The sequence below is a fragment of the Methylorubrum sp. SL192 genome, from assembly GCF_026672325.1.
Lineage (GTDB): Bacteria > Pseudomonadota > Alphaproteobacteria > Rhizobiales > Beijerinckiaceae > Methylobacterium > Methylobacterium extorquens.
Genome location: NZ_JAPPQV010000003.1, coordinates 2,419,873 through 2,475,679, shown reverse-complemented (window position 1 = coordinate 2,475,679; position 55,807 = coordinate 2,419,873). Strand labels below are relative to the sequence as shown.

Annotated in this window: 52 protein-coding genes (2 of these 52 running past the window's edge); 22 read left to right on the top strand and 30 right to left on the bottom strand. The window is 69.6% G+C overall.

All coding sequences use genetic code 11. The annotated features are described in order from the left end of the window. Nucleotides 1–684, top strand: the 3' portion of a protein-coding gene (locus OVA30_RS12440) for an alginate O-acetyltransferase AlgX-related protein (RefSeq protein ID WP_253396992.1). It extends 261 nt beyond the left edge of the window; the window shows 684 of its 945 coding nt (coding positions 262–945); its start codon lies off the left edge, out of view; the stop codon is at nt 682–684. A gap of 57 nt (nt 685–741) precedes the next feature. On the opposite strand, the gene OVA30_RS12435 is transcribed toward OVA30_RS12440, so the two are convergent. Both OVA30_RS12435 and OVA30_RS12430 read right to left on the bottom strand, forming a co-directional pair. Beyond that, nucleotides 742–1,068: a hypothetical protein gene (locus OVA30_RS12435; protein WP_268175603.1), complete on the bottom strand. Its 327-nt coding sequence runs from the start codon at nt 1,066–1,068 to the stop codon at nt 742–744. Nucleotides 1,069–1,518: 450 nt separating this feature from the next. After that, nucleotides 1,519–4,854, bottom strand: a complete 3,336-nt coding sequence (locus OVA30_RS12430) for a tetratricopeptide repeat protein (protein ID WP_268175602.1) — start codon at nt 4,852–4,854, stop codon at nt 1,519–1,521. A gap of 310 nt (nt 4,855–5,164) precedes the next feature. Here OVA30_RS12430 and OVA30_RS12425 point away from each other — a divergent pair, with 310 nt between their 5' ends. The 3 genes from OVA30_RS12425 (at nt 5,165) to OVA30_RS12415 (ending at nt 8,974) form a co-directional block, all read left to right on the top strand. Beyond that, nucleotides 5,165–6,955, top strand: a complete 1,791-nt coding sequence (locus OVA30_RS12425) for an acyl-CoA dehydrogenase C-terminal domain-containing protein (RefSeq protein ID WP_268175601.1) — start codon at nt 5,165–5,167, stop codon at nt 6,953–6,955. Between the two features lie 185 nt (nt 6,956–7,140). Next, entirely contained in the window at nt 7,141–8,349 is a 1,209-nt protein-coding gene (locus OVA30_RS12420) for an acetyl-CoA C-acetyltransferase (RefSeq protein WP_003603146.1), read from the top strand. A 127-nt stretch (nt 8,350–8,476) separates the two neighbouring features. Further along, a complete protein-coding gene (locus tag OVA30_RS12415; RefSeq protein ID WP_003603148.1) occupies nt 8,477–8,974 on the top strand; it encodes a hypothetical protein in 498 nt (165 codons plus the stop codon). Between the two features lie 75 nt (nt 8,975–9,049). On the opposite strand, the gene OVA30_RS12410 is transcribed toward OVA30_RS12415, so the two are convergent. Continuing rightward, nucleotides 9,050–9,847, bottom strand: a complete 798-nt coding sequence (locus OVA30_RS12410) for an EAL domain-containing protein (RefSeq protein ID WP_015823440.1) — start codon at nt 9,845–9,847, stop codon at nt 9,050–9,052. Between the two features lie 121 nt (nt 9,848–9,968). Between OVA30_RS12410 and OVA30_RS12405 the strand changes: the two genes are divergently transcribed. From OVA30_RS12405 to OVA30_RS12395, 3 genes are all read left to right on the top strand, one after another. After that, nucleotides 9,969–12,170, top strand: a complete 2,202-nt coding sequence (locus OVA30_RS12405) for an FAD-dependent oxidoreductase (protein ID WP_268175599.1) — start codon at nt 9,969–9,971, stop codon at nt 12,168–12,170. A gap of 102 nt (nt 12,171–12,272) precedes the next feature. Continuing rightward, nucleotides 12,273–12,437 (top strand): YqaE/Pmp3 family membrane protein, encoded by a 165-nt coding sequence (locus OVA30_RS12400; RefSeq protein ID WP_003603154.1) that lies wholly within the window; start codon nt 12,273–12,275, stop codon nt 12,435–12,437. A gap of 122 nt (nt 12,438–12,559) precedes the next feature. Then, nucleotides 12,560–13,006 carry a DMT family transporter gene (locus tag OVA30_RS12395; protein ID WP_268175598.1) on the top strand — a complete coding sequence of 149 codons (447 nt, stop codon included), beginning with the start codon at nt 12,560–12,562 and terminating at the stop codon, nt 13,004–13,006. Nucleotides 13,007–13,014: 8 nt separating this feature from the next. Here OVA30_RS12395 and OVA30_RS12390 read toward each other — a convergent pair whose 3' ends face one another. From OVA30_RS12390 to OVA30_RS12380, 3 genes are read right to left on the bottom strand one after another with little or no spacing between them, the layout of a single operon-like run. Then, entirely contained in the window at nt 13,015–13,497 is a 483-nt protein-coding gene (locus OVA30_RS12390; RefSeq protein ID WP_268175597.1) for a secondary thiamine-phosphate synthase enzyme YjbQ, read from the bottom strand. Continuing rightward, nucleotides 13,494–15,338 carry a cisplatin damage response ATP-dependent DNA ligase gene (locus OVA30_RS12385; RefSeq protein ID WP_268175596.1) on the bottom strand — a complete coding sequence of 615 codons (1,845 nt, stop codon included), beginning with the start codon at nt 15,336–15,338 and terminating at the stop codon, nt 13,494–13,496. The genes OVA30_RS12390 and OVA30_RS12385 overlap by 4 nt, the downstream gene beginning before the upstream one ends. After that, nucleotides 15,335–16,393, bottom strand: coding sequence for a ligase-associated DNA damage response exonuclease (locus tag OVA30_RS12380; RefSeq protein ID WP_268175595.1), 1,059 nt, complete (start codon nt 16,391–16,393; stop codon nt 15,335–15,337). The genes OVA30_RS12385 and OVA30_RS12380 overlap by 4 nt, the downstream gene beginning before the upstream one ends. A gap of 45 nt (nt 16,394–16,438) precedes the next feature. On the opposite strand from OVA30_RS12380, the gene OVA30_RS12375 reads away from it, so the two are divergent. Beyond that, nucleotides 16,439–17,434: a methyltransferase domain-containing protein gene (locus tag OVA30_RS12375; RefSeq protein WP_268175594.1), complete on the top strand. Its 996-nt coding sequence runs from the start codon at nt 16,439–16,441 to the stop codon at nt 17,432–17,434. A gap of 35 nt (nt 17,435–17,469) precedes the next feature. Further along, on the top strand, nt 17,470–18,228 hold the full coding sequence (locus tag OVA30_RS12370) for a YoaK family protein (protein ID WP_003603164.1): 759 nt from the start codon (nt 17,470–17,472) through the stop codon (nt 18,226–18,228). 13 nt (nt 18,229–18,241) lie between these two features. Here the strand turns inward: OVA30_RS12370 and arfB are convergent, their stop codons facing one another. Further along, the gene (gene arfB / locus OVA30_RS12365) at nt 18,242–18,664 is read right to left on the bottom strand and encodes an alternative ribosome rescue aminoacyl-tRNA hydrolase ArfB (RefSeq protein ID WP_012254510.1); all 423 of its coding nucleotides are present in this window, start codon (nt 18,662–18,664) and stop codon (nt 18,242–18,244) included. 31 nt (nt 18,665–18,695) lie between these two features. Beyond that, complete coding sequence (locus OVA30_RS12360) at nt 18,696–18,974, bottom strand: BolA family protein (RefSeq protein WP_268175593.1); 279 nt, start codon at nt 18,972–18,974, stop codon at nt 18,696–18,698. Nucleotides 18,975–19,141: 167 nt separating this feature from the next. On the opposite strand from OVA30_RS12360, the gene OVA30_RS12355 reads away from it, so the two are divergent. From OVA30_RS12355 to OVA30_RS12340, 4 genes are all read left to right on the top strand, one after another. Then, on the top strand, nt 19,142–19,849 hold the full coding sequence (locus tag OVA30_RS12355) for a J domain-containing protein (RefSeq protein ID WP_182568135.1): 708 nt from the start codon (nt 19,142–19,144) through the stop codon (nt 19,847–19,849). 339 nt (nt 19,850–20,188) lie between these two features. Further along, nucleotides 20,189–21,172 (top strand): cobaltochelatase subunit CobS, encoded by a 984-nt coding sequence (gene cobS / locus OVA30_RS12350; protein ID WP_003600943.1) that lies wholly within the window; start codon nt 20,189–20,191, stop codon nt 21,170–21,172. A 120-nt stretch (nt 21,173–21,292) separates the two neighbouring features. Further along, a complete protein-coding gene (cobT, locus tag OVA30_RS12345; RefSeq protein WP_268175592.1) occupies nt 21,293–23,200 on the top strand; it encodes a cobaltochelatase subunit CobT in 1,908 nt (635 codons plus the stop codon). A gap of 93 nt (nt 23,201–23,293) precedes the next feature. Continuing rightward, nucleotides 23,294–23,704, top strand: coding sequence for a DUF4260 domain-containing protein (locus tag OVA30_RS12340; protein WP_268175591.1), 411 nt, complete (start codon nt 23,294–23,296; stop codon nt 23,702–23,704). Between the two features lie 23 nt (nt 23,705–23,727). Here the strand turns inward: OVA30_RS12340 and OVA30_RS12335 are convergent, their stop codons facing one another. Beyond that, nucleotides 23,728–23,934: a hypothetical protein gene (locus OVA30_RS12335; RefSeq protein WP_015823427.1), complete on the bottom strand. Its 207-nt coding sequence runs from the start codon at nt 23,932–23,934 to the stop codon at nt 23,728–23,730. Nucleotides 23,935–24,035: 101 nt separating this feature from the next. Continuing rightward, nucleotides 24,036–24,959, bottom strand: a complete 924-nt coding sequence (locus OVA30_RS12330) for a transporter substrate-binding domain-containing protein (protein ID WP_268175590.1) — start codon at nt 24,957–24,959, stop codon at nt 24,036–24,038. Nucleotides 24,960–25,079: 120 nt separating this feature from the next. On the opposite strand from OVA30_RS12330, the gene OVA30_RS12325 reads away from it, so the two are divergent. Next, on the top strand, nt 25,080–26,924 hold the full coding sequence (locus OVA30_RS12325) for a glycosyltransferase family 2 protein (RefSeq protein ID WP_268175589.1): 1,845 nt from the start codon (nt 25,080–25,082) through the stop codon (nt 26,922–26,924). Here OVA30_RS12325 and OVA30_RS12320 read toward each other — a convergent pair. From OVA30_RS12320 to OVA30_RS12310, 3 genes are all read right to left on the bottom strand, one after another. Next, on the bottom strand, nt 26,875–27,477 hold the full coding sequence (locus OVA30_RS12320; RefSeq protein WP_268175588.1) for an SCO family protein: 603 nt from the start codon (nt 27,475–27,477) through the stop codon (nt 26,875–26,877). The two genes, OVA30_RS12325 and OVA30_RS12320, sit on opposite strands and share 50 nt — an antisense overlap. A 285-nt stretch (nt 27,478–27,762) precedes the next feature. Beyond that, nucleotides 27,763–29,220, bottom strand: coding sequence for a siroheme synthase CysG (gene cysG, locus OVA30_RS12315; RefSeq protein WP_268175587.1), 1,458 nt, complete (start codon nt 29,218–29,220; stop codon nt 27,763–27,765). A gap of 187 nt (nt 29,221–29,407) precedes the next feature. Further along, nucleotides 29,408–32,095, bottom strand: a complete 2,688-nt coding sequence (locus tag OVA30_RS12310; protein ID WP_268175586.1) for a nitrate reductase — start codon at nt 32,093–32,095, stop codon at nt 29,408–29,410. A 221-nt stretch (nt 32,096–32,316) separates the two neighbouring features. Between OVA30_RS12310 and OVA30_RS12305 the strand changes: the two genes are divergently transcribed. Further along, on the top strand, nt 32,317–32,757 hold the full coding sequence (locus tag OVA30_RS12305; protein ID WP_268175585.1) for a DUF779 domain-containing protein: 441 nt from the start codon (nt 32,317–32,319) through the stop codon (nt 32,755–32,757). Nucleotides 32,758–32,806: 49 nt separating this feature from the next. On the opposite strand, the gene OVA30_RS12300 is transcribed toward OVA30_RS12305, so the two are convergent. The 3 genes from OVA30_RS12300 to egtB form a co-directional block, all read right to left on the bottom strand. After that, nucleotides 32,807–34,948, bottom strand: coding sequence for a M10 family metallopeptidase C-terminal domain-containing protein (locus tag OVA30_RS12300; protein ID WP_268175584.1), 2,142 nt, complete (start codon nt 34,946–34,948; stop codon nt 32,807–32,809). Nucleotides 34,949–35,224: 276 nt separating this feature from the next. Further along, nucleotides 35,225–36,202: an L-histidine N(alpha)-methyltransferase gene (egtD, locus tag OVA30_RS12295; RefSeq protein ID WP_268175583.1), complete on the bottom strand. Its 978-nt coding sequence runs from the start codon at nt 36,200–36,202 to the stop codon at nt 35,225–35,227. A 57-nt stretch (nt 36,203–36,259) separates the two neighbouring features. Further along, nucleotides 36,260–37,522, bottom strand: coding sequence for an ergothioneine biosynthesis protein EgtB (gene egtB, locus OVA30_RS12290; RefSeq protein ID WP_268175582.1), 1,263 nt, complete (start codon nt 37,520–37,522; stop codon nt 36,260–36,262). Nucleotides 37,523–37,732: 210 nt separating this feature from the next. Here egtB and murI point away from each other — a divergent pair, with 210 nt between their 5' ends. Then, on the top strand, nt 37,733–38,608 hold the full coding sequence (gene murI, locus OVA30_RS12285) for a glutamate racemase (protein ID WP_268175581.1): 876 nt from the start codon (nt 37,733–37,735) through the stop codon (nt 38,606–38,608). A gap of 9 nt (nt 38,609–38,617) precedes the next feature. On the opposite strand, the gene OVA30_RS12280 is transcribed toward murI, so the two are convergent. Continuing rightward, complete coding sequence (locus OVA30_RS12280; protein WP_268175580.1) at nt 38,618–39,175, bottom strand: metallophosphoesterase family protein; 558 nt, start codon at nt 39,173–39,175, stop codon at nt 38,618–38,620. Nucleotides 39,176–39,524: 349 nt separating this feature from the next. Between OVA30_RS12280 and OVA30_RS12275 the strand changes: the two genes are divergently transcribed. Beyond that, nucleotides 39,525–39,650, top strand: a complete 126-nt coding sequence (locus tag OVA30_RS12275; RefSeq protein ID WP_256371244.1) for a hypothetical protein — start codon at nt 39,525–39,527, stop codon at nt 39,648–39,650. Further along, entirely contained in the window at nt 39,647–39,844 is a 198-nt protein-coding gene (locus tag OVA30_RS12270; RefSeq protein ID WP_003600971.1) for a hypothetical protein, read from the top strand. Before OVA30_RS12275 ends, OVA30_RS12270 begins: the two co-directional genes overlap by 4 nt. Before the next feature lie 22 nt (nt 39,845–39,866). Here OVA30_RS12270 and OVA30_RS12265 read toward each other — a convergent pair whose 3' ends face one another. From OVA30_RS12265 to OVA30_RS12255, 3 genes are all read right to left on the bottom strand, one after another. Next, nucleotides 39,867–40,211, bottom strand: a complete 345-nt coding sequence (locus tag OVA30_RS12265; RefSeq protein ID WP_056499294.1) for a diacylglycerol kinase — start codon at nt 40,209–40,211, stop codon at nt 39,867–39,869. Next, complete coding sequence (locus OVA30_RS12260) at nt 40,208–41,263, bottom strand: AbrB family transcriptional regulator (protein WP_012254492.1); 1,056 nt, start codon at nt 41,261–41,263, stop codon at nt 40,208–40,210. The genes OVA30_RS12265 and OVA30_RS12260 overlap by 4 nt, the downstream gene beginning before the upstream one ends. A gap of 153 nt (nt 41,264–41,416) precedes the next feature. After that, nucleotides 41,417–42,388 carry a LysR substrate-binding domain-containing protein gene (locus OVA30_RS12255; RefSeq protein WP_012254491.1) on the bottom strand — a complete coding sequence of 324 codons (972 nt, stop codon included), beginning with the start codon at nt 42,386–42,388 and terminating at the stop codon, nt 41,417–41,419. A gap of 147 nt (nt 42,389–42,535) precedes the next feature. Here OVA30_RS12255 and OVA30_RS12250 point away from each other — a divergent pair, with 147 nt between their 5' ends. After that, nucleotides 42,536–44,128: a catalase gene (locus tag OVA30_RS12250; RefSeq protein ID WP_003606859.1), complete on the top strand. Its 1,593-nt coding sequence runs from the start codon at nt 42,536–42,538 to the stop codon at nt 44,126–44,128. A 108-nt stretch (nt 44,129–44,236) separates the two neighbouring features. On the opposite strand, the gene OVA30_RS12245 is transcribed toward OVA30_RS12250, so the two are convergent. The 6 genes from OVA30_RS12245 to miaB all read right to left on the bottom strand — a co-directional run bounded on the left by OVA30_RS12245 (nt 44,237) and on the right by miaB (nt 51,149). Next, the gene (locus OVA30_RS12245) at nt 44,237–45,010 is read right to left on the bottom strand and encodes a BA14K family protein (protein ID WP_015823414.1); all 774 of its coding nucleotides are present in this window, start codon (nt 45,008–45,010) and stop codon (nt 44,237–44,239) included. A 182-nt stretch (nt 45,011–45,192) separates the two neighbouring features. Beyond that, nucleotides 45,193–46,896, bottom strand: a complete 1,704-nt coding sequence (gene lnt / locus OVA30_RS12240) for an apolipoprotein N-acyltransferase (protein ID WP_268175579.1) — start codon at nt 46,894–46,896, stop codon at nt 45,193–45,195. A gap of 28 nt (nt 46,897–46,924) precedes the next feature. Further along, the gene (locus tag OVA30_RS12235) at nt 46,925–48,073 is read right to left on the bottom strand and encodes a hemolysin family protein (RefSeq protein WP_268175578.1); all 1,149 of its coding nucleotides are present in this window, start codon (nt 48,071–48,073) and stop codon (nt 46,925–46,927) included. 36 nt (nt 48,074–48,109) lie between these two features. Continuing rightward, complete coding sequence (ybeY, locus tag OVA30_RS12230) at nt 48,110–48,595, bottom strand: rRNA maturation RNase YbeY (protein WP_015951621.1); 486 nt, start codon at nt 48,593–48,595, stop codon at nt 48,110–48,112. Between the two features lie 70 nt (nt 48,596–48,665). Next, nucleotides 48,666–49,772: a PhoH family protein gene (locus OVA30_RS12225; protein ID WP_056118063.1), complete on the bottom strand. Its 1,107-nt coding sequence runs from the start codon at nt 49,770–49,772 to the stop codon at nt 48,666–48,668. 36 nt (nt 49,773–49,808) lie between these two features. Further along, entirely contained in the window at nt 49,809–51,149 is a 1,341-nt protein-coding gene (gene miaB, locus OVA30_RS12220; RefSeq protein WP_268175577.1) for a tRNA (N6-isopentenyl adenosine(37)-C2)-methylthiotransferase MiaB, read from the bottom strand. 131 nt (nt 51,150–51,280) lie between these two features. Here miaB and OVA30_RS12215 point away from each other — a divergent pair, with 131 nt between their 5' ends. Further along, complete coding sequence (locus OVA30_RS12215) at nt 51,281–51,721, top strand: MEKHLA domain-containing protein (protein WP_268175576.1); 441 nt, start codon at nt 51,281–51,283, stop codon at nt 51,719–51,721. 4 nt (nt 51,722–51,725) lie between these two features. Here OVA30_RS12215 and OVA30_RS12210 read toward each other — a convergent pair whose 3' ends face one another. The 4 genes from OVA30_RS12210 to OVA30_RS12195 form a co-directional block, all read right to left on the bottom strand. Beyond that, the gene (locus OVA30_RS12210) at nt 51,726–52,604 is read right to left on the bottom strand and encodes a lysophospholipid acyltransferase family protein (protein WP_268175575.1); all 879 of its coding nucleotides are present in this window, start codon (nt 52,602–52,604) and stop codon (nt 51,726–51,728) included. A gap of 25 nt (nt 52,605–52,629) precedes the next feature. Then, complete coding sequence (locus OVA30_RS12205) at nt 52,630–53,151, bottom strand: GNAT family N-acetyltransferase (protein ID WP_182568114.1); 522 nt, start codon at nt 53,149–53,151, stop codon at nt 52,630–52,632. Continuing rightward, nucleotides 53,148–53,828 (bottom strand): tRNA (adenosine(37)-N6)-threonylcarbamoyltransferase complex dimerization subunit type 1 TsaB, encoded by a 681-nt coding sequence (tsaB, locus tag OVA30_RS12200; protein ID WP_268175574.1) that lies wholly within the window; start codon nt 53,826–53,828, stop codon nt 53,148–53,150. Before tsaB ends, OVA30_RS12205 begins: the two co-directional genes overlap by 4 nt. A 157-nt stretch (nt 53,829–53,985) precedes the next feature. Next, on the bottom strand, nt 53,986–54,552 hold the full coding sequence (locus tag OVA30_RS12195) for a NifU family protein (protein WP_003602880.1): 567 nt from the start codon (nt 54,550–54,552) through the stop codon (nt 53,986–53,988). Between the two features lie 203 nt (nt 54,553–54,755). Here OVA30_RS12195 and rpoZ point away from each other — a divergent pair, with 203 nt between their 5' ends. Both rpoZ and OVA30_RS12185 read left to right on the top strand, forming a co-directional pair. Then, the gene (rpoZ, locus tag OVA30_RS12190) at nt 54,756–55,166 is read left to right on the top strand and encodes a DNA-directed RNA polymerase subunit omega (protein WP_003602879.1); all 411 of its coding nucleotides are present in this window, start codon (nt 54,756–54,758) and stop codon (nt 55,164–55,166) included. A 371-nt stretch (nt 55,167–55,537) separates the two neighbouring features. Further along, on the top strand, nt 55,538–55,807 hold the start of the coding sequence (locus OVA30_RS12185) for a RelA/SpoT family protein (protein ID WP_003602878.1). Its footprint extends 1,962 nt past the window's final position; 270 of the gene's 2,232 nt are visible here — the first part of the coding sequence; its start codon is at nt 55,538–55,540; its stop codon lies off the right edge, out of view.

The window sequence follows — 55,807 nt, the reverse complement described above, 5'->3', positions numbered from 1 at the left end:
CCGGCCCGGCGGCTGGCCCGGCGTCTCGACCGGATGAGCGGTTTCGTCGATCTCGTCGCGCCCCTGCGCGCCGCCCGCGACGGGGCGGAGCCGCTCTACCGCCGCACCGATTCGCACTGGACCTATGAGGGATGCCTGGTCGCGTGCCGGGCGCTGCTGCGGGCCTGCGGCGCCGTGGCGCCGCCCGACATCGCCGACCGGCCGCGCTTTCCCCATGACGGGTTGTGGGATCTCGGCGACAAGCTGCCCGACCGGCCGCGGGAGACGGTGGTGAACTGGGCGGTGCATCGCGATGCGTCGCGCGCCTATGCGAGCCCGCTCGTCGAGTCCTACGAGGCGGAGGGCCGGGCGGGCGACCTCCATGTCGGCGCCCATGTCATCTACCGGAACCCCTCCCCCCAGGCCGACCCGCGCACCCTGGTGCTGTTCGGGGATTCCTACGCGCATTTCGCGCCGATCATGCTGACCAGCTTCCTCGCCGAGACGTTCCGCGAGATGCACTTCGTCTGGTCGTCCAGCATCGACTGGGGTTACGTCGAGCGCGTGCGCCCCGACATCCTGATGTTCGAGATGGCCGAGCGTTTCCTCGTCCGCATCCCGAGCGACGATTTCGACGTCGCGGCCTACGAGAAGCCGGGAATGCAGAAGCCGGCGCGTCAGGCGGAGATGGAACCGCTGGTCTGACGCGAACGGCGCCCCTCGAACCGAGGAGCGCCGCCCATTGCTCAACCATTGAAGCGCTTACCGCGAGCAGACCCGCTGGCGGGCCGGGCCGCCGCCGCCGGCCTGGTAGCTCTTCGCGTGGCCGATCGAGCCGGTCATGTCCTGGGTCGGATTACCGCCGCCCCGCTTCACCACGATGTCGCAATAGCCCGACCGGCTGCCCGCCGCGAGCGGGAGCGCGCCGAAGCCGCCATGGGCGATGGCGGAGGGAGCCGGCGGTACGACCTGCGACGGCAGCGCGGTCCAAGTTCCCTTCTTCGGCCGGGCCGACTGCGCCGCGACCGGCGTCACCGAGGTCGCGAACGTAAGCAGGAGGACGGATGCGTATGATGCAAAGCGCAGCATTGTGTGCTCCTCTCGTGTTCAATTGCCGCTTAATTTCCAAGCAAGAGCACACGTAACATGCAAATCCGGCAATCAAAGTGTGTAAAAGCACAATAATGCGATAAATTTTAATCCGTAGAAATATATTTTAATCTTCCAGGATTAAAACCATTACTCGCCCGTACTATACAGGTGTCAGCGAGTGTCGCGGGCCTTACGCGCTCGCGCCCGATGGCGCGATGGCTGCTGGCGCCTCATCGGCGGAGGCGCGCGAAATCGGGCCGCATTCGTTGAGCCGGATATGCAGCCCGTGCGTGTGAAATGGTGTGCCGCTCCGCCGTCCCGTCTCAACGGCGGCGGTTGCCGGGGATCACCGGAAGACGAAGACGAGAAAAGCCGCGTTCCCGTCGGGAACGCGGCCTGTTTTCAAAGCCGAAATGCCATGCCGGCCGTCGTCGGCTTGGGTGCCTCTCAGACCCCGAAGCGCTTCTGCGCCGATGGGGAGGCGGCGATCGGCATGCCCGGCGACGGCGCGCCCATCAGGGACATTCCCGCTGCGGCGGTGGCCTTCTGGGACGGGGCCTCGTTCGCGGCCGGATCGACGGCCTTCGCCTTGAAGCTCCCAGCGAGGTTCCTGGCTTCGGTGAGATCCTTCGGCGAGAGCTTGGCGGCGACCTCGTCCCGCTTGCGGCCCGCTTCCTGGTCCCCCTGCGTGGCAGCGGCCGAGAACCAGAGATAGGACTGGACGAGATCCTGCCCGACGCCGAGGCCGCGGGCGTAGAGCACGGCCAGGTTGTACTGGCTGTCGCGCACGCCGTGTTCCGCCGCCCGGCGGAAGGCGTTCGCGGCGGTCACGAAATCCGCCTTGCCGTTGGCCGCCGGGTTCTCGGCATGCAGCACGGCGAGGTTGTGCATCGCACGGATATTGCCCTGATCCGCCGCGCGGCCGTACCAGGCCTTCGCCTTCTCGATGTCCCGGACCACGCCCGAGCCCTTCTCGTAGGCGTTGCCGACCTTGAACTGAGCCGGCGCGTAGCCGGCATTCGCGAGCCGCTCGTAGAGCTTGGCGGCGACCGCGAGGTCGCGCGTCACGCCCCGGCCCTCGGCCTCGCGTGAGGCGATCTCCCAGACCGCGGCGCCGTCACCGTCGAGCGCATCCTGCTTGAGCTTGGCCAGGGCCGGCGGCAGGCCGGCGAGGTCGGGACCGAGCGTGCTCATGCCCGCGACCTGGGGCAGCCCGCGCTTGGCCGGCGCGGATTTCGGCTCGGCGATGGATTGAGTCGTCGCCGGGTCGGGCGTCGTCTGGGCGGATGCCCCGGTCTGGGGGGACGTCTCGGACGGAGCCGGGGCCGATGAGGCCGCCGCCTGAGCGGGCTCGGCCGTGGTCTCGGTGCGGCTCGCGGCGGCGTCGGTGGAGGCCGCCGGGGCGGTGCTCGCCACCGGACGGGCCTCCGGCGCGGCCGGGTCGCCGGTCGGAGTTCCCGTTGGAGTTCCCTTGCCCGCGACGAAGGCTTGGTAGGCGCCGAGCGCCAGCACCACGGCCGCGAGGCCGAGCAGGAGCGTGCGGCGGCGGCTGTCGAGCGCACCGCGGATCCGCGAGAGGGGCGTCGTCTCCGCGCCCGGCATGCGGGCCGGAGCGACCTTGTCGCGCAGCCGCGCCGTCAGCGGCGCCTCGGTGGCCGATTCGGCCTGCGCGGCCTGCGCCGCGCGCCGCGCGGCGGCGATGAAGCTGGTCTTGATGTCGGCGCCGCCGGTCGCGGCGGGGCTCGCCTCCGGCGCGGCCGGGCGGCCGGATCCGGGCCGGCCGGCACCGGGCTCCAGCAACTCGTCGGACAGGCGGCTCGCCTCCGTCCCGCCGGCCTCGTCGGAGGTTGCGGTGCGGTTCGGGCGGGTAAGGTTCTGGGACGACGGCTCGGATGACGGCTTGGCAGCCGTCTTCGGGGCGGCGGGGCGCTCGTGCGAGACGCGCTCGGCCGAGGACAGCACGACGGGCGCGCGCTCCTGCGGAGCGGCGGCGGTGAGGGCCGCGGACGAGGTCATGGTGCGGTCGAGCTGCTCACTCAGCCGCATCAGCACCGACTGGACACCTTCCATCGTCGATTGGAGGCGCTGGTCCGCGCCCTTCTGGTTGGCCCGCATCTCGGCGAGATCGGCCCGCAGCAGCTCGAAACCGCCGCCGGCCGCGAGCGGGGCGGCCGAGCCCGCCACGGCCTCGCGGACCGCCTGCGCGACGGTGGCCTCGAGATCGGTTCCGTTGCGCAGGGCCGTGACCTGGGCGAGCAGGTCGCCCATGGAGCGCTCGAGGCGCGCCACGGCCGGATCGGTGTCGCGCGGCGCTTCGAGCCGGCTGGCCAGGGCGAGGACGTGGCGCTCCAGGGCATCGAGCCCGCTGCCGCCCGCGCTGACGCGGTCGACTTTTTCAGCCACGCCTTCGAGCCGCTCGATCAGCTCGCCGACCGAGCCGGACTCCGTGCCGTCGAGCCGCTGCGCGAGCGCCTCGAAACGTCCGAGAAGCGCGCCGGGAAGCTCGCGGGAGGAATCGGGCGCCTTCAGCTCGCCGCGGATCTCCTCCAGCAGCGGCTTGAGGGTGGCGATGCCCGCATCCTCGTCCCGCTGAAGCTGGGTGATCTGGGCGCTGATCGCCTGCACGCCCTGGGCGAGGCTCTGGATGCGCTCCGGCCCTGCCAGGGACGCCACGAGACGGCGGATCTCGTCGAGTTCGCGGAACACGCCGTCGAGGGCGCTCTGGTCGGCGGGGCCGGACAAGACGCCGGAGAGGACGGCATCGACCTTCCCGGCCAAGCGCTCGACCTCACCCGCGATGCGGGCATGGACGTTGTCCGCCACGTCTTCGGCGATCCGCTCCACTTGGAGGCGCATCAGCTCGACCGGTGCGGCGATGGCGGCGAGCTCCTGCGGGGCACGCGCCCGCTGAAGGTCGCTGGCGACGGCCTGCATGGTCCGCTCCAGCTCGCTGACGTCGCGGCCGGTGGCGAGGCTGCCGAGCGCGTCGCGCAGCCGGTTCGTCTCGCGTTGCAGTTCGGCGATGGCCGGGGACGGCTCCTGGCCGGAGCCTTCCTCGGCAGGCGTCACCGCAAGTGCGGCCGGGCCATCCTGCGGCCCGTCCTTCAATTCTCCCGCGCTGGCGGCGTTCCACTCGGCGATGCCCTCTTCCAGCTCGCGCTGGCGGCGGCGCACCTCGGCGACGGCATCGCGGACCTCGGTCGCGAGCGGGCGCCCGCGCCGACCCAGCGGGCGGGGCGTGTCGAGCTGGCCGGCGATCTCGCCCATCTTGCGTTCGATGTCGGCGATGCGTCCGGCGATCATTTCCGGTGCGACCGGCTGGCGGGCGGTGGTCAACCGCGCCTCGATCTCGTCGATCATCCGGGCGGCATCGGCCTTGGACGCCTCGCGCTCCTCGCTGATCGAGCGGTCGAGGGCGTCGAGCCGCCGCATCATCGCGCCGAGCGAGGCTTCCAGCGATGTCGTTTCGGAAGCCTCGGCGGCCGAAGCGCCCTGAGTGGCTTCCCGGCGCTTGTGCTGCGGCCCGTCCTTCCGTGAGGCGGGTGCGGGCGCCTTCTCCGGCGCCCGGCCTCCAACCTGCCGGGCCGGCTCCGCGCCGGCCTCCCTGGCTTGGGGCACGGCATCCGCGCGCCGCCGCCGCGGGCCCGGCTTCGACGGGTCGGGTGTCGCCACCGAGGCGATCCAGCTCTCCAGCGGCACCCCCGCTCGCCGGGCGACCTCGCGGGCAGCCGCGAGTACCTCCGGGTCGAAGCTGTCGAGGCTGATCGGGGCAGTCTGTTTCATCTCGCGGAGATCCGAAGTCGGCGGCTTCCGGTGCCCGGCGGACCATCGTTTCGCGCAAGGCGTGAAACGGCGGACTGCGGATCGGACTGAAACGACCTTTTCCATTCTTGGTAAATGCTTGGTTAAGCGCGTGACCGAAGGGCCGCGCTTTTCCGGGACGGGCCAGATTGGTGGCGCGCGGGCCGCGCTGGGGACCGACCCGGCCGGCTCTTGCGAAGCCGCCACGGGATAGTTTACATGTAAACTATCGAGGATCGGAGCCCGCCGAATCGGTGCGGACCACCTCAAAAAGATGCGGGAGGCTGACGCGATGCCGAGCTACCGGGCCCCGGTCGAGGACACCCTGTTCCTCCTCAACGACGTTCTCGCGATCCACCGCTACGACAATCTCCCCGGCTTCGCCGACGCCTCCTCCGATCTGGCCCAGGCGGTACTGAGCGAGGGCGGCAGGCTCGCGGGGGAAGTGTTCGCGCCGCTGAACCTGTCCGGCGACCGGGAGGGTTGCACCCGCCGGGAGGATGGCAGCGTCGTGACGCCGAAGGGCTTCAAGGCGGCCTACGACGCCTACGCCGCCGGCGGCTGGATGGGCCTGTCGATCCCCGAGGAATTCGGCGGCCAGGGCCTGCCGCACGTGCTCAACACGGCGATGCAGGAATTCGTCTCCGGCGCCAACCTTGCCCTCAGCATGTATCCCGGCCTGACGCAGGGGGCGATCGCCGCGTTGCTCGTCCACGGCTCGCCCGAGCAGAAGGCGACCTACCTGCCCAAGATGGTCGAGGGCGCCTGGACCGGCACCATGAACCTCACCGAGCCGCATTGCGGCACGGATCTGGGCCTGCTGAAGACCAAGGCGGTTCCCAACGGCGACGGCTCCTACAGCCTCACCGGCACCAAGATCTTCATCTCGGCGGGTGAGCACGACCTGTCGGAGAACATCGTCCACCTCGTCATCGCCCGCATCGAGGGCGCGCCGTCGGGCACCAAGGGCATCTCGCTGTTCGTGGTGCCGAAGTTCCTCGTGAACGCGGATGGCTCCGTGGGCGAGCGCAACGCGGTGTCCTGTGGCTCGATCGAGCACAAGATGGGCATTCACGCCAACTCCACCTGCGTGATGAACTACGACGGTGCGAAGGGTTGGCTCGTCGGCCAGGAGAACCGCGGTCTGGCCGCGATGTTCGTGATGATGAACGAGGCTCGCCTTGCCGTCGGCGTCCAGGGGCTCGGCCAGTCCGAGGCCGCCTACCAGAACGCGGTCGCCTACGCGCAGGAGCGTCTCCAGGGCCGCTCGCTCACCGGCGCGAAGGCGCCGGACAAGGTCGCCGACCCGATCATCGTCCACCCGGACGTGCGCCGCACGCTGATGCAGATCCGCGCCTTCAACGAGGCCGCGCGCGCGCTCATGCTCTGGACCGCCCTCAATTCCGACATCGCCCACCGCTCGCAGGATGCGGCCGAGCGGCAGGCGGCCGAGGACATGCTCGGCCTGATGACGCCGGTGGTGAAGGGCGTGCTGACCGACCGGGGCTTTGCCAACGCAGTCGAGGCGCAGCAGATGTTCGGCGGCCACGGCTATGTCGAGGAATGGGGCATGTCGCAGTTCGTGCGCGATGCCCGCATCGCCATGATCTACGAGGGCGCCAACGGCATCCAGGCGATGGATCTGATCGGCCGCAAGCTGCCCAAGGATGGCGGCCGGGCGATGATGGCCTTCCTCACCGAGGTGCAGACCTTCATCAAGGACCACGGCGAGGACGAGGGGATGAAGCCCTTCGTGGCGCCGCTCCAGCCGGCGCTGAACGATCTCCAGGCCGCGGTGATGTGGCTGATGCAGAACGCCTTCTCGAAGCCCGACAACGCGGGCGCCGCCGCCACCGACCTGATGCACCTGCTGGGGCAGGTCGTGCTGGGCTACATGTGGGCCAAGATCGCGGTGGCGGCGCTCGCGAAGAAAGCCGAGGGCGCCGACGTCGAGCGGATGGATGCCAAGCTCGTGCTCGGCCGTTTCTTCATGGAGCGGATGCTGCCGGAGACGAGCCTTCGCCTCGCCCGGATCAAGGCCGGCGCCGAGACGACCATGGCGCTGCCCGCCGAGGCGTTCTAAGCACGCGCGAGACCTGAGCCCTCCCCCGTCTCGGCGGCGGAGGGTGGGGCGAGGGGAAGCGCCGCATCCGGCAAGATCCAGGCAAGACCGGAAGCCGGCCCCTCACCCGCCCGCCCACGCGGGCACCCACTCCCGCCGAGGGAGAGGGGAGCCGCGGCAGCGATGAAGGACACGAGGAAGCGCATATGCCCGAGGCCTACATCTACGATCACGTCCGCACCCCCCGCGGCCGCGGCAAGCCGGACGGTTCGCTGCACGAGGTGACGGCGTTGCGCCTCGCCGAGACGGCGTTGCGCGCGCTCAAGGACCGCAACGGCCTCGACACCCGGCAGGTGGACGACGTGGTGCTCGGCTGCGTCGATCCGGTCGGCGAGGCCGGCGGCGACATCGCCCGCGCCGCCGCGCTCGTGGCCGATTACGGCACCCACGTGCCCGGCGTGCAGATCAACCGCTTCTGCGCCTCGGGCCTCGACGCCATCAACTTCGCCGCGGCGCAGGTCATGGCCGGCCAGCACGACCTCACCGTCGGCGGCGGCGTCGAATCGATGAGCCGCGTCGGCCTCGGCGCATCGGGCGGCGCCTGGCCGGTCGATCCGGCGATCGCGGTCAAATCCTACTTCATGCCGCAGGGCGTCTCGGCCGATCTTATCGCCACCAAGTACGGGTTCAGCCGCGACGATTGCGACGCCTACGCCGTCGAGTCGCAGAAGCGCTCGGCCCAATCCTGGGGCGAGGGACTGTTCAAGAACTCCGTCGTGCCGGTGCGGGACATCAACGGCATCACCCTGCTCGACCGCGACGAGCATATGCGGCCGACGACCGACATGCAGTCGCTGGCGAGCCTGAAACCGTCCTTCGTGCAGATGGGCCAGATGGGCGGCTTCGACGCCGTGGCCGTCGATGCCCACCCGGATGTCGAGGCGGTCCATCACGTCCACCATGCCGGCAACTCGTCGGGCATCGTGGATGGCGCGGCGGCGGTGCTGATCGGCTCGCGCGAGGCCGGTGACGCCGCGGGCCTGCGGCCCCGCGCCCGCATCCGGGCGTTCGCCAATATCGGCTCCGATCCGGCGCTGATGCTGACCGGCCCGGTCGACGTCACGAAGAAGGTGTTGGCGCGGGCCGGCATGAGCCTGTCCGACATCGACCTGTTCGAGATCAACGAGGCCTTCGCCTCGGTGGTCCTGCGCTTCCATCAGGCCTTCGACCTCGACCCGGCGAAGGTGAACGTCAACGGCGGCGCCATTGCTATGGGTCATCCGCTGGGTGCCACGGGCGCGATGATCCTCGGCACCGTGCTCGACGAGTTGGAGCGCACCGGTAAGGAGCGGGCGCTCGTCACCCTGTGCATCGGTGCCGGCATGGGCACCGCCACGATCATCGAGCGGGTGTGATCGGCAGGGCGGCGTCACGCCGCCGCCCTGCCCTGCCATCGCCGCGCAAACGCTGCTAAGGGCCTCCCACGCCGCGCCCTTTTTCGATCGGGTGCGGCCCCAGAACACCCATGGGAGAAACGCCACGATGAAGTCGACAAAAGCCGCCCTGTGCCTCGCCCTCGTGCTGGCCCTGCCGCTCGCCGCGCGGGCCGACGACAACGCGGACAAGCTCGCCGTCGCCACCAAGCTGACCGAGAAGACGGTTCTGAAGAACCTCGATACCGGCTTCGGCGGCGCGCTCGAGAAGACCGTCTCGACCATGCCCGAGGACAAGGCCGAGAAGGTGCGCAAAGAGGCCAAGGCCGAGTTCGACAAGCAGCGCAAGGAGCTGCTCGAAGGCCTGTCCAAGCAGTATGCCGACAAGTTCAGCCTCGACGAGCTGAACCAGCTCGACAAGATCTACGAGGACAAGACCTACCAGAAGTTCCAGGCCGTCAACGCCGACCCGAAGTCGGAGGTGAACCTGCTCTCGCAGGCGGTGGTGACCCGGCTGCTGAACATGCTGACGCTGGCGGCCGCCAGCGACCAGACCGGCGGCGCCCCGGGCGGCCTGCCCGGCGGCATGCCGACGCCCGCCAAGTAAGCGAGCAAGTAAACAGCTAAGTCAGCGGGCGAGGCAGGGATGAGCGGTGCGACGGGCAGCTTCGGGCGAAGGGCGTCAGGCGACGCGCTTCACCGGTGCGCCGTCGGCCGCGAAACCCGCCACCGGCGGCAAGGCTTCCAGCGCCGGACGGGCGAAGTGGTAGCCCTGCAGCAGGTCGATGCCGAGGCCGTGCAGCGCCTCGGCCTCGGCCGCGGTCTCGATGCCCTCGGCGATCACCGCGACGCCGAGCGCCCGCGCAATCTGGTTGATGCCGGCGACGATGGTGCGGCGCCCGGCATCCGCATCGATGCCGCGCACGAGATCCATGTCGATCTTGATCAGGTCCGGGCGGAAATTGGCCAGCAGGCCGAGACCCGCATAGCCCGCGCCGAAATCGTCGAGCGCCGTGAAGAAGCCCTGCCGCCGGTACTCCGTGACGATGCGCTGGACATGGGCGATGTCGTGGAAGCGCTCGTTCTCGGTAAATTCGAAGTTGAGACGCCCGTTGTCGAAGCCGACGCGGCGGGCGGCCTCCAGCGAGGCGCGAATGCAGGCCGCCGGCTCGTACACGGCGTTCGGCATGAAGTTGATCGACAGCTTGGTGTCGCCGCCGGGCGGGAACAGGCGGCCGGCCAGTTCGATCGCCTTGACCCGCGCCGCCTGATCGAAGCGGTAGAGCGTCTCGTCGGTGACCCGCGACAGGATCGAGCCGGCCGACTGGCCGTCCGGTCCGCGCACCAGCGCCTCGTAGCCCCAGACGCGCGCGTTGGCGACGTCGACGATGGGCTGGAAGGCCATGGTGAAGGAAAAGTCGAGATCCGCACCGTCGCGGCAGGCTCGGCAGGCGGTTCGCGGTGTGGCGTCCGTCTTCATGATCCGTCTGGGGGCTGGTGTGGAGAGCCGGGTCCAGTCGCGCACCCGTTGCATCCCCCATGACGGCCCCCTCCCCTTAAGAATCCGATACGGCCAGGCTCTTTTCCTTCGAGGCTCCGCGATGACCGCAACCGAGAATTTCCGCTTCGAGACCGATGCCGACGGCATCGCGCTCGCGACCTGGGACATGCCGGGCCGTTCGATGAACGTCATCACCATGGAGGTGATGGCGGAGCTGGAGCGGATCGTCGACGCGGTCGTCGCCGACGAGGCCATCAAGGGCTGCGTCATCGTCTCGGGGAAGAACAACTTCTCCGGCGGCGCCGACCTCACCATGCTTCAGGGCCTCGGGGTCGAGTACGAGCGGCTGAAGGCGAGTGAGGGCGAGGAGGTGGCCATGCGCCACTTCTTCGAGGAATCGCGGCGCCTCAGCCTCGTGTTCCGCAAGCTCGAAACCTGCGGCAAGCCGTTCGCGGCGGCGGTGCACGGCCTGTGCCTCGGCGGCGCCTTCGAGCTGGCGCTGGCCTGCCACCACCGGGTGCTCGCCGACGACGATAAGACCCGCGTCGGCCTGCCCGAGATCAAGGTCGGCCTGTTCCCCGGCGGCGGCGGCACGCAGCGCGTGTCCCGTTTGATGCAGACCGGCGACGCGCTGCAGATGCTGTTTAAGGGCGAGCAGATCCGCGCGCTCATGGCCAAGAACATGGGGCTGGCCCACGCCGTCGCCCCGGCCGCGGAGATCGTCGAGCGGGCCAAGGCCTGGATCCGCGAGGGCGGCTCGGCGGTGGCACCCTGGGACGTGCCGAAGTTCAAGGCGCCGTCCGGAAAGGTCTACTCGCCCGCCGGCATGATGATCTGGCCGCCGGCCAACGCGATCTACCGCCGCGAGACCCACGACAATTATCCCGCCGCCAAGGCGATCCTGGCCTCGGTCTACGAGGGCCTGCAGCTGCCGATGGATCTCGGCCTCCGGGTCGAGAGCCGCTACTTCGCCCATATCCTGCGCACCAAGGAAGCGCAGGCGATGATCCGCACCCTGTTCATCTCCATGGGGGAGATCAACAAGGGCGCCCGCCGCCCGAAGGACGTCGAGGCGATCAAGGTCGGCAAGGTCGGCGTCATCGGCGCCGGCTTCATGGGCGCGGGTATCGCCTACGTCACGGCGCAGGCCGGGATGCAGGTCGTGCTGATCGACCGCGATCAGGAGGCGGCCGAGGCCGGCAAGGCGCATTGCCACAAGCTCATCACCGGCCAGATCAACCGCGGCAAGGCCAAGACCGCCGACCGCGACGCCCTGCTCGCCCGCATCACCGCCACGCCCGATTACGGCGCCCTGTCCGATTGCGACCTCGTGATCGAGGCGGTGTTCGAGGACCCGAAGGTCAAGGCCGAGGTGATCGCCAAGGTCGAGGCGGCGCTGCCCGCGCACGCGATCTTCGCCTCCAACACCTCGACCCTGCCGATCTCCGGCCTCGCCCAGACCTCGAAGCGGCCCGAGCAGTTCGTCGGCATCCACTTCTTCTCGCCGGTGGAGAAGATGCTGCTCGTGGAGATCATCCGCGGCAACCAGACCGGCGACCGCGCGGTCGCCACCGCTCTCGACTACGTGCGCGCGATCAAGAAGACCGGCATCGTCGTCAACGATGCCCGCGGCTTCTTCGCCAACCGCTGCGTGCTCGCCTACATCCATGAGGGCCACAAGATGCTCACCGAGGGCGTGCCCCCGGCGATGATCGAGAACGTGGCGCGGATGGCCGGCATGCCGGTCGGCCCGCTCTCGCTCAACGACGAGGTGGCGCTTGATCTCGGCCTCAAGATCATGCGGGCGACCGAGGCGCAGCTCGGCGAGGGCGCCGTCGATCCGGACCAGAAGCGGCTCCTCGTCGCGATGGTCGAGACGCATGGCCGGCTCGGGCGCAAGAACAAGCGCGGCTTCTACGACTACCCCGAGGGCGGCCAGAAGACGCTCTGGCCGGGGCTCGCCGAGATCCAGCCGAACCGGCTCGACCCGGAAGGCATCGACATCGACGAGCTGAAGCACCGTTTCCTCGTGGTGCAGGCGCTGGAGGCCGCCCGCACGATGCAGGAGGGCGTGGTGACCGATCCGCGCGAGGCGGATGTCGGCTCGATCCTCGGCTTCGGCTTCGCCCCCTTCACCGGCGGCGCGCTCTCCTACATCGACTTCATGGGCGCGAAGGCCTTCGTAGCGCTGGCCCGGCAGCTGGAGGCCCGGCACGGCGCCCGCTTCACCCCGCCGGACAACCTCCTAGCGATGGCCGAGTCCGGGGCGCGCTTCTACGACGCGCTGAAGCAGGCGGCGTAACGATCGGCTGGCCCTCCCTGAGTGGGAGGGCCAGCCATGCGGAACCGAAAAGCTCCGCTTTCGTTCACCGCCCGACCGCACTGAGTGAACTGGAGTTTCCCGTTGTCGACCCTCATCAAGATCCTGATCGCGTTCTTCCTGCCGCCGATCTCGGTGCTGATGACGCATGGATTCGGGATTCAATTCCTCTTCAACATCCTGCTTTGCCTGCTGTTCTATCTACCGGGCTCGATCCACGCGCTCTACCTGCTGCTGAGCGACCGTTAATCCGCTGATCAAGCGGAGCTGAGCACTCTGCTCGGCTCCCGGACGATCCCATGAGCCGGGTCGCTTGAGCGACCCGGATATCCGAGCCGGTCGATCGAAGGATTGCCGGAGGCTGAGGGCCGATGCTTCGTCTCCTGCTCCCCTCCCTCTTCGCCATCGCAGCAGGCGTCAGCATCGTCGTCCAGCAGGTGCTGAATGCCCGCCTGCGCGCGGATCTCGGCTCCGCGGCCTGGGCCGGTTTTGCGAGCTACGCCGCCGGCCTCGCCTGCATGGCGCTGCTCGCCCTGGCTCTGCGCGATCCCCTGCCCGCAGCCGGCGTGGCGGCGCGGGTGCCGTGGTGGGCCTGGAGCGGCGGCCTGTTCGGCGCGCTCTTCATCGGGCTGGCCATCGTTCTCGTGCCGCAGCTTGGGGCCGCGGCCTTCATCGCGCTCCTCGTCGCCGGGCAGATGCTCGCCTCGGTCACGTTCGACCATTTCGGCTGGATGGGCCTCGCCCAGCGCCCCCTCGACGGTCCGCGCCTGATCGGCGTCGCCCTGCTCGTTGGCGGCGTGATTCTGATCCGGCGCTAAAAGCGGCTTCAGGCGCCAACGGCGTGCAGCGCGATCTCGCGCCGATGCGCCCGGTCGCGGTGCTCGATCAGGTAGATCCCCTGCCACGTGCCCAGCGCGAGGCGACCGTCGCGCACGGGGATGGTGAGACCCGAATCGGTGAGCATCGTGCGGATATGGGCGGGCATGTCGTCCGGCCCCTCCATGCCGTGGACGTACTGCCCGTGGCGCGGCGCGAAGCCGTCGAGTGCGGTCATCAGATCGACGCGCACATCCGGATCGGCGTTCTCCTGGATTGTCAGCGAGGCCGAGGTATGCCGGCAGAACACGCTGACGAAGCCGGAGCGGAGGCCGCTCTCCGCGACGAAATCCGCAACGGCCTCGGTGATGTCGGTAAAGCCTGGGCCGGGCGTCGCGACCGTCACCCGCGCACTCGCCTGCCGGGTGACGTCGGCCGTCGAAAACCCTTCGAGCGGCCCGATCTTTCCGGCACTTCTGCCCGCCTGCCTCATTCCGATGCCTCCATCGCCGCGCCCGGCGCGACCTCGCGCTCGCCGCGCGCCAGAATCCGTTCCAGCACATCGACCCGGTCGGCCTCCGCGGCCGGCTTGTCCCAGCGGATGCGGCTGACGCGGGGGAAGCGCATCGCCACGCCCGATTTATGCCGGGTCGAGCGCTGCACGCCCTCGAAGGCGATCTCCAGCACCAGCCCGGCCTCGCGGCCATAGGCGACCTCGCGCACCGGGCCGAAGCGCTTGGTGGTGTGGTTGCGGACGTAGCGGTCGAGCTTCTGCAACTCGGCATCGGTGAAGCCGTGATAGGCCTTGCCGACCGGCACCAGTTCCTCGCCTTCCGCGCCCTCGCGCCAGCAGCCGAAGGTGTAGTCCGAGTAGAAGGACGAGCGCTTCCCGTGGCCGCGCTGGGCGTACATCATCACCGCATCGACCACGTAGGGCTCGCGCTTCCACTTCCACCACGGACCCTTGGGGCGGCCCGGCAGGTAGGGGCTGTTGAGCCGCTTGAGCATTACGCCCTCGATGGCGTCGGCATCCGCGCCGGCCCCCGCCGAGGCCGGGTCGGCGCGGGCGGCGGCCACCTCGTCCCAGGTAGCGAAGGGGACGAGCGGCGAGAGGTCGATGCGGGCATGGTCGAGCCGCCGCACCAGGGCCTCCAACCGGGGACGGCGCTCGGCGAAAGGCAGCGGGCGTAGGTCCTCGCCCTCGGCCGCCAGCACGTCGTAGGCGCGGACATGGGCCGGGAACTCCTCCAGGAGCTTGCCCGTCACCGCCTTCCGGTTGAGCCGCTGCTGGAGCACGTTGAAGCTCTGGACCCGCCCCTCGCGCAGGATCAGCAATTCGCCGTCGATCGCGCCGTCGAAGGTAATCGCCTCGGCGAGGTCGGGGAACGCGTCGGAAATGTCCTCGCCGGTGCGCGAGTAGACCTTTTGGACCTGCCGGCCCTGGCCGTCGCGCCCGCCCGCGAGCTGGACGCGGATGCCGTCCCATTTCCACTCCGCCGAGAACGCCTCCGGTTCGAGCTTGTCGAGGTCTTCGAACTCTTCCACCGGGTGCGAGAGCATCGGCGGCCGGAACGGAGCCGGATTGCGGCTCTCCGGCCGCTCGCCCCGTCCCTCCACCCAGGCGAACAGCTCGGTATAGGGCGGTTTCAGCCCGTGCCAGACTTCCTCGACCGCATCCGCCTCGTGGCCGCCGAGCGCGCCGACCGCCGTCTTGGCCAGACGGGCCGAGACGCCGACGCGCAGGTTGCCGGTGACGAGCTTGAGGAGCGCCCAGCGCCCGGTCTCGTCGAGAGCGTCGAGCCAGTGGGCGAGATGCTGGGGCAGTTCGCGCTTCGGGGTGGTGGCGAGCGTTTCGACGACCTCGGCGAGGGTGGGGACGGAGGGCGGCGGGTTGTTGTGGCCCGGACCGGGGGGATCCCCTCTCCCCGCTTGCGGGGAGAGGGCTCTGCCGACCTCGTCGTCGGCAGAGCGAGCCGGCAGGCGACGGTGAGGGGGCGATTCCGAAAGAGCCTCATCCTTCAAGGCACCCTCTCCCCGCATGCGGGGAGAGGGGTTCTCCTCCGGCCCCGGCCAGATCAGCGCCGTCGTCTCGGCGAGATCGCCGACATAGTTGTGCGAGAGCGAAAACAGCACCGGATCGACCCGCTCTTCCACCAGCCCGCGGATCAGCGCCGGCTTGGCCTCGCGGAAGGTGAGGCCGCCGGTCATGGCGGCGAGTGCCCAGCCGCGCTCCGGGTCGGGGGTGCCGGCGAAGAAATCCTGGAGCAGGCGCAGCTTGGCGTTGCGGCGCGGCTCGTAGGCGAGGCGGTCGAGGAGGTGGGCGAAGTCGTTCACGCCGAGGCCTCCTCCATCCGCGGGTCGTGTCCCGGATCGGGCTCGGCCTCGCCGTCGTCGCCATACCCTAAGAGGTGCAGCGGCTTGGCGCGGATGCCGCGCGTGCCGCACCAATGCACCAGCGCGTCCTCCTGGCCATGCGTCACCCAGACCTCCTCGGCGCCCGTGTCGAGGATCGTCCGGCACAGGTCCGGCCAGTCGGAATGGTCGGAAATGACGAGCGGCAGCTCGACGCCCTTCTGCCGGGCGCGGGCGCGCACCCGCATCCAGCCCGAGGCGAAGGCGGTGACCGGATCGGGGAATTTTCGCGACCATACGTCCTGAATCGAGGAGGGCGGGCAGAGCACGATGGCGCCGTGCAGGGACTTCCGGTCGGCGGCCACCACCTTCGGCGTCTCGCCGAGCGGCACGCCTTCCCGCTTGTAGAGCTCGGTCAGCTTCTCCATCGCCCCGTGCAGATGGATCGGCCGGTCCCAGCCCTCCTCACGCAGCAGCGCCATCACCCGCTGCGCCTTGCCGAGCGCGTAGGCGCCGACGATGTGGGCGCGCTCGGGAAACAGCGTCACCGAGTCGATCAACTTGCGCACCTCGCCTCGCGTATCGGGATGGCGGAAGACCGGCAGGCCGAAGGTGGCCTCGGTGATGAACACGTCGCAGGGCACCACTTCGAACGGCAGGCAGGTCGGATCGGGCGCGCGCTTGTAGTCGCCGGAAACGACGATGCGTTTGCCGTCGCGCTCGATCGCGATCTGCGCCGATCCGAGCACGTGGCCGGCGGGGGCGAAGAACACAGTGACGTCGCCGATCCGCATTCGTTCAGCCAGCCGCGCCTCCTGGCGGGTCGTGCAGAAATCCTCGCCGTAGCGCACGGCCATGATCCGCAGGGTCTCGGGCGTGGCCAGCACCGTGCCGTGGCCGGCGCGGGCGTGGTCGGCATGGCCGTGGGTGATCAGCGCCCGCTCGACCGGCTGCGTCGGATCGACGTGGAAGCGCCCGAGCGGACAATAGAGGCCCTCGCGGGTCAGGGTGAGGAGATCGGAGGCGCGTTGCGACATCGGCCGGGATATAGGGCGGAGGTTTCCCAAGGCCGCAAACGCACGATGTCCCGACAGCGCTCCTCCGGCGATCTCCTCGCCGACCGCCGCTACGCCTATGCCGAGGCCTGCCTCAGTGAGGACGACCCCGCCGGGGCGGCGGAAATGGCGGAGCAGGCGCTGGAACGCGCGCCCGGCTACGCACCCGCTTGGTTTCTGCTCGGGCGCGCCCGCGAGACCGTGTTCGGGCACAGCCGCGACGCGGCCGACCGGCAAGCGGCGCTCGCGGCTTTCGGGCGGGCGCTCGATCTCGATCCGGAGGATGCGCTGGGCAGCCGCCTGCATCTCGCCGCGCTCGGCGGGGGCGATGCGCTCGCGGCGATCACGCCGGCCTATGTTCGCGCGCTGTTCGACGGCTACGCCCCGCGCTTCGAACGGCATCTCGTGGACGAACTCGGCTATTGCGGGCCGGCACTGATGGTCGCGGCCCTCGACGCGCTTCCGCGGCCGGACCCGTCTTGTGCGCCGCAACACTTCCCGAACGGGCTCGATCTCGGCTGCGGCACCGGCCTGATGGGACGGGCGCTCGCGGGCCGGGTCGGGCGTTTGGCCGGTTGCGACCTCTCCCCTGCCATGCTGGCGCTGGCCGGCCGCACCGGGCTCTACGAGCGCTTGGTCGAAGCCGACCTCGTCACGTTCCTCGCGGCCGAGCCGGCGGCCTCCGCCGACCTGATCGTGGCTGCCGACGTCTTCATCTATCTGGGGGATTTGACGTCGGCCCTCTCGGGAATAGCCCGCGTGCTGCGGCCCGGCGGGCTGGCCGCCTTCACCGTCCAATCGCCGCAACCGGAGGAATCAGGCGTCGTGCTCGGTGCCGACGGGCGCTACGCCCATGCCGACACCTACCTGCGAGAGGCGGCCGAGCAGGCTCGACTGGTCATCGCCGAGATGCGCCCGGCAGCCATTCGGCGCCAAAGGAAGTCTAACGTGCCCGGCCGGATCTTAATCCTACACAAACACTTGATCGGAGCCGGTGCAATGGACGCAACCGGACAGCCGTAATACCGTTGTGCTGCGGAGCAACATCAGAGGAACCGATGGCTGACGAGTCCAACAAGGCCTTTCCGGCAAGTCCAGTGACACGTGTACCAATCGCGCTGATGCTCGCGGGCACCGCAGGTGCCGCCGACTCGATCGGCTTCCTCGAATTCTCCCAGCTCTTCATGTCGTTCATGAGCGGCAACACCACGCGGTTCGGCGTGGCCGTCGCCGGCTTCGACTGGGACGGCGCCACCCGGTTCGCCAGCGTGATCGCGCTGTTCTGCTTCGGCGCCTGCATCGGCACGCTGATCGCGGCCTGGTCCGGCCGGTTCCGGCTCACGGTTCTGCTGATCATCCAGGCCGTGCTGTTCGCCATCGGCCTGTTCGTCCCGTTCGGCACCACGGCCTTCCCGCTCCACGCCTACCCGATCGTTCTGGCGCTCGGCATCCAGAACGCGACGCTTCAGGACGAGGCGGGCCGCAGCCTCGCCATCACCTACGTCACGGGAACGGTGGTGCGCTTCGGTGCGGGCATCGCCAACCTGATCCTGCACAAGCCGGCCCCGTCCTTCTGGCTGCAGGCGCCGCTCTGGGGCGCGCTCAGCACGGGCGCCGTGATCGGCGGCTTCCTGCATGGCTGGTACGGCGAGCGGGCCTTCCTGTTCCCGGCCGGACTCGCGGCGCTGCTGGCTGTGGTCTCGCTGGTGCTGACGGTCCTGCTCAAGGACACGCCCTACGTCTCCGGCCTCGCTGCCCCGCAGCCCGACGCGCATCCGGAAGCGAAGCCGACGGCGACCGTTCCCGCTGCGACCTGACGCTCGGCGACCGTCAATCGTCCCCAGGGCCGCCGCGCAGCCGTTTGACGCTGCTGCGGCGGCTCTTTTCGTCGAGGCGCCGCTTCTTCGAGGCTAATGTCGGCCGGGTGGCGCGGCGCGGCGTCGGCGGCACCGCCGCTTCCGCCACCAGCGCCGCGAGCCGTTCGCGGGCATCGGCCCGGTTGCGCTCCTGCGTGCGGAAGCGCTGGGCGTTGATGACGAGCACGCCCTCCCCCGTCAGCCGCCGGCCGGCGAGCCGCATCAGCCGCACCGCCACCGCATCGGGCAGGCTGCGGGAGCGGCGCACGTCGAAGCGGAGCTGCACCGCCGTGGACAGCTTGTTGACGTTCTGTCCGCCCGGGCCCGAGGCGCGCACGAAGGCCTCCTCGAGTTCGGCCTCGTCGATCTCGATCTGCGGCGTGCATTGGAGCGCCACGGCGGGTTCCCTTCCCTAAAAGCGTTCGGCCTCAGCCGGCCTCGCCCGGCGTTCGGGCACGTACCGCCAGGGCGTGCAGCCCGCGCTTGAAGGCCTCGTCGAGAAGCCCGTTGACGATCCGGTGGCGTTCGACCCGGCTCTTACCTTCGAAGGCCGCCGACACGACATCCAGTCGGAAATGGGTCTCGCCCTCCGGCCGGGCGCCGGAATGGCCGGCATGCAGGTGCGACTCGTCGGTCACAGCGAGCGCGATCGGTGCCAACTCGGCCTCCAGGCGCTCGGCGATCCAGTCCTTCAGGGTCCCGGTCATCATGTCCTCGCTGCGAACGGAAGCGCTACGGCCGTGCATCGGCCGTGTGTCGGAGGCGTTTGCCCGGCGCGGTCCCGGCACAAAAGCGTCAACCCCGGATCGATGCATGCGGCATCAGGCCCAACGGCCTTTTCGTCGGCGCGTCCGCCCCTCATAATCGGCCCGTCATGGATCTCAACTCGCCGCTGTTCGACCGCATCCGTATCAAGCCGACCTGTGACGATCCCAAGCCGGGAGCGAAGGCGGGGGCGAAGGCTGGCGCGCGCGCAAAGGCCGGTGCGGCCACGGCCGAGGCGTCCTGCGAGGCGGAAGGCTGCACCCATCCCGGCCTCTACCGCGCCCCCAAGGGCCGCAGGCAGGAGGGGCAGTACTGGCGCTTCTGCATCGACCACGTGCGCGCCTACAACGCCTCCTACAATTACTTCGACGGCATGAACGATGCCGCGGTCGAAGCCTATCAGAAGGATGCGATCATCGGTCATCGGCCGACATGGTCGATGGGCATGAACGCGGCGGCCGCCACGGCCGAGGGGAAGGCCAAGGGACCCAAGGGGACCCAGCCTGAGGCCGAGCGCGACTGGGCCTATGCCGACCCGCTGGGAATCCTGCGGGCGAACGGGGTCGGCGGCGGGCCGGCGGGCCGGCGTCAGGCCGAGCCGGAGCCGCAGCGTCCCCGCCACTCGGCGGCGGTGCGCAAGGCGCTCGACGTGATGGGGCTCGACGAGACGGCCGACACCGCGGCGATCAAGGCGCAGTACAAGACGCTGGTGAAGCGCTTCCACCCGGACGCCAATGGCGGCGACCGCTCCTTCGAGGAGCGCCTGCGCGACATCATCCGCGCCCACGACGTGCTGCGCGCCGCCGGGCTGTGCTGACCCGCGCCGCCCCGGCCGCCACTCAATCGGGTGCGAAGCCGGGGACGCGAACGGGCAATGCGTCGAATGCCGGTCCGCCCGGCGGCGGGTGGGGCAGCAAATGTCCGCGCGCGCCCTATATTTCTCGGATACCGCTTCTATGTGAAGCCGGCTTCCCCGGATGACTCCTCCGTTTCACCGAGCCCTCTTTCTGGCTGAGCCCCCTTGGCGATGCCGAGGGGCGGCGATTAAGGAAGACATCCGCCCGCTTCCCTGTGGGCCGCCCGGCAGGTGAGTGACGATTGAAAGCGCGGTCGCGCGGGTTCACGCCCGCTCCCGGCCGCCCCGATGAGGTTCCGTATGCTGTCTGACGAAACGCCCGCTTCCCTGCCCGACCGCCAGGTTTCCGTCCGCGAGGTGTTCGGCATCGACCTCGACCTGAAGGTGCCGGCCTATTCCGAACCCGAGGAGCACGTGCCGGATCTCGATCCGGACTACATCTTCGACCGGGAGACGACGCTGTCGATCCTGGCGGGTTTTGCGCGGAACCGCCGCGTGATGGTCACCGGCTATCACGGCACCGGCAAGTCGACGCATATCGAGCAGGTCGCGGCACGGCTGAACTGGCCCTGTATCCGGATCAACCTCGACAGCCACGTCTCGCGCATCGACCTCGTCGGCAAGGACGCCATCGTCCTGAAGGACGGCAAGCAGGTCACGGCCTTCCAGGACGGCATCCTGCCCTGGGCCCTGCAGAACAACGTCGCGCTCGTCTTCGACGAGTACGATGCCGGCCGCCCCGACGTGATGTTCGTGATCCAGCGCGTGCTGGAGCTCTCCGGCCGCCTGACGCTGCTCGACCAGAAGCGCGTCATCCGCCCGCATCCGGGCTTCCGCCTGTTCGCCACCGCCAACACGGTCGGCCTCGGCGACACGTCCGGCCTCTATCACGGCACCCAGCAGATCAACCAGGGCCAGATGGACCGCTGGTCGATCGTGACCACGCTGAACTACCTGCCGCACGACCGCGAGGTCGACATCGTGCTCTCGAAGTCGCCGCACTACCAGAGCGAGGGCGGACGCGACACCGTGAGCCGGATGGTGCGCGTGGCCGACCTGACCCGCAACGCGTTCATGAACGGCGACCTCTCGACCGTCATGAGCCCGCGCACGGTTATCACCTGGGCCGAGAACGCCGACATCTTCCGCGATATCGGCTTCGCCTTCCGGGTGACGTTCCTCAACAAGTGCGACGAGCTGGAACGGCCCCTGGTGGCCGAGTTCTACCAGCGTGCCTTCGGCAAGGAACTGCCCGAGAGCGCGCTCAACGTCGCCTTGAGCTGACCTGACGGTGGCGTCCCCGCCCGCGCCCGGCGTGCGGCGGGGACGGCGCCCCTCTCCCCGTGACCGGGGGCCATCCCCCGGCCGGGCCTCCGAACTCGATCCGGTGGCGTCCGCGAAGATATGGCCCTGACCAACCGCCCCAAGACCGGCGACCGCAAGGAGCCCGGCGCCGAGCCGCTGAAGCGCTCGGTGGCCGGCTGCCTGCGCGCCATCGCCAAGCGGCCCGACATCGAGGTCACCTATGCCAGCGATCGGCCGGCGCTGATCGGCGACAAGGCGCGCCTGCCGGAGCCGACCCGGCGGATCACCGCCGAGGACGCGGCGATCCTGCGCGGGCATTCCGATTCCATGGCCCTGCGCCTCGGCTGCCATGACACCAGCGTCCACCGCCGCCTCGCCCCCGACAACGCGGCTGCCCGCGCGGTCTACGATGCGGTCGAGCAGGCGCGCGTCGAGGCGATCGGCTCGCGCCGCCTGGAAGGCGTAGCCGCCAACATCACCGCGATGCTGGAGGACCGCTACCACCGCGGCGGCAAGTACGAGAACATCACCGACCGGGCCGACGCGCCGATGGAGGATGCGGTCGCGCTGATGGTGCGCGAGCGCCTCACCGGCCAGAAGCCGCCGCCCGCCGCCGCCCAGATCGTCGAGCTGTGGCGCGAGCATATCGAGGCGCGCGCCGGCAAGAACCTCGACGGATTGCTCGGCTCGCTCGAGAACCAGCGCCACTTCGCCCGCTCGGTGCGCGATCTCCTCTCGTCCCTCGACATGGCCGACGAGACGCCCCTCGATCAGGACGATGAGAGCGACGAGGACGAGAACCAGGCGCAGGACGACGAGCAGCAGCCGAGCGAGGGCGAGGCCGAGGAGCAGAGCCAGGGCGACCGCGCCGAGATCGAGGTGACCGATGAGGCCACTGACGAACTCGACGAGGGCGCCACCGAATCCGCCGACGCCCCCTCCGGCGAGCTGCCGGAGGAAGCTGAGGACGCCGAGTCGGAGGAGGCCTCCGAATCCTGGCGCCCGCCGAGCCAGCGCGGCAACGAGCGCACCGGCCCCGACTACAAGGTCTACAACCCGCGCTTCGACGAGACCGTCGAGGCCGAGGATCTGTGCGACGCCGAGGAACTCGCGCGCCTGCGCAGCTATCTCGACAAGCAGCTCGCCCACCTACAGGGCGTCGTCGGCCGCCTCGCCAACCGTCTCCAGCGCCGCCTGCTGGCGCAGCAGAGCCGCGCCTGGGATTTCGATCTCGAAGAGGGCCAGCTCGATCCGGCCCGCCTCGTTCGCGTCGTCACCGATCCGTTCCAGCCGCTCTCCTTCAAGCAGGAGAAGGATACCGACTTCCGCGACACGGTGGTCACGCTGCTGCTCGACAATTCCGGTTCGATGCGCGGGCGCCCGATCACCGTGGCCGCGACCTGCGCCGACATTCTCGCGCGCACGCTGGAACGCTGCGGCGTGAAGGTCGAGATTCTCGGTTTCACCACCCGCGCCTGGAAGGGCGGCCAGTCCCGCGAGGCGTGGCTCGCCGGCGGCAAGCCGCCCGCCCCCGGCCGCCTCAACGACCTTCGCCACATCATCTACAAGAGCGCCGACGCCCCCTGGCGCCGTGCGCGCAAGAACCTCGGGCTGATGATGCGCGAGGGGCTCCTGAAGGAGAACATCGACGGCGAGGCGCTGGATTGGGCCCACAAGCGCCTGCTGGCGCGGCCGGAGCAGCGCCGCATCCTGATGGTGATTTCCGACGGGGCGCCGGTCGACGACTCGACGCTCTCGGTCAATCCCGGCAACTACCTCGAGCGCCACCTGCGCTACATGATCGAGGAGATCGAGACTCGCTCACCGGTCGAACTTCTGGCCATCGGCATCGGCCACGACGTGACGCGCTACTACCGCCGTGCCGTGACGATCATCGACGCCGAGGAGCTCGGCGGCGCGATGACGGAAAAGCTCGCCGAACTGTTCGAGGAGAACACGGGCGCGTCGCGCGGCGGCGGGATGAAGCGGGTGGCCGGGCGGCGCTGAACCGGCGGTTGTGCGGAGCGGCAAAGCTCCGGTTGGCAAGCGGTCTTCGTCGTCCTACCGTGTGGAAGCGTTGCCTCCAGCGAGGATCTTCCGATGTCGGGTGATGTGCGTGGCGTGCCGCGCCTGCTCCTCAGGATCGAGGGAGCGGCGCTGCTCGTCTGTGCCCTCGCCGGGTATGCCTGGATGGGCCAATCCTGGTGGCTGTGGGCGGCCCTCATCCTTCTTCCCGACCTCAGCATGATCGGGTATCTGGCCGGTCCCCGAATCGGCGCGGCGAGCTACAACGCGGCTCACACGACCACGGTCCCGCTCCTGCTGCTGGCGGCCTCACTGGTCCTCGGAAGTCCGATGGGGGCCGGGCTGGCTCTCGTCTGGCTGGCGCATATCGGGCTCGACCGCGCCGTGGGGTACGGGCTGAAATACGTCGGCGGCTTCAAAGACACCCATCTCGGCTCGCTTGGACGAGCGGGAGAGAAGTCGAGCGTGAAACTCAGCCGCGTCTAACGCGAGCGCTGGCGCGCGGACGGTTATTTCTTGCGGTCCGAGCCGTCCGCTTCCATGCGGCTCAGGATCATCCGGCCTTCGAAGCCGTCGAAGCCGCCGCTATAGGTGAACCGGTTGAGCGCGAGCTGCTGTCGTCGCTCCGAAGTCAACTCGCTGCCCTGATAGAGACGGTGTGCGTTCCCGATATGCCGCCGCCCCTTCGCGGGTGGTGTGCTGTACGGCTTCGGCATTCACGCGCTCCCTTCGGTCCTGCGTTCGCGTTCGCGTTCGATTCGCATCTCAAACTAGAGAACGGCACCGCTTCGCGACAGGTGCCACGATCCGGATCGCATCAGAACGGGCTGATCGGAAAAAATCGCAGATACAGCTCGGCGTATTTTCCGTCGTCCCATACCCGCTGCAGCGCGTCGTCGAGGGCACGGGCCAAGGCCGCGTCCTCGGTGCGGGTGACGAAGCCGATGCCTTCACCGAAATAGCGATTCTCGAGATAATCGCCGCCGGAATAGGTGCAGCAACCCTCCGCCTCCTGGCCGTTCAGCCAGAGCGCGAGGCTCAAGCCGTCGGCGAACAGGTACTCGACCTCGCCGCGCTTGAGCGCGCTCTGGGCCGCCGAGAGGTCGGTGAAGGTCTTTCGCGTCGCGTTGGGGAAGAAGGCCTTCAGATAGGCCTCGTGGGCGCTGCCCTCGACGATCCCGACGTTCCGCCCGGCGAGTGCGGTCGCCGAGGGGGCGGGCAGGCTGCGGTCCTTGCGGGCGATGAAGCGGGCCGGCCAGCGGAAATAGGGCCGCGTTGCCAGGAACCGCGCGCGCAGGCCCGGCGTCAGGGGCACGGCGGCGGCCACCACGTCACCCTGCTTGTCGGCCAGCGCATCGAGCAACGTGTCGAAGCGGCGCGCCTGCACGGTGCACGTCACCGTCAGCCGCTCGCAGACCGCGCGGGCGAGTTCCACGGCAAAGCCGGTCGGCACACCGTCGGGGCCTGCGAAATGCAGCGGCGGAAACTCGTCGTCGGTCATGAACCGAACCGCACGCCCCGTCTGAGGCGCCTCGACCCGCTCGCCGCGAGCACGGGGATTCCAGAAGTTCGGAATGCTGACCGACGGGGCCGCCGGGTCGGACGGCTGTTGTGCCTGCGCAACATTGGTTAATAAAGTGATAAAGGTTGCCGCCAGTATCCGCCGCATCCTGTGGTAGCGGATTGACCCTTCGGTTGTCGGAGTGAAGCAATGCACGTCCATGGAGAGGTCCTGGCCCATGCCCCTCCCTAGCACGGCTCGGGCCCGCGGGAAGCCGTTGCCCTGTCCGACCTCGACCGCCGTCGGAGCAGCCGCGCCGCTCCGCTCCCGCCGGAAATCGGCTTCCTCGCCACCGAGGGCGTGTCCCTCGAGACGCTGAGCCGGGCCGCGATCATCGCCCGCCGCTGCGGCACCGATGCCGCCACGGCCCTCCTCAACGAGGGGCTTCTCTCCGAGGAGGCGTTCTACCGTGCGCTCGCCCGCCGGCTCGGAGCGCCATTTCTCGTCGGGCCTCTTGCGATCGGCGAAGGCGTTCCGTACGCGCGCTGTCTCATCTCCGGCGCCGCGCCGCTTGCGGGCTGCGAGGGGGGCGAAACCCTCGTCGCGGCACCGCGCGGAACCGCGGTGGCGCGACTGATCGCGGCGGCGGACCGGCTGGCGGAGCCTCCGGCCATCACGACTCCGACGGCCCTGAGGCAAGCCCTGTTCGCCCGGTACGGGGCCGCCATTGCCGAGGACGCGTCCGAGACCCTGGGGCGTCTTCGTCCCGAATGGTCCTGCCGGCCCGGTCCGCTGGCGGTCGACCTTGCCTTGGCCGGCGGTGTGCTCGCCCTCGTCGTCCTGCTCGCGCGCCTTCCGACGGCGGCGGGCTTCGTCCTGCTGCTGCTGGTGCAAGGTTTGATGCTGGCGCTGCTGACCTTCCGCCTCGCCGCGGCGGCGATCGGGGCGGCCGAGATCGTGCGCGCGGATGCATCCGAGCCGCGACCAGTCCTGCTGACGGACGACGCGCTCCCGACCTACACGGTTCTCGTCGCCCTCTACCGGGAGGCGCCGGTGGTGCCGCGACTTCTGGGAGCCTTGCGCCGGCTCGACTATCCGGCGGCCAAGCTCGACATCAAGTTCCTGCTCGAGGCCGACGACCGCGAGACCGCTGCGGCTTTCCGCGCGACACCGCTCCCGGCCCGCTTCGAGATCGTCACTGTGCCGGAGGGGATGCCGCGCACCAAGCCGCGGGCGCTGAACGTGGCTCTGCCGCTCGCCCGCGGCGAGCACCTCGTGGTCTACGACGCGGAGGATGTGATCTCGCCCGAACAGCTTCGCCTCGCCGCCACGCTGTTTGCCCGCGCACCCGACTCGACCGCCTGCCTCCAGGGTCGCCTCGTGATCGACAATCACGGCGATGGCTGGCTGCCGCGCCTGTTCGCCATCGAGTACGCGGCTCTGTTCGACGTGCTCGGCCCGGCCCTGGCCGCGTGGCGGATGCCGACGCCGCTCGGCGGCACCTCGACGCATTTCCGCACCCGCGTCCTGCGCAAGCTCCACGGATGGGATGCCTGGAACGTCACCGAGGATGCCGATCTCGGCCTGCGCATGGCGCTCGCGGGCTACCATGTCGGCGACCTGCCGAGCGCGACCTTCGAGGAGGCGCTCGCCCATCCGCGCAAGTGGCTGCGCCAGCGCACCCGCTGGATGAAGGGCTTTCTGCAGACGAGCTTCACCCACGGGCGGCGCCCGCTCGACCTCTATCGCCGCCTCGGCGCGGCGGAGAGCCTGTGCGTTCTGGCGCTTCTGCCCGGCACGGTGGTCTCGGCCCTGTTCTATCCCTTCATGCTGCTCGGCGGCCTCGCCGACCTGATCATCCCGGCCGAGGACGGCGATAGCCTCGCCATCGTCAAGCGGGCGGCCTCCACGACAGTGGTCCTCGGCGGGCTCGCGGCGATGTGGCTGCCCGGTCTCGTCGGCTGCCTCCGGCGCGGGTGGTTCGATCTCGTGCCGCTCGTGCTGCTGCTGCCGGTCTACTTCCTTCTCGGCAGTCTCGCGGCGTGGCTCGCCGTGTTCGAACTGGCGCGACACCCGCACCGCTGGAACAAGACCGAGCACGGGCTGGCTCGCACCTCCCGCACGGGAGCGCTCGCGCGGCGCCCCTCGGCGGCGATCAGATCCGCTTCGACAGCTCCGCTGCCGTCTCCGCTGCCGGCCGGTTGAGGTTGACCGCGCCGACGAAGCCGTTGCGGGCGTCCATCAGGTAGACGAGCGCGGTGTGCTCCATCGTGTAGTCGCCGCTCGAACCCGGCACCTTCTTGGCGTAGGCGCGGAAGGTCTTGACGGTCGCCGCCACCTGTTCCGGGCTGCCGGTGAGGCCGACGATGCGCGGGTCGAAGCTCGACAGGTAGGTCTTCAACGAAGCGGGCGTGTCGCGCTCAGGGTCGACGCTGACGAAGGCGACCTTCAGCCTATCCGCCTTGGGGCCGAGCGCCGCCAGCACGTCGCTGATCTGCTGGAGCGTGGTCGGGCAGACATCGGGGCAATGGGTGAAGCCGAAGAACATCAGGTAGGGCTTGCCGGCAAAATCGCGCTCGCTGACCGTCGCACCGTCCTGGTTCACCAGGGTGAAGGGACCGCCGATGCCGCTCGGGCCGCTCTGCGGATGCTGCGGCACCAGCGTCATCACCAGCGCGACGGAGATCACCACGAGGCCGGCCACGAAGGCGGCAAGCGGCAAGAGAACGCTGCGGGACGGACGCATGGGGGAACGCATGGGAGCCCTCGAAGGCGTGTCTGTGGCGGCGGCCCGACGGGCGCGGCGGCCGCATGGAAAGGGCCCGGCACAAGGCATCGCCGAAAGGGGAAGCGGCGGTCCGAGCGTGTCGGGTAATGCCCCTCACATCACAGAGCCGGGGCGTGCCGCAAGCCCGCGCGACGCCGCAAGGCTTAGAGCATCATCCCGAAAGGTGGTTGCCGGCTTTCGAAAAAGATGATGCAAAACAAGAGTCTAGAGCATCCAGCAGGATGCTCTAGCGTCGCACGAGCCTTCGCAGCAGGTTCAGGAGGCTTCCGCGCGGATCTCGACGTCCTGGTGCGCGCCGCGGGCGTTGTGCAGACGCAGGGCCTCGCCGACCATCAGCAACGCCGGGCCTTCGAGCCCCGAGGCCTCGACCCGCTCGGCGAGGTCGGCGGCGGTGCCGGCCACCGTCGCCTGCTTGGCTCGGGTCGCATTGAACACGACGAGGGCCGGCGTCTCGGGCGCCAGCCCCTCGGCGACCGCCCGCTCCAGCAGGACGCGCAGCGTGCGCTTGGGCATGTAGACCACGGTGGTGACGCTGCGGTCGGCGAGCGCGCTCCAGTTCAGATCCTCGGGCAGCGCGCCGCGGCGGTCGTGGCCGGTGACGAATTGCAGGCGCCGGGCCGCGTCGCGATGGGTCAGGGAGACGCCGAGCGCGGCCGCTGCGCCCTGCGCTGCGCTGACGCCGGGAACGATGGTGCAGGGAATGCCCGCGGCCTCGCACGCCTCGATCTCCTCGCCGGCCCGGCCGAAGACGAGCGGATCGCCGGATTTCAGCCGCACCACCTGCTTGCCGGACTTCGCCAGCGAGACCATCAGCGCGTTGATGTCGTCCTGGCGGCAGGATGGGCCGTGGCCGGTCTTGCCGACCAGCATGGTCCGGGCCTCGCGGCGGGCATAGTCGAGGATCTCGGGGGCGACGAGGTCGTCGTAGAGGATCACATCGGCGTTGCGCAGGGCCCGCAGCGCCTTGAGGGTGAGCAGTTCGGCATCGCCCGGCCCGGCCCCGACCAGGGTCACCGCGCCGCCGAGGGGCAGCGCCTCGGCCTGGCCCATCAGGTCGGCGAGGTCGGCTTCCGTCGGGGTGCGGTCCGGCTCGGCGAAGGCGCGGTCGGTGAAGCGCTCCCAGAAGCCGCGCCGCTCGGAGAAGCCGTGGAAGCGGGCCGAGACCGCCTCGCGCCAGTCGCGGGCGGCCGCGACCCAGTGCTTGAAGCCGCGCGGCAGCATCGCTTCGATGCGCGCCCGCACCGTCTGCCCGAAGACCGGGGCGGCGCCCTCGGTCGAGATGCCGACGACGAGCGGCGAGCGGTTGACGATGGCGCCGAACTTCACGTCGCACAGATGCGGCCGGTCGACCGCGTTGACGATGGCGCCGGCCGCGCGCGCCGCCGCGACGAAGGCGACGCAATCCTCCTCGTCCTCCATGGCACCGATGGCGAAGGCCGCGCCCTGCAGGTCTTCCGGGGTCCAGCGGCGCTCGTGCAGCGTCACCGAGCCGGCGGCGATCTCGCCCGGCACGCCGCGCAACTCCTCGCTCGGCTCCTCGGCATAGACATCGACCCGGGCGCCGGCGGCGGCGAGCAGCTTCACCTTCCAGGGGGCGCCGCCGTTGGAGCCGGCGAGCACCGCCCGCTTGTCCTGGAGCGGCACGAACACGGGCAGCACCGCCAGCGGCTCGAGGCCGGCGCGGGTTTCGCGGGGTTGGCGGGGCGTGCTCATGGTTTTTTCGTATGCGACTCGTCTCGTGACTCCACCCCGCCTCCCCTCATCCTGAGGTGCCGGAGCGTAGCGGAGGCCTCGAAGGAGGGCTCCAGATGCCGCTCCGCTCTCTGGAAACCTCCTTCGAGGCTGCTTCGCAGCACCTCAGGATGAGGGCGAGAGTGGGACGGAGAAAGGGAAGGTGCCCCTATGCGGCGCTGCGCGCAAGCGCCGGCGACAGCAGCTTGCGGATCTCGGGGATGCATGAGCCGCAATTCGTTCCCGCCTTGCAGGCCGCGCCCACTGCCTCGACCGAGCCGGCCCCGGCGGCAATGGTTGCGGTGATGACATCGAGACCGACGCCGTGGCAGGCGCAGACCACCGGCCCGGTCGAGGCCGTCGCCGCCCGGCCCGAGAGCAGGGTGCGCCGGTCGATCGCCTCGATGTCGGGGGCGGCAAACACCCCCTTGGCGAGTTCCCAATCCGGCCGCCGGTCGCCTGGCGCCACACTGAGCGCAGCCACGAGATGATCGTCGCGCGTGACGACGCAGCGGTAGAGGCCGCGGGCGTGATCAACGTACTCGGCTAGTTCGTGGCCGGGGAACATCCCACGCACGGACAAAGCCATCTCCCGTGAGCCCTCCTGGGTCGCGAAGATCAGGCCGGAGCCGCCGGAGACGGTCGCCCGCGCCCACCACCAGCCGGCGGGGGCTGCCTGGGCGTCCCGCGTCAGCAGGTAGCCGCGGGAGCGGTAGGCCACGGCCTCGACCGAAGCCGGCGTCGCCTTCAGTTCGGGCTGGCCGGAGACCGGATCGGGGATGCCGCGGGCCAGCGCCGCCGCGCGCCCATCCGAGGCGGTCATGTCGCTCCAGTGCATCGGCACGAAGATCGAGCCCGGCAGAACGGCGTCCGTCACCGTGACTTCGAGGATCGCGCTGCCGAGATCGGTCGCGACGCGGGCGAAGCCCCCGTCGCTCAGGCGGTAGCGGGCCGCGTCGTCGGGATGGATCTCGACGAAGGGCACGGCGCGGTGGGCCGAGAGGCGCTGGCTTTTGCCCGTGCGGGTCATGGTGTGCCAGTGGTCACGGATGCGGCCGGTATTGAGCACGAGCGGGCGCTCGGCGGTCACGGGCTGTGCCAGGGCCGGCGGCTGCACCGCGACGAAGCGGGCGCGTTGATCGAAGGTGTAGAAGCGCCCGTCGGCGAAGAGCCGGGCGCGGCCCTTCTTCGCATCCGGGCCGCGCTTCGGCACCGGCCACTGCATCGGCAGATGCACGTCGTAGGCGCGCCGGTCGATCTCGGCGAGGCCGCCGAGATCGAAGTCGCGGGTGCCGTCGTTCTCGAAGGCCGAGAGCGCGGCGTGCTCGCGGAAGATCTCGACGGCGGAATTGTAGGCGAAGGCCTCGCCGTGGCCGAGGCGGCGGGCGACGTCGCAAAGGATCGCCCAATCGGCCCGCGCCTGCCCCGGCGCCTTCAGGAAGGCGCGCTGGCGCGAGATGCGCCGCTCGGAATTCGTCACCGTGCCGTCCTTCTCGCCCCAGGCGAGCGCCGGCAGCAGCACGGTCTTCTGACCCGTCGCGCGGGCGCTGTCGCTGGTCGCGACGGCCTCCGAGACGACGTAGAGGTCGAGCCCCTTGATCGCGTCGCGGATGCGGTCGGCCCGCGGCATCGAGACGAGCGGGTTGGTGCCGATCACCCACAGCGCCTTGATCTTCCCCCGCTCGATCGCCTCGAACAGGGCGACCGCCTTCATCCCCTCGCCGGTGATGATGTTGGGCGCCTTCCAGAAGCGGCGCACCCGGTCCACCTCCTCCGGCGCGAAGTGCATGTGGGCGGCCAGCATGTTGGCCAAGCCGCCGACCTCGCGTCCGCCCATGGCGTTGGGCTGGCCGGTGAGCGAGAGCGGGCCCATGCCGGGCTGGCCGATCCGCCCGGTTGCGAGATGGCAGTTGATGATGGCGTTGCCCTTGTCGGTGCCCTGCGCCGACTGGTTCGCGCCCTGGCTGAAGGCGGTGACGACGCGCTTCGTCCGGGCGAACAGCTCGAAGAAGGCCTGCACGTCGGCCTCGGCAAGCCCCGTGGCGCGGGCGGTGGCGGCGGCGTCTGGCGCGATCTGCCGGGCGCGCTCCAGGGCGCCCTCGAAGCCGGCGGTGTGCGCCTCGATGAAGCGTCCGTCGAGCTTGGCCTGACCGGCGAGATAGGCGAGCAGGCCGGAGAACAGCGCGGCATCGGTGCCGGGCTGGAGGCCGAGATGCAGGTCGGCCTCCTCGCCGGTCTGCGTGCGGCGCGGATCGACGGTGACGATCTTGGTGCCGCGCTTGGCCCGCGCATCGACCATGCGGCGGAACAGGATCGGGTGGCACCACGCGGCGTTGGAGCCGACGAGCACGATCAGGTCGGCCTCGTCGAGATCCTCGTAGCAGCCGGGCACCGTGTCGGAGCCGAAGGCGCGGCGGTGGGCGGCGACCGCCGAGGACATGCACAGCCGCGAATTGGTGTCGACATGCGGCGTGCCGAGGAAGCCCTTCGCCAGCTTGTTGGCGACGTAATAATCCTCCGTCAGGATCTGGCCGGAGAGGTAGAAGGCGATCGCATCCGGCCCGTGCTGCTCGGCGATCCGCCGGAGGCCGCCGGCCACGGTGCCGAGCGCGCCTTCCCAGCTCACGGTCTGGCCATCGACGGTCGGGGCGAGCAGCCGGTCGCCGAGATCGACCGTCTCGCCGAGCGCCGAGCCCTTGGAGCAGAGGCGGCCGAAATTCGCCGGATGCTCGGGATCGCCCGCGATCGCTACGCCGCCCTGCCCGTCCGGACTCGCGAGCACGCCGCAGCCGACGCCGCAATAGGGGCAGGTCGTCTTCACCGCAGGCGCGGCGAGATCGGGGGCGGGCTGAGACATCGCGAATCCTCGGCGGATTTTTCGCCACACGGACGTTTCGTCAGGGGTCGCAAAAGTCGGGCCGCTCGCTCTCACGCCACCTGAAGGTGGCCGAAAGGCCAAGCCGTCTCAGACGGTTCTGATCAGGGCCCGTCTGCTATCCTCGCGCGCGCTTCAAGCCGCATGGATATCTGCTGCCTCAGCCTCAGATAGCCCAACAAGACCCATCAGGAGAGGAAACCATGAGCGAGTCCGCGATCCCCGCTGCCGAGCGGATCGAGCCGGTGACCGCCGAGCAGGCCGACAATGCCGGCACACCCCTGCGGGTGACCGCAACGCCGGCCGCGCTCGAACTGATCGACGAGCTGAAGGCCGCGTACGGCCCGGTGATGTTCCACCAGTCGGGGGGCTGCTGCGACGGCTCCTCGCCGATGTGCTACCCCGTCGGCGACTTCATCACCGGCGACGGTGACGTGCATCTCGGTCAGGTCGGCGGCGCGGATTTCTTCATCTCGCGCTCGCAGTTCGAGGTCTGGAAGCACACCCACATCATGCTCGACGTGGTGCCCGGCCGCGGCGGCATGTTCTCCCTGGAGAACGGCCGCGAGAAGCGCTTCCACATCCGCTCGCGCCTGTTCACGAGCGCGGAGAACGAGGCCCTGTCGGGCGCCTGCCGCCTGTAGCACGTGGTCCCGAGAGCCGGTGGCCGGCTCTCGGGACGGGAGCGGTGGATCAGACGAAGAACAGGTCGCTCACCTTGCCGATCAGCGGCGTGTCCCAGGTCCAGTTGGACTGGCCGATCAGGTCGTCCGCGCGGGTCACGTCGAGCGGGGCGGCGCCCTGCCCCTCGGCGACGAGGTGGTCGTTCTTGAACAGGCGCATGTAGCCGCCATCCGTCACGCTGGCCTGCCAGTCCGCGGTCTCGCCCTGGACGATCACGTCGTGAGCGGTGATCTGGTGCTTGACCGAGCCGGTGAGGATCTCGAACGCCATGTCGTCGCCGTTCCCGACCTGGCCGACCCAGATGTTGTCGCTGTCCCGGCCGTTGCCGGTGTCGAACAGGCGCTGATAGTGGCCGCCGCCGAGGTTGTCGAAGCGTGCCTCGGCGAACATCGTGAAGGCGCCGTCGATCTCCGGAATGACGTTGTGCGCCGTCACCGTCAGATCGCTCACCGTGCCGATCAACGGCGTGTCCCAGGACCAGTTGGACTTGCCGACGAACTCGTTGGCCCGCTCGATGTCCCGCGGCACGACCCCCTGGCCCTGGGCCAGCAGCGCGCCGTCCTTGAACAGGCGCATCCAGCCGCCGGCATCGACGTCGGCGGTCCACTCGGCTTCCTGTCCCTCGACGATGGCGCCCCTGGCGACGATGCTGGCCGCCGTGCCGCCGTTGAAGACCGTGAACTCCATGTCGCTCGAGCGGCCGACCTGCCCCAGGAAGATGTTGTCGGAGTCCGGCCCGTTTCCGAAGTCGAAGACGCGCTGCCAGGAACCGCCGGCGAGATCCGCAAACAGCACCGTCGCGCTGGCCGTGAACGCGCCGTCGATGTCCGCGACGTCCGTCGCGATCGGGTCGTCCGCCTCGGGCGAGAGCGCCAGCTCGAACTTCTGGCTGCCGGACGGAAGGGCGCCGACCCGGGCTTCGAGGTGGGTGAACACGCCCTGGGACTCCAGCGCGGTGTCGTCGAAGACCAGCGTTTCGATTGAGGCGAGCGTGTCGAGCGCGCCCGTGGCGATGTGCTTGACCGCGAACGCGCCCGCCGTGGTCGAGGCGTCGTAGACGATCGCGTAGTCCCGGCTCTGGCCGGCGAACCGGGCTGCGTCGATGCCCTCGCCGCCGTCGAGCCGGTCGCTCCCCGCACCCCCTTCCAGGATATCGAATCCGGCATGCCCGAAGAGCGTGTCGTTGCCCGCTCCGCCGATCAGGGTGTTGTCGCCGTCGTGACCGTGCAGGATGTCGTCCTTCGATCCGCCGATCGCGGTCTCGATCGCGACGCCGTTGGCGATCAGAAACCCGCCGGTCAGCTGCTCCGAGGTGGAGACGAAGCCGCCACCGCCGATCTCGTCCTCCAGGGTGGCGGCGCGCAGGTCGATCTTTGCGCGGCTGCTGCCCACGTACCGGATGGTGTCGTCGCCGCCGGTGTCCCAGATGGTGTTGAAGCCGGCATTCGTCCGGAGATCGTCACCGAACGTGTAGACGGTGTTGCCCGTGTTGGCTGCCTTGGCCCCGTACAGGTGCTGCAGGGCGGCGATATCGATGGGCATATAGGAGCCGACCGACGCGTTCATGAAGGTCTTGCCGGCGTCCTTGGCCGTTGTCCAAGGATTGTCTTCGCCCCATGCGAAAGGGCTGTACGACATGACGGTGTAGAGTGACGAGTTGATGAAGTTGGTGCCCAGATCAGCATCCGATCGGACACCCGCGATGGCGCCCGGCCTCTCGAACGGGTGATCGAGGCCGAGGCTGTGGCCGATCTCGTGATACCAGACCTCCGACCATTGCCCCCGGAAGACCACGTCCGACGCCTCTGCGACGGTGCCCTGGATCCCGACCGACGTGTGGGTATTACCGTTGGGCATTCCCGGATGCGGATCGAACGAAGACCCGCCGCCACCGACCGTCAGGATCTGCCCGAGCGTGGATTCCTCGAACGAGGTCTCACGGAATGTCAGATTCGTGAAACTCGAAATGTTGTCGAAGATCGATTTATAGAAACCGCGCCACTGCCCTTCGTTGAAGTCCGAGATGCCGTTCTGGTCGATGTCCTGAATTTGGAAGCCGTAATTGAGCGTCGTCGCGTCCCACTTGTTGGGGGCGAGCACAGCGTTGATCAAGCTGCTGTCTGACTTCTCGGAGATACTGGTTTCGACCATGTCTTGCCCCTGGCATGCCGCGGACCGTGCGGCGAACCCTGGGGCGACAACACCACGCAAAAACTGCTTTTTGATAGTTTAGATACTGCGGATTTTATCGATCGCGCTTTGCAGTCTGCGGTCGTCACGCGCGGGCCACACCCCGCGTCGGACGCGGCGGCCGGCGGGGCGAGCCGAGAGCCGTGCCCGACCACGTGGGGTCGGGTCACACCTCCAAGCCGTTGCTGTGACGCGCGTTCTTTCGACGAACCGGTGGCCGATTCGTCGAAAGGCGCCCTAGGCATCCCGCCGCAGCGCGTGGACCGAGAACAATCCGTCCCGGTCGGTCCAGGCCTCAACCGAGGCCCAGCCGGCGCGGGCGGCGAGCGCCCGGAAGCCGTCGAGTGTGTACTTGTAGCTGTTCTCGGTGTGGATCGACTCGCCCTCCGCGAAGGCGAAGCTGCGCCCGGCCACGCGCAGGCTCTGCGCCCGGCGGCTGACGAGATGCATCTCGACCCGCGAGGCCTGCGCGTTGAAGAACGCGCGGTGTGTGAAGCCCTCGACGTCGATCGCCGCGTCCAGCTCACGGTTGATGCGGTGGAGCAGGTTGAGGTTGAACGCGGCGGTGACGCCGGCGGCGTCGTCGTAGGCCGCCTCCAGCACGTCGCGGTCCTTCACGAGATCGACGCCGATCACCAGCGTCGCGCCCGGGCCGAGAATGCGCCCGAACACGTCGAGGAGGCGCGCCGCCTCGCCGGGCTCGAAATTGCCGATGGTCGAGCCGGGAAAGAAGCCAGCCAGCGCCCGATCGCGGATGCCGTCCGGCAGGGCGAAGGGCCGGGTGAAATCGGCCACGACCGCCTCGACCGCAAGATCGGGGAAATCGCCGCGCAGGGCCTGCGCCTGTTCCGTCAGGAATTCACCCGAGACGTCGACGGGGATGTAGGCCGAGAGGCCGGGCAGGTGCCGCAGCAGGCGCCGCAGCTTGGCGGTCGAGCCGCTGCCGAACTCCACCAGCGCCGCGCCCTGCGGCAACAGGCTAGCTAGAGCCGGGCCGCGCTCGTCGAGGATGCGCAGCTCGGTGCGGGTCGGGTAGTACTCGGGCAGCGCCGTGATCTGCTCGAACAAGGCCGATCCGGCGGCGTCGTAGAAATACTTGGCCGGCAGCGCCTTCGGGCTCGCCGCCAAGCCGTCCCAGACATCGGCCAGGAACACGCCGTTTTCCGTAACCGGTTCGGCTCGGTGGGAATCCGTCATGCGGGGATCGATCGTCAAAGGCCTTCTCCGGGACAGCGGGGCAGACGGGTGTGCGGACAAGGTGAGCGGGTGCGTTCAGCTCCCAGCATCGGCGAGCCGCAGGCCCGTGAACTGCCAACGCTGATGGGGGTAGAAGAAGTTGCGGTAGCCGACCCGCGCATGCCCCTGCGCGGTCGCGACCGAGGAGCCGCGCAGCACGTACTGGTTCGACATGAACTTGCCGTTGTACTCGCCCAGCGCACCGGGCACCGGCCGGTAGCCCGGATAGGGGCCGTAGGCGCTGCGGGTCCATTGCCAGACGAGGCCGAAAGCGTCGTCGATCAGGCCGTCGCGGGCGGCGACCTCCCACTCGGCCTCCGTCGGCAGGTCGCGCCCGGCCCAGCGGGCATAGGCATCGGCCTCGTAGTAGCTGACATGGGCGGCGGGGGCCGCCGGATCGACGGGCTTGCGGCCAGCGAGCGACATCGTCGACCAGCCATCCGCCTCGCGCCGCCAGTAGCCCGGCGCCTCCCAGCCCTCGCGCTGGAGCGCGACCCAGCCGTCGTTGAGCCAGAGTTCGGGCCGCGCGTAGCCGCCGTCCTCCATGAAGGCGAGCCAGTCGCGGTTGGTCACGAGGCCGCGATCGATGCGTGCCTCCAGCATCAGGACGTCATGGCGCGGGCTCTCGTTGTCGAAGGCGAAGCCATGACCATCGTAGCCGATCTGGGTGATGCCTTTTTTCAGGGCAGACTGGCCGGCGGATGCCTGCGCCGCAGGCAGGCTCCAGCGCGCGTCGTAAACCGGATCGAGCGGGTTCTGCGCGAAGGCGTGCAGGATGTCGGTGAGCATCAGCTCCTGGTGCTGCTGCTCGTGATAGAGGCCGATCTCCAGGATCGGCAGCGCCCGCGCAAGGGCTTCGTCGGAGGCCTCGCGCAGCCAGACCGACACCGCGCGATCGACATGGGCGCGGTAGGCGGCGGTCTCCTGCGCCGTCGGCCTCGTGATCATGCCGCGCATGAAGCGCGGCTGCCGGGGACCGGCCTGCACGTAGTAGGAATTGAACAGGTAGTGCAGGCGCTCGTCGAAGAGGCGGTAGCCCGGCTGATGGTCTCCGAGAAGGAACTGCTCGAAGAACCACGTCGTATGCGCCCGGTGCCACTTGGTCGGGCTCGCATCCTCCATCGACTGGATCTGCTGATCCTCGGGCGAGAGCGGTGCGGCCCGGCGCTCGGTCTCCTCACGCACGGTGCGGAAGGCGGCGATCCAGGCGTCGCGGTCGATCGGGCGGGCGTCGAGCGGGGGCGGCGGGAAGGCCGCGCCGCTCTCAGGATGGGTGAGACGTGCTGCGCCGGCTGCCATTGTTGGAATCTCTTCCTCCGTTGCGCGCCGGAAATAGACGCCGAATGTCGAATGACAACGTGGAGGCCCGCCAAGCTGTTCGTCGCACCCCTTGTCGCACCCGGCCCGAAGCGCGGCCTTTTTGCAGCCGCAGTGAGATGTCCTTAACCGTCGCCGACGGACACTCGCTCCCCCACGGTTTCCACGGATGCGCGAGCCCGGGCGGCGGTCATGCGGATCGATCTGATGGCAGGGGCGACCCTTTCGGCGGCATTGCCGGCCCAGAATTCTCAGCCGGTCATTCTCGTCTTCGATTCCGGCCTCGGTGGTCTCACCGTGCTGGAGCAGGTGCGCCGCGCCCGGCCGGACGCGGCCTATGTCTACGCGGCCGACGATGCGGCCTTCCCCTACGGCGCCCTGACCGAGGAAAGGCTCGTGGCGCGGGTGATCGCGGTGATGGAGCGGCTGCTGCTGCGTCACGCCCCCGACCTCGTGGTGATCGCCTGCAACACCGCCTCGACCCTGGTGCTGCCGGCCCTGCGCCAGCGCTTCGTCACGCCCTTCGTCGGCGTGGTCCCCCCGATCAAGCCGGCCGCCGCGCTGACGCGGACCCGCCTCATCTCCCTGCTCGCCACCCCCGGCACCGTGGCGCGGGCCTATACCCACGATCTCGTGGCGAACTTTGCGGGCGATTGCGCCGTGACGCTGGTGGGCTCCAAAAACCTCGCGGGCTACGCCGAGGCCGAGATGGCCGGCGAGCCGGTCTCGGACGCGGCGATCCTGGCCGAGATCGCGCCCTGTTTCGTCGAGGGGCCCGACGGCGCGCGCACCGATGTGGTCTGCCTCTCCTGCACCCACTACCCGCTGCTGCTGCCCCGCTTCGAGCGCCTCGCCCCGTGGCCGGTCACCTGGATCGACCCGGCCCCGGCCATCGCCCGCCGGGTGATCCAGCTTCTCGGCGAGATGCCCGCGCACGCGCTGGACGCGCCGCCCGCCTGCGCCGTGTTCACCGGCGGGGCCGGGCTCAACCCGGCGCTCGGCCGCTCGCTGGAGCGGCGGGGCCTGTCCGAGACGGTGATCGAGGCGATGCCGCTGACGCTGTGCTGAGACGGGCCGTCAGCGCCTCTCCCACGCCGCCAGTTCCTCCGGCACCAGCGTCGCCCGATCCTGCCGAGCAATGATCTCCGCGAGATCGACCGGCGCGAAATCCCAGGCATCGACGCCGACGTCGCAGGAACGGGTGGTGTCGGGCAGGGTCGCGTGGGTGTGGCCGTAGAGGTGCCGGGTCTCGCGCCACAGGCCGGGCCAGGCCCGGTGGGCGTAGTGCGCGAGGAACAGGCGCCAGGACCGGCCCGCCGCGTCCGACACCGAAATCCGGATGCTTTCCACCGGCGGCTCGGCCCAGGGCAGGTCGAGCACGCGGTTGCTGTCGTGGTTGCCCCGCACCAGCCGCTTGATGCCGTTGAGCCGGTCGAAGACGCGGGCGCAATGTTCGCGGCTGGCATGGGCAGCGAAGTCGCCGAGATGCCAGATCTCGTCCGCGGCCGCGACGCGCGCGTTCCAGCGGGCGATCAGCGCCTCGTCATGGGCCTCCACCGAGGCGAAGCCGGTTCGTCGGCGCTCAACGAGCCGGGCGTCGCCGAAATGGGTGTCGGCGATGAAGAGGGTTGCCATGCGTTCTTCACGAAGATGTGAGACAACTCGAAGGGCTCGGCGGGACGTGTACGGATCCGCGGGCGCGACGTTCCCAGCTCGCTTGACGCGGCCGGGCCTCCATCGCAAACAATAACAAAAGGTACAATGATGCCGATCCGCGAGCCGCAGCTAATCAATTGGCAGGCTAATCACCGCGGATGTGTCGAAATGCGCATCATTTTTCACGGAACTTGTGGCGAAGTGTCACCTGTGTCGCTCGGCGCACCAGTACAAACGTGCTAGCGCGGCGGGCATGCCGGTCTGGACAAAAATCCTTATTGTCGTCGCCATTGCCGTGATCCTGACGGCATGGGGATGGATGCTGGACTTGAGCCTGTCCGCCGCCCATGCGTGGCTTCTCGACCGGATCGGCCATACGGGGATGCGCCTTCTGATCGGGATGATGGTGTTCGCGGGGGCCTGGGCCCTCTGGAAGGAGACGGAGGATCGATGAGCCGCCCTCTCGCCGTCGCGCTTCTGGCGCTGTCCCTCTATCTTGGCGTGCTGGATTGCGCCTTGAGTCTCAGCTTCTCGACGGTCCATGCATGGCTGCTCGATCTGGTCGGCCGAACCGGCCTGTGGCTCGTGATCGCGGCTACCCTGTTCGGCGGCACTTGGGTCGTCTGGAGCGAGCAGGAAGACGGCTGACAGCCGACGTTCGAACGACGTTCTAGAACCGGTCGATCACCGCCGCGCCCCAGATCAGGGCCGCGATGACCTGCGTCAGGAACGCCCCCGCCGAGGCCAGATCCTTCACGATGCCGATCCGCTCGTGCCGGCCGGGATGGAGATGGTCGCACAGCTTCTCGATCGCGGTGTTCAGGAGTTCCGCCCCGAGCATCAGCAGCAGGCTGGCGATGAGCGCCACCCGGACCCACAGATGGCCGCCGAGAGCGAGCGCTACGGGCAGGCCGAGCGCCAGCAGGAGGAGTTCGAGCCGCACCGCCCGCTCCGTGCGCCCGCCATGGACGAGGCCGCGCCAGGAATTCAGGAAGGCGAGGTAGAGCGCGGTCACGGTCGCTCTCCCGGAACCGCCCGGGCGATCCACTTGGCGAGGATCGGGCCGGTCGCCAGCACGACGAACAGGCGCAGGGTCTGCACCGCCAGCACGAAGGACACGTCGGCCCGCGACCCGACGGCGATGATAGCCACCGAATCGAGCCCGCCGGGACTGGTGGCCAGGAAGGCGGTGAGGAAATCGATCGGGAGCCAGTGCGTCAGGACCCAGGCCCAGACGCCGCAGAGCAGGATGATCCCGATTGTCGCCGTCAGCACGCCGGGCAGCGCGTGGAGGGTCTCGTCCAGGGTGCGGCGGTTGAAGCGCAGCCCGACATACCAGCCGATCGCCGCATAGGCCGCCTCGAGCACCGGCGCGGGCAAGGCGATGTCGATGAAGCCGGCGGCGTGCAGGCCCGCGCCGAGCAGCATCGGCCCGATCAGGGGAGCGGAGGGCAGCCGCAGCAGCGATGCGAGGCCGAACCCGGCGGCGGCAACCGCGATCGTCGCCGCGAGGCCGGGCCAGCTCCACGTCTCGCCGGACGCGCCCGCACCGGCCGGGCCGGCGACGTCGGCGAGAAGGCGCGCGGCGAGCGAGGCCGAGAGCACCACGGCGGCGACGCGCACGTACTGCATGAATGCGACCAAGCGCGGGTCGGCGCCGTAATCCTCCGCCATCGCCACCATGGCCGCGGCCCCGCCCGGCGAGGAGCCCCAGGCCGCCGTCGTGCCGGGCAGGACGCGCAGCCGCGTGAGCGCGAGCCCGGTGAGCGCGCCGGCCGCGACCGTCACGCCGACGACCGCGAGGATGATGAGCCCGTCCTCGCGCAGGGTCGCGGCGATCTCGGTGGTGGCGGAGCGGGCGACGAGGCAGCCGATCACCGCCTGCGCCGCCAGGAAGAGCGGCCGGCCGAGCGAGAGCCCGGCGCCGCGAACCCCGAAGGCGATCGCGGCGAGCATCGGCCCGAGGAGGAAGGCGGCGGGGAAATGCGCGCGGCTCAGGCCAAAGGCGAGAGCGGCCGAGACGGCGACGAGCGCCGCCCAGCGCAGGAGGATGCGGGTCTCGGGCACGGGCCTGGATGCTGGATGGCGCGCAGGAAGAGGAAGAAGAATCGCGCGAGGCTCGCGCTACACGCTCTTCCCCGGACTGTCACGGCGATCGCCGCGAAGCCGCCAAGCGGCTTCGAGCGATCGCCCTGCGAGACGCTGGCCCGGTGGCTGGGCTCAGGCGGTCCACCGTTCCCGCTCGCCGGGCGGTGGGGCACCATAGGCCTCATCCTCCCGGCAGGCGGCGGTGCCGGGCGGGGCGTGCGCCCGGAAGAAGGCCGCGAGATGCGCAAGGCCCGCCGCCCGCGGATCGCTGGACCGCCATGCCAGTGCGAGCGTGCGGCCGGGGCCCTCTCCCTCGAAGTGGCGCACCACCGTGAGCCCGGTCGGATCGGGGCCAGAGGGGATCGCGAGCGCCGGGATCAGCGTATAGCCGGCGCCCGCCGCCACCATCGAGCGCAGGGTCTCGAGGCTGGTGGCGTGGCGGCCCGCGCCGCGCAGGGTGCCACAGGCGGCGATGGTCTGGTCGCGCAGGCAATTGCCCTCGTCGAGCAGCAGCAGGTCCGGCCCGTTCAGGTTTTCCGCCCGCGGCGGAGCGCCCTGGGCGAAGGCGTGGTCCACCGGGCAGGCGAGTCGGAACGGCTCGACGAAGAGCGGCGAGATGGTGAGCCCGGAGGCGGCCACCGGCAGGGAAACCAGGGCCGCATCGATCCGCCCGTCGCGCAAGCCGTCGAGGATCTCCGCAGTGCGCGCCTCGCTAAGCGCCAGCGTCAGCAGCGGAAATTCCTGGCGCAGCAGGCGCAAAACCAGCGGGAAGTAATAGGGCCCCAGCGTCTGGATTGCGGCCAGAACCAGCCGGCCGGTCAGCGGCGAGCCGCGCCCCTCGACGGCGAGTGCCAGCAGGCGCTGTGCCTCGCCGAGCACCACCCGGGCCTGCCGCACGATCCCCTGCCCCGCCACCGTCAGCAGCACGCGACGGTTGGATCGTTCGAACAAGGTCAGCCCAAGCGCGTTCTCCAGTTTACGAACCTGCACGGAGAGCGTCGGCTGGCTCACGTTGCAGCGCTCGGCAGCCCGGCCGAAATGTCCTTCATCGGCAACAGCGACGACATATTCGAGATCGCGCAGGGACAACCCGGAGAGATTCATAGGCTGCATCTATCACAGCGTTTGTGACGATGCATTTGCTAATGGGTCATGCCTGGGTCATACCATCGAAACAGAATGGTTCCAGGCTGTGTGGACGCGCCGAGCGATCCACCCTGAAGCCCCTGCCTCCCAAGGAGAGAGTGACGCATGAGCGAGAACCGTCCGATTCTGACGACCCGTCAGGGCCATCCGGTCCGCGACAACCAGAGCACGCGTACGGTCGGTGAGCGGGGCCCGGCGACGCTCGAGAACTACCAGTTCATCGAGAAGATCACCCATTTCGACCGCGAGCGCATTCCGGAGCGCGTGGTGCATGCCCGCGGCGCCGGCGCCCATGGCTGGTTCGAGGCCTATGGCAAGATCGGCGACGAGCCCGCGTCCAAGTACACCCGCGCCCGCGTGCTGAACGAGACCGGCGTGAAGACGCCGATGTTCGTGCGCTTCTCCACCGTGGCCGGTGCCAAGGAAAGCCCTGAGACCGAGCGCGACCCGCGCGGCTTCGCGGTGAAGTTCAAGACCGTCGACGGCAACTGGGACCTCGTGGGTAACAACCTCAAGGTCTTCTTCATCCGCGACGCGATCAAGTTCCCCGACATGATCCACGCGTTCAAGCCGGACCCGGTGACGAACCGCCAGGAGGCGTGGCGCTTCTTCGACTTCGTGGCGCAGCACCCCGAAGCGATCCACATGGTCACCCACCTGAAGTCGCCGTGGGGCATTCCGGCCAACTATCGCGAGATGGAAGGCTCGGGCGTCAACACCTACAAGCTGGTCAACGACCAGGGCGAGGCGGTGCTCTGCAAGTTCCACTGGGAGCCCAAGCAGGGCGTGCGCAACCTGACCTCGGCCCAGGCTTCCGAGATCCAGGCCAAGGATGTCGGCCACGCGACGCGTGACCTCTACGACAACATCAAGGCCGGCAATTTCCCCGAGTGGGAATTCTGCGTGCAGATCATGCCCGACGGCCCGAACGACCACCTGTCGTTCGATCCGCTCGACGACACGAAGCTGTGGCCGGTCGAGGATTTCCCGCTGCTGCCGGTCGGCCGCATGGTGCTGGACCGCGTGCCGGACAACTTCTTCGCGGAAGTCGAGCAGTCGGCCTTCGGCACGGGCGTGCTCGTGGACGGCATCGACTTCTCGGACGACAAGATGCTCCAGGGCCGGACGCTGTCCTACTCGGACACGCAGCGCTACCGCGTCGGCGCCAACTACCTGCAACTGCCGATCAACGCGCCGCAGCCCGGCGTGAAGGTCTATTCGAACCAGCGCGACGGCCAGATGACCTACAGCGTCGATGGCACCGGCCCGAACCGTCACATCAACTACGAGCCCTCGACACTCGCCGAGGGCCTGCGCGAGGCGCCCAAGCCGGCCAAGGATTACCACCAGCCGGTCCAGGGCAATCTCGGCCGCTACCAGACCTCGCGGACCGAAGACGACTACACCCAGGCCGGCGTTCGCTACCGCTCGTTCCAGGATTGGGAGCGTGAGGATCTGATCGCCAACCTCGTCGCCGACATGAAGCAGTGCCCCGAGCCGATCCAGCTGCGGATGGTCTGGCACTTCTGGCACGCCGACGAGGATTACGGTCGCCGCGTTGCCGAGGGCGCCGGGATCGATCTGGAGAAGGCCAAGGCCCTGCCGCCGCTGCCGGGCCGTGCCGCCCCGCATAAGCGCCTCCAGGCCGAGACCTACACCGACGGCAGCACCGCCGCGCACAAGGTCGCCGCCGAGTAAGGCGAACGGCCGAACGACGTAAAAAATCCCCGCTCGACCATCCGGTCGGGCGGGGTTCTTTTGGAAGAGGCGGGAGCCCCAAGCTGAGGCTCCCGTCGTCTTAGAGCCTTACGGGCAGGAGCGACGCACGCCGCGGCGCACGATGTAGGTCTGCGTCTGCGGGTCGTAGGTCTTGAAGCGGCGCGCGCACTCGGCCACCAAGTCCTCGTCGCCGCCGGGCGCGACGCCGGTGGTCACCGTCTCGGTGCCGTAATAGCCGGCCGGTGCGTAGTAACCGTCATCGTAGCCGTATCCGCCATAGCCGTAGCCCGGATAGCCGTAGCTGCCGTAGAGGCTGCCCGCCGCGAGGCCGAGACCGGCGCCGAGTCCCAGCCCGAGGCCGACACCACCGTAGCCGTAACCCCGGCGATAGTAGCCGGCATTGCGCCAGCGGTTGCCGCCGTACCAGCCGCGCTGGCCGCCGTAGCCCGGTCGCACGCCCGCCACGCCGTTGCCGAAGCCCGGACGACCTGCGCCGAAGCCAGGGCGGCCACCAAAGCCATCACCACGGAAGCCGCCACCGGCGAGGCCAACGCCGCCACCCCGGAACCCGCCGCCAGCGAGGCCCGCTCCGCCACCGCGGAAGCCGCCCCCGGCCAGACCGGCGCCGCCGCCCCGGAAACCACCACCGCCGATCCCGGCTCCGCCGCCGCGGAAGCCGCCCCCGGCAAAGCCGCCGCCGCGACCGAACCCGCTCACACCGCCCGCACCCAGCGCGCTCCGGAAATTGCCGCCGCCGAGGCCGCCGGAGCCGCCGACACCGATCGGACGCGCGTCCGCGCTGGCCGGAAGATAGGCCAGGGCGCCCGCAAGGACGGCCGAGGCCAGGAAAATCTGTTTCATCGTCATTCCCTTGGAATTCGAGAGAATGGCCTGCACCGGTTTCCACCGGCGAAAAATGGGCCGTTATCTTAAGAACGCCGGGCGATGACGGATGATCCTACGGCTAAGATTGCGCGAATGTCGCGTATGCGTTGCAATTCACGCGCGGTCGTCTCGAAAGCTCCGCAGCCTCACCTTGGCCGTTACGTCCGGCGGCGGCGGGCGGCGAGCGCGATCAGGAAGCAGCCGATGAGGCCGGCCCCGAAGGGAAGATCGCCGAAGGCGGCGTAGAGGGTGCGACCCGGCAGCCTTGCCGGCAGCCCCGCATCGAGCACGCCCTCGATCCCGAGCGGAAGGCTCGCGATGACCCGGCCATGGGCGTCGACCACCGCCGAGATGCCGGAATTGGCATCGCGCACCAGCGGCAGCCCCTCCTCCACCGCCCGCAGCCGGCTCTGCGCGAAGTGCTGGCGCGGGCCCGGCGTATCGCCGAACCACGCATCGTTGGTGAGGTTGAGGATCAGCCCCGGCACGGTGGGCGCACCCTCGGCCGGATCGGGCGGCAGGATCGTGCCGGGAAAGATCGCCTCGTAACAGATCGTCGCCGCCACCGGCGGCAGGCCCGGCACGTTGAGGATGCGCTGGCCGGCGCGATCTCCGGCGGTGAAGCCACCGGGGATGGAGACGAACTGGCGCAGACCCACAGCCCGCAGCAGCGCATCGAGCGGCCCCGGCAGGTATTCGCCGAAGGGAACGAGGTGGACCTTGTCGTAGAGGTCGCCGAAGCGTCCGCCCGCGCCGATCGTCAGGATCGAGTTGAAGAAGACGGCGTTCTCGCGGGTCAGCCGCTCGCCATCGGGCAGTTCGCGCACCCGCGCGGCGCCGGTGATGAGCTGCTTGCCCTCGGGCAGCGCCGCACCGATCCGGCCGAGCGCCTGCGGATCGCGCTGGATCAGGAACGGGAAGGCCGATTCCGGCCAGATCAGGTGGGTGACGTCGGCGATGCCGGTGCGGTCGGGCGAGAGCGCGCGGTCGCTGAGTTCGAGGTACTTGCCGACGATCCGCTCGCGGTTTTCCGAGCCGAACTTGTCATCCTGCGGGATGTTGGGCTGGATCAGCCGCAGGCGCACGCCCGCCACCGTCGGATCGGGCGCGGAAGGCAAGCGCCCGGCGCCGTAGGCGGCAAGCCCCGCCAGCGCGACGAGGGCTGCCAGCACCGGCCCGAACCGGCCCCGCGGTGTCGCGCCGGTGGCGAGCGTCGCGGGCGCGGCGGCGATCAGCACGGCGAGCAGGGTCAGGCCGTAGAGGCCGACAAGCGAGGCGGCCTGCATCGTCCAGAGGTTGCCCCCGAGCGCCATGCCCAGGGTGTTCCAGGGAAAGCCCGTCAGGATATGCCCGCGCAGCCATTCGGCGGCGGCGAGGCCGAAGGCGAGCGCCGCGATGCGGGCGGCCCCCCGCGACCAGACGAGGCGGGCGAGGGCAAAACCCGCGGCGAAGAACAGGGCGAGCACGGCCGGCAGGCCGACGACGCCGAGCGGCAGCGCCCAGGCGAACTGGTCGGCCTCGACGAGGAAGGCGGCGCCGAGCCACCACAAACCGGCGGTGAAGTAGCCGAAGCCCCAGGCCCAGCCGATTCCGGCACAGACGCCCAGGGTGCGCCGGCCTGAGCCATCGATCGCCGCCCCGTCGATCAGCCAGACGGCGATCGAGAGCGACACGACGAGCGCGGGGAACAGCCCATAGGGCGGCATCGCCAGCGCACCGCAGGCGCCGGCCGCGACGGCGATCGCGGCCCGCGTCCATCCCTGGCTCAGGATGATCCGGTGCGCGATGGCCTCGAAGAGGCCGATCCGCGCCGCAGCCGGGCCGGTTCCAGCGCCGGCTGCGCGGCCAAGCGGAGCGGTCATGCCGTGTCGCTTCGATTCCGTTGTGTCTTCAGCGCCCGACCTCGGCGGCCTGCGCTGCGTCCGTGTCGGGTGCCTGCGGCGCCGCCGGGCGGGGCGGCGGCAGGGCGAGCGGCACGACGGTGCCGATCTTGGCCGGCGCGCGCTGGAGCTTGATCCGCTTCACCCGCCGGGGATCGGCGTCCAGCACCTCGAACTCGATGTCGTCGGGGCCGGGAATCCGCTCGCCGCGTGCCGGAACCCGGCCGGCCAGCGTCACGATCAGGCCGCCGATCGTGTCGATCTCTTCGGCGAGTTCCCCGAAGGCGGCGGCCAGATCGAGGCCAGTGGCGGCCGACACCTCCGCGAGCCCGGCGCGGGCGTCGGCGATATAGGCCTCCGTCTCGCCTTCCATGCGGTTGACGAGCTGGCCCTCGGCCACGTCGTGCTCGTCCTCGATGTCGCCGACGACCATCTCGATCAGATCCTCGATCGAGATCAGCCCGTCGGTGCCGCCATACTCGTCGATGACCAGCGCCATGTGGGTGCGCGTGGCCTGCATCCGCACCAGCAGGTCGATGGCCGGCATGGAGGGCGGCACGAACAGGACTGGGCGCTGGATGCGGGTGGAGGCGAGGGTCGCGGTGAGATCAACCTTGCCGAGATCGAGGCTGCGCAGGGCGCCGCGGGCGGAGGCCGTGCGGCGCGGGCGCGGCGTGGGCTTGGCCTCGGCGCCGGTTGCCACCACAGGCTGCGGCGCGGCCCGGCGCGGGGCGGCTTCCGCCTGGGTGGCGAGGTATTCCACGAAGTCGCGGATGTGGACCATGCCACGGGGATCGTCGAGGGTTTCGCCGTAGACCGGCAGGCGCGAATGGCCGGCGGTGCGGAACAGCTTCAGGAGATCGCCGAGGCTGGTGTCGCTGGCCACTGCCACGATGTCGGCGCGGGGCAGCATCACATCGTCGACCCGCACCTTGTGCAGCCCGAGCACGTTCTTGAGCATGGCGCGCTCAAGGGGAGAGAAGGCGTCCTCACCCGAGTCGGGCTCGGCCAGGGCCTCCTCGATGTCGGTGCGCAGGGAGTCGCGCGGACGCATTTGGAAGACGTTCAGCAGACGATCGTACCACGCCTCGCGTGGGGGCGGTTCGGCGTCCGCGGCTGGCGCGGCCAGGGCCGCGCCGCGACTTCGGTCGTTGGTCATGGGTCTCTAGGTTGGATTCGGCGGGAGTGCCGGAGATCAGTCGTCGTACGGGTTTGGAACGCCGAGTGCGCGGAGCGCGGCGACCTCGAGCGCCTCCATGGCGTCGGCCTCAGCCTCGCCGGTCTCATGGTCCTGTCCGAGAAGGTGAAGGGTGCCATGGACGAGGAGGTGGGCGAAATGGTGCTCGAAGGGCTTCGACTGCTCCGCACTCTCGCGCACGAGCGTGTCATACGCAAGAACCACGTCGCCGAGAGGCCGCGCCACGCCCGGCTGGAACGGTTGCTCCGCAGCCGGAAACGATAACACGTTGGTGGGTTTATCCTTGTTCCGCCACGTGCGGTTGAGCGCTTGGACGGTGGCGTCATCGGCGAGCAGGACGCTCACTTCGACGGGTCCGGCGGCCGAATCGGGTAGAATCGCCAATCCCGCCTCGACGGCCCGCAGCGTGAACGCCTCCAGCTCGGGGATCGCCTGTTCCCAGCGCGCATCCTCGACGGCGATGTCGATCTCGTTGTCGCTCATGTGTGGTTTCTGGTCGGTACCGTCTACGCCTGTGCGGTGCCCCGTGGGCCGCCGCGATTGATGTCGCCCGTCACGCCAGCGGCCGGCGCCGCGGGTTCGGGTTGCGGTCGGACTCGCCCTCACCGTGGGCGGCGGATTCGTAGGCGGTGACGATGCGGCGCACGAGGTCGTGGCGCACCACGTCGACGTCGCGGAAGCGCACGCGGCCGATGCCCTCGACGCCGTCGAGCACGTTGACCGCCTCGACGAGGCCGGATTTCTGGCCCGGCGGCAGGTCGATCTGGCTGGGATCGCCGGTGATGATCATGCGGGAGTTCTCGCCCAACCGGGTCAGGAACATCTTCATCTGCATGGAGGTGGTGTTCTGCGCCTCATCGAGCAGCACCACGGCGTTGGTCAGCGTGCGCCCGCGCATGAAGGCGAGCGGGGCGATCTCGATGATGCCCGTTTGAAGGCCGCGATCGACGTGGCGCGCTTCCATGAAATCGTAGAGCGCATCGTAGATCGGCCGAAGATAGGGATCGACCTTCTCGCGCATGTCGCCGGGCAGGAAGCCGAGCCGTTCGCCGGCCTCAACGGCCGGGCGCGACAGGATCAGGCGCTCGGCATGGCCCTGCTCCAGCAGCGAGACGGCGTGGCCGACCGCGAGCCAGGTCTTGCCGGTGCCGGCGGGGCCTTCCGCGAAGACGAGTTCGTTGGCGCGCAGCAGCTTGATGTAGTCGCTCTGCGCGGCGTTGCGGGCGCGCACGGCGCCGCGCTTGCGGGTGGCGATCTGCTCGAACTGCTCGCGGCCGTTATCCGTCGCGATCTCGGCGGAGGGGAACAGGTTGCCCTGGACGGTGACCTCTTGGATCACCCCGTCCACGTCGCCGAGCGTCAGGGTCGTGCCGGCCTTCTGCACTCGGGTGTAGAGCCGCTCGAACACGCGCCGCGCCTTCTCGGCGGCCTCGGGCGAGCCCTTGACCACGAGGTGGTTGCCGAGCGCCGTGCCGGTGATGCCGAGGCGCCGCTCGATATGGGCGACGTTCTGGTCGTACTGGCCGAAGACGAGGCTGGCGAGCCGGTTGTCGTCGAAGGTGAGCGAGACCTCTACGGCCTCGGCGAGACCCGGACGCCCCGGTGAGGGGCGGTTGTTGCGGCCGGCAGGGCCACGGGCAGACGCAACGTCAATCGGCACGCGAGAGATCCGGCATGGTGATGGGCCTCATATAGGTCACGCGGCCGCCGCCGCACCCTCCAGCGCTTCGCCGAACAGGCTGTTGGAGCCCGCACGCGTAATCCGCACCGGCACCACCGTGCCGATGGTCGAGGCCGGCGCATCGAACTGCACGGCCTGGAGATGCGGCGTCTTGCCCGCGACCTGACCGGGATGCCGGCCGGTCTTCTCGACCAGGATCTCGGTGAGCGTGCCCACGCTCGCCGCGTTGTAGGCGTGGCGCTGGCGGTCGAGGAGGTCCTGGAGGGCGGCGAGCCGCTCGGTCTTCACCGCCTCCGGCACCGCATCCTCGCGTTCCGCTGCGGGCGTCCCGGCCCGCGGGCTGTACTTGAACGAGAACGCCGCCGAAAAGCCGATATCGGAGACGAGCCGCATGGTCTCGGCGAAATCGGCATCGGTCTCGCCGGGGAAGCCGACGATGAAGTCCGAGGACAGGGCGATGTCGGGCCGCGCATTCCGGATGCGCTCGATCAGCCGGCGGTAGGCGTCACCCGTGTGGCGCCGGTTCATTGCGTGGAGGATGCGGTCCGAGCCCGACTGCACCGGCAGGTGCAGGTAGGGCATCACCAGCGGGTTCGTCGCATGGGCAGCAATGAGATCGTCGGCGAAATCGTTCGGGTGGCTCGTGGTGTAGCGCAGGCGCAGGAGGCCCGGCACCGCGGAGAGCGCGTCCATCAGGTGGCCGAGCGTCGCGAGTGCGCCGTCCGGCCCGTCGCCGTGATAGGCGTTGACGTTCTGGCCGATGAGGGTGATCTCGCGCACCCCGCCCTCGACGAGGCGGCGCGCTTCGTCCACCACCGCCGCGACCGAGCGCGAGACTTCCGCGCCGCGGGTATAGGGCACGACGCAGAAGGCGCAGAACTTGTCGCAGCCCTCCTGCACGGTGAGGAAGCCGGTGACGCCGCGGTTGCGTCGGGCGGGCAGGTGGTCGAACTTGTCCTCGGCCGGGAATTCGGTGTCCACGACGCGGGTCTCGCGCGACTGGCGCAGCAGGTCCGGCAGGCGGTGATAGCTCTGCGGGCCGACGACGACATCGACCGCCGGTGCGCGCGAAAGAATCTCGCGGCCTTCCGCCTGGGCGACGCAGCCCGCGACCACGATGCGGGTGTCGTGCCCGCTCTCGGCCCGCTCGCCCTTGAGCACACGCAGGCGCCCGAGTTCGGAATAGACCTTCTCGGCGGCCTTCTCGCGGATGTGGCAGGTGTTGAGGACGACGACATCGGCCTCCTCGACCGTGTCCGTCGCGCTGTAGCCCTCGGCGGCCAGGACGTCGGCCATGCGGCCGGCGTCGTAGGCGTTCATCTGGCAGCCGTAGGACTTGACGTAGGCTTTCTTCAAGATCGCAACCCTGCCGCCGGCGGGCGGTGATTTTTGAGGATTTTTTGCTCGACAGGCCCTCTATCACGGTTCGGCCGCCGACACGATTCTCTCAGCGGTCTGAACTTTCGCCCCCCTGAAAAGGTCCGCCGGTGAGTCTTGCCGAAGATCCCGCCTTCTTCACCCTGCTGACCGGCAGCTTCCTGCGCCTCGTCGGCCGCCCGCTCGTCCCTGCGCCGGATCTTGGGCCGGACTGGCTCTACGCGTCGGCGCCCTTCGCGGTGCTGGCCCACGACACGGGCGCCGACCCGCTCTTCGTCTACGCCAACCGGGCGGCACAGCAGGCCTTCGGCTATGGCTGGGAAGAAATCGTTGGGATGCCCTCGCGGCTCTCGGCGGAGGCGCCGGAGCGGGCCGAGCGACAGCGCCTGCTCGATGCGGTCGCCCGCGACGGATTCGTCGCGGATTATGCGGGCATTCGCGTTGCCAAGGACGGGTGGCGCTTCCCGGTCACCGCGGGCATCGTCTGGCAACTCGTGGATGAGGGCGGGATCGTTCGCGGCCAGGCGGCGACCTTTCCGCTGCCGGCCTGAGCGGTCACACCGCGGCGATGCCCGGCGCCGAGACGTCGGCGCCCTCCCCGATCGTTTCCGGCGCCACCGGCACCGGACGGGGGGCGGCCCCGCCGAGGTGGATCTGACGCAGGCCCTGCCGCACGGCGGCCTCGGCCTGCAGGGTCGCGACCTTGCGGTCGGTGGCGGCCTCGAAGGCGATCGGTGCGCCCCAGTTCACGTGCACGTCGATGGGGCCACGGCTGGCGAACAGGGCGAGATGCGGCGGCAGTTCCATGTCGCCGTACCACGCGATCTCCGGCCGCTCGGCACGGGTCACCGGTAGGCCGTTGCGGCGCGGGTAGCCCAGCGCCAGGGGCTGGAGCCGGATGCGCGCGAGCCCACCGGTCTCCGCCGTCAGCGCCGTCCGGGCGGCGCCGACCAGCGAGGAGCGGAACGGCAGCAGGCGCAGGCCATCGCCGGTGGTGCCCTCGGCGAACAGCACGATCAGGTCGCCGTCCGCGAGCCGTTGCCCGACCGTGGCGTTGACGCGTGCGGTCGCCGTCCGCTTGGACCGCTCGATGAAGACGGTGCGTTGGAGCTTGGCCAGCAGGCCGATCAGTGGCCAGCCCGCGATTTCCGACTTGGCCACGAAGGAGAGCGGGCGCAGCGAGCCGAGCGCGACGATGTCGAGCCAGGAGACGTGGTTCGAGAGCACGAGTGCCGGCTCGCCCGGCTGCGGCGGCGTGCCGCTCTGCGTCACCCGAACGGAGAACAGGCGCAGGAACAGGCGGTGGAACAGCATCGCGATGCGCGCCGCGACCCAGCCCCGGCCAAAGCGCAGGCTGAGCCAGTGCGGCCCGATCACGATCAGGAAGGCCAGCGCCTGGACGAAGAGGCGGAGGCCGATGCCGACGCGCGTCATCGGGCGGATGCGCTCCCGCAAAGCCTCACGACAGCGTCGCGCTCATGGTCAAAGCCGTGGCGCGGCTGCCGTCCGGCAGCGGGTAGTAGCCCTTGCGCTCGCCGACCTTGAGGAAGCCATGGCGGGTGTAGAGCTTCAGGGCCGGCGTGTTGCCCTCGTCCACTTCGAGATGGACCGTGCGGATGCCGGCATAGGTCAGCGCATTCAGGTGCTCGCGCAGGAGCCGGTGGCTGTGGCCGCCGCCGCGGGCGGAGGGTGCCAGAACGATCGTGAGGATCTCCGCCTCGTCCACGGCCTTGCGCGACAGCACGAAGCCCAGAAGCGCGTTGCCCCGGCGCAAGGCATGTGCCTCGATCGAGCGCTCGCACAGCATCCGCTCGAACTCGTGAGCCGCCCAGGGGCGGGCGAAGGCGGTGGCGTGCAGCTTTTCAAGGTCGGACGCCTGACCGGCGTCCCGCAGCGGCGCGACGTAGGGCACGGAGCCCCAGGCGTCCCACCATGCGGACCACCAATCGAGCGGCCAGAACGGAGAGACGGTCCGCGTCATGCCCTTGCGAGCCTCGCATGATGCTGCGGCTGGGCGTCGGGCCCGCGCAGGTAGAGGGGGCGCGGCAGCGCCTGGTCCGGATCGGCAACGAGCCCGAGCGAGGCGACCCATGCGATCTGCGGCGCGCCGGTCTCGGCGACCTCGACGGCGATGCCGGCGGAAGCGGCCGCCGCCGCGAGCGCGGGAGCGCCGGAGCCAGTGAGGATCGCCCGTCGCTTACCGAGCAGGGTCACCGCCTCCTCCAAAGCGATGTGCCGGGGCGCAATCACCGTGCCTTCCGTCACGCTCATGGCCTGGAGGTAGACGGCGCCGTGGCGCGCATCGATCGCGGCGACCACCGTATCGTCGCCGTTGAGGGCGAGCTGCGGTGCGAGCAGGGCGGACAGGGTGGTCACGCCCACCACCGGAAGGCCGGCGGCCAGCCCGATGGCGCGGGCGGCCGAAAGGCCGACGCGCAAGCCGGTATAGCTGCCGGGCCCGACCGTGACCGCGACCCGGTCGAGACCCTCGAAGCCGCCCTCGACCCGTGCCATGACCCGCTCGATCAGCGGCAGCAGCGCTTCGGCATGGCCGCGCACGAGCGGCATCGACTCCTCGGCGAGCAGGTCGTCGCTGTCGTCGGTGGCCACGCAGGCAGCGCAGGCTTCGAGCGCCGTATCGATGGCAAGGATCCGCAAACGTCGATTCCATCCGGCGGCGGGCCTCGAGCGCCCGCCCTCCGGCTCTTCTTAGGACGAAACCGCCCTCCCCGTCAGCGCATCCGCGACCGGACTCCCCAAGGAAGCGGTGCGGTGTTGCGCCGATGTCAGGGAAAACGGGCGGCGGGGCCCCCGATCAGATCGCCTGCACTTCCCGAACGGAGGGGAGGAAGTGGCGGAACAGGTTCTGCACGCCCTGGCGCAGGGTCGCGGTGGAGGACGGACAGCCCGAGCACGCGCCCTTCATCTCGAGGTAGACGATGCCGTCGCGGTAGCCGCGGAAGGTGATGTCGCCGCCGTCGCCCGCCACCGCCGGGCGCACGCGGGTCTCCAGCAGATCCTTGATGGTGACCACGGTGTCGTGGTCGGCCTCGTCGTAGAACTCCTCCGTCTCGTCCTCGGCGAGCGCCGTGCCCTCGGCCAGCACCGGGCGGCCGGACTGGAAGTGGTCCATGATCGCGCCGAGCACGGCGGGCTTCACCTGCGGCCACTCGTTGACGCCGTCGGCCTTGGTGACGGAGATGAAGTCGTGCCCGAAATAGACGCCCGAGACCCCGGGCACCGCGAACAGGGCGGTGGCGAGCGGCGAGCGCTCGGCGCTCGCGGTGTCGCGGGCCTCGAAGGTCCCGTCGGTGAGCACGACCCGGCCGGGCAGGAACTTGAGCGTGGCGGGGTTCGGCGTGGCTTCGGTCTGAATGAACATGTGAAGAATCCTCGGGTCCGCTGGCGCCGGTTCAAGGCCGGCCGGGATCGGTGCCGGGTTCGACCGGCGCCGCTTTCCATGTGGACCGACAGGGACGGATTCTCAACCGCTCCCGCGACTTGTTGGACAGCGATAACCGGTGTAGGAAGCCCGTTCATCACGCATATCGTTCGTATCCGCGCCTGAGGAAGGAGCCGCCTCGCATGGCTCGCGTCACCGTCGAAGACTGCATCGAGAAGGTCGAGAACCGCTTCGAGCTGGTCCTGCTCGCCAGCCACCGGGCGCGCCTGCTCGCCGCCGGCGCCCCGCTGACCGTGGAGCGCGACCGCGACAAGAACCCCGTCGTGGCCCTTCGCGAGATTGGCGACGAGACCATCACGGCGGAGGATCTCAAGGAGCAGCTCATCCACTCGATGCAGAAATACGTCGAGGTGGACGAGCCCGAGGCCGAGACCGTGCCGCTCCTGTCGAGCTCGCCCGCCGCTGCCGCGGTGGCGCCCCAGTCCTCCTCGGACGACAAGAACGTGCAGTTCGACTTCATGAGCGAGGAGGATCTCCTCCGTGGTCTCGAGAACCTCGCACCGCCGACCGAGACCGACGACGAGGGCGAGTAAGCTCTTTTCGCGCTCCGCCTGACGATCCACGCCCGCCCTCGGTCCCCGAGCGGCGGGCGTTCGCGTGTTTCGGTCCCTTTCCGCAGCGTCGTCTCGGAAGCCGGTCGCCGGCTTTCGGGGCCAAGCCCCATCCTGGCGTCCATGCGAGGAAGGCGGAGCCGTCGCGCTTTCGCCGCGACGCCATGGGTCTGGGCAAATGCGCGCCGATGCAGGAAGGTGTCGGACGAGCGACCGCGTCCGTCCGGGCCGGGCCCCCTTGAGAGTGCCGCACGAAACGCCCGACCGCCGATCCTCGCCCCTCTGAGGCACGGCGGCGCGGCGGGCGTCTTGTGAGCGACACCGAGAAGATCGAGAGCAGGATCCTTCGGCGGATGATGCGCCAGTACGAACTCGTCGAGCGGGTCAAGCGCTACAATCCTGCCGCGAACGAGGCGCTTCTCAACCGCGCCTACGTCTACGCCATGCGGGCGCACGGCACGCAGAAGCGCGCCTCCGGCGATCCGTTCTTCGCCCATCCCCTCGAAGTCGCCGCGATCCTCACCGACCTGCGCCTCGACGATGCGACCATCGTCGCGGCCGTCCTGCACGACACCGTCGAGGACACCGCCGCCACGCTCGACGAGATCCGCGAGATCTTCGGG

Coding starts and splice junctions, on each gene's coding strand:
- OVA30_RS12245 (WP_015823414.1), bottom strand. CDS start 45,010: ATGAAACAGATTTTCCTGGCCTCGGCCGTCCTTGCGGGCGCCCTGGCC.
- OVA30_RS12360 (WP_268175593.1), bottom strand. CDS start 18,974: ATGACCGGGACCCTGAAGGACTGGATCGCCGAGCGCCTGGAGGCCGAG.
- murI (WP_268175581.1), top strand. CDS start 37,733: ATGCGGATCGATCTGATGGCAGGGGCGACCCTTTCGGCGGCATTGCCG.
- OVA30_RS12425 (WP_268175601.1), top strand. CDS start 5,165: ATGCCGAGCTACCGGGCCCCGGTCGAGGACACCCTGTTCCTCCTCAAC.
- OVA30_RS12335 (WP_015823427.1), bottom strand. CDS start 23,934: ATGCCGAAGCCGTACAGCACACCACCCGCGAAGGGGCGGCGGCATATC.
- OVA30_RS12410 (WP_015823440.1), bottom strand. CDS start 9,847: ATGAAGACGGACGCCACACCGCGAACCGCCTGCCGAGCCTGCCGCGAC.
- OVA30_RS12380 (WP_268175595.1), bottom strand. CDS start 16,393: ATGTCGCAACGCGCCTCCGATCTCCTCACCCTGACCCGCGAGGGCCTC.
- OVA30_RS12390 (WP_268175597.1), bottom strand. CDS start 13,497: ATGAGGCAGGCGGGCAGAAGTGCCGGAAAGATCGGGCCGCTCGAAGGG.
- OVA30_RS12320 (WP_268175588.1), bottom strand. CDS start 27,477: ATGCGTTCCCCCATGCGTCCGTCCCGCAGCGTTCTCTTGCCGCTTGCC.
- OVA30_RS12250 (WP_003606859.1), top strand. CDS start 42,536: ATGAGCGAGAACCGTCCGATTCTGACGACCCGTCAGGGCCATCCGGTC.
- OVA30_RS12330 (WP_268175590.1), bottom strand. CDS start 24,959: ATGGGCCAGGACCTCTCCATGGACGTGCATTGCTTCACTCCGACAACC.
- OVA30_RS12270 (WP_003600971.1), top strand. CDS start 39,647: ATGAGCCGCCCTCTCGCCGTCGCGCTTCTGGCGCTGTCCCTCTATCTT.
- lnt (WP_268175579.1), bottom strand. CDS start 46,896: ATGACCGCTCCGCTTGGCCGCGCAGCCGGCGCTGGAACCGGCCCGGCT.
- OVA30_RS12300 (WP_268175584.1), bottom strand. CDS start 34,948: ATGGTCGAAACCAGTATCTCCGAGAAGTCAGACAGCAGCTTGATCAAC.
- rpoZ (WP_003602879.1), top strand. CDS start 54,756: ATGGCTCGCGTCACCGTCGAAGACTGCATCGAGAAGGTCGAGAACCGC.
- OVA30_RS12430 (WP_268175602.1), bottom strand. CDS start 4,854: ATGAAACAGACTGCCCCGATCAGCCTCGACAGCTTCGACCCGGAGGTA.
- OVA30_RS12205 (WP_182568114.1), bottom strand. CDS start 53,151: ATGACGCGGACCGTCTCTCCGTTCTGGCCGCTCGATTGGTGGTCCGCA.
- OVA30_RS12235 (WP_268175578.1), bottom strand. CDS start 48,073: ATGACCAACGACCGAAGTCGCGGCGCGGCCCTGGCCGCGCCAGCCGCG.
- OVA30_RS12280 (WP_268175580.1), bottom strand. CDS start 39,175: ATGGCAACCCTCTTCATCGCCGACACCCATTTCGGCGACGCCCGGCTC.
- cobS (WP_003600943.1), top strand. CDS start 20,189: ATGCTGTCTGACGAAACGCCCGCTTCCCTGCCCGACCGCCAGGTTTCC.
- OVA30_RS12415 (WP_003603148.1), top strand. CDS start 8,477: ATGAAGTCGACAAAAGCCGCCCTGTGCCTCGCCCTCGTGCTGGCCCTG.
- OVA30_RS12340 (WP_268175591.1), top strand. CDS start 23,294: ATGTCGGGTGATGTGCGTGGCGTGCCGCGCCTGCTCCTCAGGATCGAG.
- cobT (WP_268175592.1), top strand. CDS start 21,293: ATGGCCCTGACCAACCGCCCCAAGACCGGCGACCGCAAGGAGCCCGGC.
- cysG (WP_268175587.1), bottom strand. CDS start 29,220: ATGAGCACGCCCCGCCAACCCCGCGAAACCCGCGCCGGCCTCGAGCCG.
- OVA30_RS12210 (WP_268175575.1), bottom strand. CDS start 52,604: ATGACGCGCGTCGGCATCGGCCTCCGCCTCTTCGTCCAGGCGCTGGCC.
- OVA30_RS12395 (WP_268175598.1), top strand. CDS start 12,560: ATGCTTCGTCTCCTGCTCCCCTCCCTCTTCGCCATCGCAGCAGGCGTC.
- OVA30_RS12375 (WP_268175594.1), top strand. CDS start 16,439: ATGTCCCGACAGCGCTCCTCCGGCGATCTCCTCGCCGACCGCCGCTAC.
- OVA30_RS12310 (WP_268175586.1), bottom strand. CDS start 32,095: ATGTCTCAGCCCGCCCCCGATCTCGCCGCGCCTGCGGTGAAGACGACC.
- OVA30_RS12195 (WP_003602880.1), bottom strand. CDS start 54,552: ATGTTCATTCAGACCGAAGCCACGCCGAACCCCGCCACGCTCAAGTTC.
- OVA30_RS12405 (WP_268175599.1), top strand. CDS start 9,969: ATGACCGCAACCGAGAATTTCCGCTTCGAGACCGATGCCGACGGCATC.
- OVA30_RS12370 (WP_003603164.1), top strand. CDS start 17,470: ATGGCTGACGAGTCCAACAAGGCCTTTCCGGCAAGTCCAGTGACACGT.
- OVA30_RS12420 (WP_003603146.1), top strand. CDS start 7,141: ATGCCCGAGGCCTACATCTACGATCACGTCCGCACCCCCCGCGGCCGC.
- OVA30_RS12255 (WP_012254491.1), bottom strand. CDS start 42,388: ATGAATCTCTCCGGGTTGTCCCTGCGCGATCTCGAATATGTCGTCGCT.
- egtB (WP_268175582.1), bottom strand. CDS start 37,522: ATGGCAGCCGGCGCAGCACGTCTCACCCATCCTGAGAGCGGCGCGGCC.
- OVA30_RS12305 (WP_268175585.1), top strand. CDS start 32,317: ATGAGCGAGTCCGCGATCCCCGCTGCCGAGCGGATCGAGCCGGTGACC.
- OVA30_RS12435 (WP_268175603.1), bottom strand. CDS start 1,068: ATGCTGCGCTTTGCATCATACGCATCCGTCCTCCTGCTTACGTTCGCG.
- OVA30_RS12355 (WP_182568135.1), top strand. CDS start 19,142: ATGGATCTCAACTCGCCGCTGTTCGACCGCATCCGTATCAAGCCGACC.
- ybeY (WP_015951621.1), bottom strand. CDS start 48,595: ATGAGCGACAACGAGATCGACATCGCCGTCGAGGATGCGCGCTGGGAA.